This is a genomic window from Croceicoccus pelagius, assembly GCF_001661915.1.
GTDB lineage: Bacteria > Pseudomonadota > Alphaproteobacteria > Sphingomonadales > Sphingomonadaceae > Croceicoccus > Croceicoccus pelagius.
In genome coordinates, this window is the sequence record NZ_LYWY01000040.1 from 227,562 (window position 1) to 284,092 (window position 56,531).

Annotated in this window: 52 protein-coding genes and 1 tRNA gene (2 of these 53 cut by a window edge); 26 read left to right on the forward strand and 27 right to left on the reverse strand. The window is 64.1% G+C overall.

Translation table 11 applies throughout. The features are described 5' to 3' along the window. Positions 1 to 1,720 carry the 3' portion of a [protein-PII] uridylyltransferase gene (locus A9D15_RS15305; RefSeq protein WP_156521816.1) on the forward strand. 1,022 nt of this gene lie to the left of the window's left edge, so 1,720 of the gene's 2,742 nt are visible here — the last part of the coding sequence; its start codon lies off the left edge, out of view; it ends in the stop codon at positions 1,718 to 1,720. A gap of 136 nt (positions 1,721 to 1,856) precedes the next feature. Here A9D15_RS15305 and A9D15_RS15310 read toward each other — a convergent pair whose 3' ends face one another. After that, complete coding sequence (locus tag A9D15_RS15310) at positions 1,857 to 2,729, reverse strand: OmpA family protein (protein WP_066766990.1); 873 nt, start codon at positions 2,727 to 2,729, stop codon at positions 1,857 to 1,859. On the opposite strand from A9D15_RS15310, the gene A9D15_RS16660 reads away from it, so the two are divergent. Continuing rightward, positions 2,713 to 2,910: a hypothetical protein gene (locus tag A9D15_RS16660; RefSeq protein WP_156521817.1), complete on the forward strand. Its 198-nt coding sequence runs from the start codon at positions 2,713 to 2,715 to the stop codon at positions 2,908 to 2,910. The genes A9D15_RS15310 and A9D15_RS16660 overlap by 17 nt on opposite strands. 168 nt (positions 2,911 to 3,078) lie before the next feature. Here A9D15_RS16660 and A9D15_RS15315 read toward each other — a convergent pair whose 3' ends face one another. Together A9D15_RS15315 and gltX are read right to left on the reverse strand one after the other, a co-directional pair. Then, a complete protein-coding gene (locus A9D15_RS15315) occupies positions 3,079 to 3,939 on the reverse strand; it encodes a hypothetical protein (protein ID WP_156521818.1) in 861 nt (286 codons plus the stop codon). Positions 3,940 to 4,096: 157 nt separating this feature from the next. Continuing rightward, complete coding sequence (gene gltX / locus A9D15_RS15320) at positions 4,097 to 5,428, reverse strand: glutamate--tRNA ligase (protein ID WP_066766563.1); 1,332 nt, start codon at positions 5,426 to 5,428, stop codon at positions 4,097 to 4,099. A gap of 243 nt (positions 5,429 to 5,671) precedes the next feature. Here gltX and A9D15_RS15325 point away from each other — a divergent pair, with 243 nt between their 5' ends. Continuing rightward, positions 5,672 to 5,962 carry a hypothetical protein gene (locus tag A9D15_RS15325; protein WP_066766567.1) on the forward strand — a complete coding sequence of 97 codons (291 nt, stop codon included), beginning with the start codon at positions 5,672 to 5,674 and terminating at the stop codon, positions 5,960 to 5,962. A gap of 5 nt (positions 5,963 to 5,967) precedes the next feature. On the opposite strand, the gene A9D15_RS15330 is transcribed toward A9D15_RS15325, so the two are convergent. The 3 genes from A9D15_RS15330 to A9D15_RS15340 form a co-directional block, all read right to left on the reverse strand. Then, the gene (locus A9D15_RS15330) at positions 5,968 to 6,465 is read right to left on the reverse strand and encodes a hypothetical protein (protein WP_066766571.1); all 498 of its coding nucleotides are present in this window, start codon (positions 6,463 to 6,465) and stop codon (positions 5,968 to 5,970) included. Further along, positions 6,462 to 8,123, reverse strand: coding sequence for an NAD+ synthase (locus tag A9D15_RS15335; protein WP_066766577.1), 1,662 nt, complete (start codon positions 8,121 to 8,123; stop codon positions 6,462 to 6,464). The genes A9D15_RS15330 and A9D15_RS15335 overlap by 4 nt, the downstream gene beginning before the upstream one ends. A gap of 110 nt (positions 8,124 to 8,233) precedes the next feature. Further along, positions 8,234 to 8,596 carry a hypothetical protein gene (locus A9D15_RS15340; RefSeq protein ID WP_066766580.1) on the reverse strand — a complete coding sequence of 121 codons (363 nt, stop codon included), beginning with the start codon at positions 8,594 to 8,596 and terminating at the stop codon, positions 8,234 to 8,236. A 182-nt stretch (positions 8,597 to 8,778) separates the two neighbouring features. On the opposite strand from A9D15_RS15340, the gene A9D15_RS15345 reads away from it, so the two are divergent. The 5 genes from A9D15_RS15345 (at position 8,779) to A9D15_RS15365 (ending at position 17,061) form a co-directional block, all read left to right on the forward strand. Next, positions 8,779 to 10,671 carry a putative nucleotidyltransferase substrate binding domain-containing protein gene (locus A9D15_RS15345; protein ID WP_066766583.1) on the forward strand — a complete coding sequence of 631 codons (1,893 nt, stop codon included), beginning with the start codon at positions 8,779 to 8,781 and terminating at the stop codon, positions 10,669 to 10,671. Beyond that, positions 10,668 to 11,351, forward strand: coding sequence for an exonuclease domain-containing protein (locus tag A9D15_RS15350; RefSeq protein WP_066766585.1), 684 nt, complete (start codon positions 10,668 to 10,670; stop codon positions 11,349 to 11,351). The genes A9D15_RS15345 and A9D15_RS15350 overlap by 4 nt, the downstream gene beginning before the upstream one ends. A 132-nt stretch (positions 11,352 to 11,483) precedes the next feature. Beyond that, positions 11,484 to 11,756: a DUF4212 domain-containing protein gene (locus tag A9D15_RS15355; RefSeq protein ID WP_066766586.1), complete on the forward strand. Its 273-nt coding sequence runs from the start codon at positions 11,484 to 11,486 to the stop codon at positions 11,754 to 11,756. Positions 11,757 to 11,766: 10 nt separating this feature from the next. Beyond that, positions 11,767 to 13,542, forward strand: coding sequence for a sodium:solute symporter family protein (locus A9D15_RS15360; protein ID WP_066766589.1), 1,776 nt, complete (start codon positions 11,767 to 11,769; stop codon positions 13,540 to 13,542). 159 nt (positions 13,543 to 13,701) lie between these two features. Beyond that, a complete protein-coding gene (locus A9D15_RS15365) occupies positions 13,702 to 17,061 on the forward strand; it encodes a PAS-domain containing protein (protein ID WP_066766591.1) in 3,360 nt (1,119 codons plus the stop codon). Here A9D15_RS15365 and A9D15_RS15370 read toward each other — a convergent pair. The 9 genes from A9D15_RS15370 to A9D15_RS15410 form a co-directional block, all read right to left on the reverse strand. Beyond that, complete coding sequence (locus A9D15_RS15370; protein WP_082924548.1) at positions 17,058 to 18,182, reverse strand: BaiN/RdsA family NAD(P)/FAD-dependent oxidoreductase; 1,125 nt, start codon at positions 18,180 to 18,182, stop codon at positions 17,058 to 17,060. The two genes, A9D15_RS15365 and A9D15_RS15370, sit on opposite strands and share 4 nt — an antisense overlap. 49 nt (positions 18,183 to 18,231) lie before the next feature. After that, positions 18,232 to 19,611 carry a ribosome biogenesis GTPase Der gene (gene der, locus A9D15_RS15375; RefSeq protein ID WP_066766595.1) on the reverse strand — a complete coding sequence of 460 codons (1,380 nt, stop codon included), beginning with the start codon at positions 19,609 to 19,611 and terminating at the stop codon, positions 18,232 to 18,234. A gap of 72 nt (positions 19,612 to 19,683) precedes the next feature. After that, entirely contained in the window at positions 19,684 to 20,553 is an 870-nt protein-coding gene (gene mmsB / locus A9D15_RS15380; protein ID WP_066766597.1) for a 3-hydroxyisobutyrate dehydrogenase, read from the reverse strand. Between the two features lie 27 nt (positions 20,554 to 20,580). Further along, a complete protein-coding gene (locus A9D15_RS15385) occupies positions 20,581 to 21,375 on the reverse strand; it encodes an enoyl-CoA hydratase-related protein (RefSeq protein WP_066766600.1) in 795 nt (264 codons plus the stop codon). Beyond that, positions 21,372 to 22,427 carry an enoyl-CoA hydratase/isomerase family protein gene (locus tag A9D15_RS15390; RefSeq protein ID WP_066766605.1) on the reverse strand — a complete coding sequence of 352 codons (1,056 nt, stop codon included), beginning with the start codon at positions 22,425 to 22,427 and terminating at the stop codon, positions 21,372 to 21,374. The genes A9D15_RS15385 and A9D15_RS15390 overlap by 4 nt, the downstream gene beginning before the upstream one ends. Beyond that, positions 22,427 to 23,569, reverse strand: a complete 1,143-nt coding sequence (locus A9D15_RS15395) for an acyl-CoA dehydrogenase family protein (protein WP_066766608.1) — start codon at positions 23,567 to 23,569, stop codon at positions 22,427 to 22,429. The genes A9D15_RS15390 and A9D15_RS15395 overlap by 1 nt, the downstream gene beginning before the upstream one ends. A gap of 30 nt (positions 23,570 to 23,599) precedes the next feature. Beyond that, positions 23,600 to 23,899, reverse strand: coding sequence for an I78 family peptidase inhibitor (locus A9D15_RS15400; protein WP_066766611.1), 300 nt, complete (start codon positions 23,897 to 23,899; stop codon positions 23,600 to 23,602). Continuing rightward, a complete protein-coding gene (locus A9D15_RS15405; RefSeq protein WP_066766615.1) occupies positions 23,899 to 24,357 on the reverse strand; it encodes a hypothetical protein in 459 nt (152 codons plus the stop codon). Before A9D15_RS15405 ends, A9D15_RS15400 begins: the two co-directional genes overlap by 1 nt. Before the next feature lie 80 nt (positions 24,358 to 24,437). Further along, the gene (locus A9D15_RS15410) at positions 24,438 to 25,859 is read right to left on the reverse strand and encodes an aldehyde dehydrogenase family protein (protein ID WP_066766618.1); all 1,422 of its coding nucleotides are present in this window, start codon (positions 25,857 to 25,859) and stop codon (positions 24,438 to 24,440) included. A gap of 217 nt (positions 25,860 to 26,076) precedes the next feature. On the opposite strand from A9D15_RS15410, the gene A9D15_RS15415 reads away from it, so the two are divergent. Further along, a complete protein-coding gene (locus A9D15_RS15415) occupies positions 26,077 to 26,973 on the forward strand; it encodes a LysR family transcriptional regulator (RefSeq protein ID WP_066766620.1) in 897 nt (298 codons plus the stop codon). Between the two features lie 40 nt (positions 26,974 to 27,013). On the opposite strand, the gene A9D15_RS15420 is transcribed toward A9D15_RS15415, so the two are convergent. After that, complete coding sequence (locus A9D15_RS15420; RefSeq protein WP_066766622.1) at positions 27,014 to 27,343, reverse strand: DUF3297 family protein; 330 nt, start codon at positions 27,341 to 27,343, stop codon at positions 27,014 to 27,016. Positions 27,344 to 27,456: 113 nt separating this feature from the next. Between A9D15_RS15420 and A9D15_RS15425 the strand changes: the two genes are divergently transcribed. Next, positions 27,457 to 27,531: transfer RNA gene (locus A9D15_RS15425), tRNA-Val, on the forward strand. A 34-nt stretch (positions 27,532 to 27,565) separates the two neighbouring features. Here the strand turns inward: A9D15_RS15425 and A9D15_RS15430 are convergent. The 7 genes from A9D15_RS15430 to A9D15_RS15460 are packed head-to-tail and all read right to left on the reverse strand — an operon-like array spanning position 27,566 to position 34,616. Next, positions 27,566 to 29,764 carry a xanthine dehydrogenase family protein molybdopterin-binding subunit gene (locus A9D15_RS15430; protein ID WP_066766626.1) on the reverse strand — a complete coding sequence of 733 codons (2,199 nt, stop codon included), beginning with the start codon at positions 29,762 to 29,764 and terminating at the stop codon, positions 27,566 to 27,568. Then, positions 29,761 to 30,714, reverse strand: a complete 954-nt coding sequence (locus A9D15_RS15435) for an FAD binding domain-containing protein (RefSeq protein WP_066766644.1) — start codon at positions 30,712 to 30,714, stop codon at positions 29,761 to 29,763. The genes A9D15_RS15430 and A9D15_RS15435 overlap by 4 nt, the downstream gene beginning before the upstream one ends. After that, positions 30,711 to 31,244 (reverse strand): 2Fe-2S iron-sulfur cluster-binding protein, encoded by a 534-nt coding sequence (locus tag A9D15_RS15440; protein ID WP_082924531.1) that lies wholly within the window; start codon positions 31,242 to 31,244, stop codon positions 30,711 to 30,713. The genes A9D15_RS15435 and A9D15_RS15440 overlap by 4 nt, the downstream gene beginning before the upstream one ends. Position 31,245: 1 nt before the next feature. Further along, on the reverse strand, positions 31,246 to 31,842 hold the full coding sequence (locus A9D15_RS15445) for a nucleotidyltransferase family protein (RefSeq protein WP_066766652.1): 597 nt from the start codon (positions 31,840 to 31,842) through the stop codon (positions 31,246 to 31,248). A gap of 40 nt (positions 31,843 to 31,882) precedes the next feature. Next, complete coding sequence (locus A9D15_RS15450; RefSeq protein WP_066766655.1) at positions 31,883 to 32,479, reverse strand: FMN-binding negative transcriptional regulator; 597 nt, start codon at positions 32,477 to 32,479, stop codon at positions 31,883 to 31,885. Continuing rightward, positions 32,476 to 33,432 (reverse strand): alpha/beta hydrolase, encoded by a 957-nt coding sequence (locus A9D15_RS15455; protein ID WP_066766658.1) that lies wholly within the window; start codon positions 33,430 to 33,432, stop codon positions 32,476 to 32,478. The genes A9D15_RS15450 and A9D15_RS15455 overlap by 4 nt, the downstream gene beginning before the upstream one ends. Next, complete coding sequence (locus tag A9D15_RS15460) at positions 33,429 to 34,616, reverse strand: PepSY-associated TM helix domain-containing protein (protein ID WP_066766666.1); 1,188 nt, start codon at positions 34,614 to 34,616, stop codon at positions 33,429 to 33,431. Before A9D15_RS15460 ends, A9D15_RS15455 begins: the two co-directional genes overlap by 4 nt. 336 nt (positions 34,617 to 34,952) lie before the next feature. On the opposite strand from A9D15_RS15460, the gene A9D15_RS15465 reads away from it, so the two are divergent. Both A9D15_RS15465 and A9D15_RS15470 read left to right on the forward strand, forming a co-directional pair. Beyond that, the gene (locus tag A9D15_RS15465; RefSeq protein WP_066766668.1) at positions 34,953 to 37,151 is read left to right on the forward strand and encodes a TonB-dependent siderophore receptor; all 2,199 of its coding nucleotides are present in this window, start codon (positions 34,953 to 34,955) and stop codon (positions 37,149 to 37,151) included. Between the two features lie 176 nt (positions 37,152 to 37,327). Continuing rightward, positions 37,328 to 40,411, forward strand: a complete 3,084-nt coding sequence (locus A9D15_RS15470) for an amidohydrolase family protein (RefSeq protein WP_066766670.1) — start codon at positions 37,328 to 37,330, stop codon at positions 40,409 to 40,411. Here the strand turns inward: A9D15_RS15470 and A9D15_RS15475 are convergent. After that, complete coding sequence (locus A9D15_RS15475; RefSeq protein ID WP_066766672.1) at positions 40,380 to 41,159, reverse strand: AraC family transcriptional regulator; 780 nt, start codon at positions 41,157 to 41,159, stop codon at positions 40,380 to 40,382. The two genes, A9D15_RS15470 and A9D15_RS15475, sit on opposite strands and share 32 nt — an antisense overlap. A gap of 157 nt (positions 41,160 to 41,316) precedes the next feature. Between A9D15_RS15475 and A9D15_RS16665 the strand changes: the two genes are divergently transcribed. The 8 genes from A9D15_RS16665 (at position 41,317) to A9D15_RS15510 (ending at position 47,535) form a co-directional block, all read left to right on the forward strand. After that, positions 41,317 to 41,484 (forward strand): hypothetical protein, encoded by a 168-nt coding sequence (locus tag A9D15_RS16665; protein ID WP_156521819.1) that lies wholly within the window; start codon positions 41,317 to 41,319, stop codon positions 41,482 to 41,484. Positions 41,485 to 41,489: 5 nt separating this feature from the next. Continuing rightward, positions 41,490 to 41,915, forward strand: a complete 426-nt coding sequence (locus A9D15_RS15480; protein WP_066766677.1) for a hypothetical protein — start codon at positions 41,490 to 41,492, stop codon at positions 41,913 to 41,915. Further along, positions 41,912 to 42,103 (forward strand): helix-turn-helix transcriptional regulator, encoded by a 192-nt coding sequence (locus tag A9D15_RS15485; protein ID WP_066766992.1) that lies wholly within the window; start codon positions 41,912 to 41,914, stop codon positions 42,101 to 42,103. Before A9D15_RS15480 ends, A9D15_RS15485 begins: the two co-directional genes overlap by 4 nt. An 81-nt stretch (positions 42,104 to 42,184) precedes the next feature. Continuing rightward, entirely contained in the window at positions 42,185 to 43,282 is a 1,098-nt protein-coding gene (locus A9D15_RS15490; protein WP_066766679.1) for a YjgN family protein, read from the forward strand. A gap of 5 nt (positions 43,283 to 43,287) precedes the next feature. Next, entirely contained in the window at positions 43,288 to 44,358 is a 1,071-nt protein-coding gene (locus tag A9D15_RS15495) for a M48 family metallopeptidase (RefSeq protein WP_066766681.1), read from the forward strand. A gap of 59 nt (positions 44,359 to 44,417) precedes the next feature. After that, positions 44,418 to 45,194 (forward strand): alpha/beta fold hydrolase, encoded by a 777-nt coding sequence (locus A9D15_RS15500; RefSeq protein WP_066766683.1) that lies wholly within the window; start codon positions 44,418 to 44,420, stop codon positions 45,192 to 45,194. Continuing rightward, positions 45,191 to 46,189 (forward strand): LLM class flavin-dependent oxidoreductase, encoded by a 999-nt coding sequence (locus tag A9D15_RS15505; RefSeq protein WP_066766686.1) that lies wholly within the window; start codon positions 45,191 to 45,193, stop codon positions 46,187 to 46,189. Before A9D15_RS15500 ends, A9D15_RS15505 begins: the two co-directional genes overlap by 4 nt. Before the next feature lie 113 nt (positions 46,190 to 46,302). Continuing rightward, positions 46,303 to 47,535 carry an NAD(P)/FAD-dependent oxidoreductase gene (locus A9D15_RS15510; protein ID WP_066766690.1) on the forward strand — a complete coding sequence of 411 codons (1,233 nt, stop codon included), beginning with the start codon at positions 46,303 to 46,305 and terminating at the stop codon, positions 47,533 to 47,535. Here A9D15_RS15510 and queG read toward each other — a convergent pair. Then, entirely contained in the window at positions 47,532 to 48,578 is a 1,047-nt protein-coding gene (gene queG / locus A9D15_RS15515) for a tRNA epoxyqueuosine(34) reductase QueG (RefSeq protein ID WP_066766995.1), read from the reverse strand. The genes A9D15_RS15510 and queG overlap by 4 nt on opposite strands. A gap of 82 nt (positions 48,579 to 48,660) precedes the next feature. Here queG and A9D15_RS15520 point away from each other — a divergent pair, with 82 nt between their 5' ends. The 5 genes from A9D15_RS15520 (at position 48,661) to A9D15_RS15540 (ending at position 53,855) form a co-directional block, all read left to right on the forward strand. Continuing rightward, entirely contained in the window at positions 48,661 to 49,665 is a 1,005-nt protein-coding gene (locus A9D15_RS15520; RefSeq protein WP_066766996.1) for an ABC transporter ATP-binding protein, read from the forward strand. Next, the gene (locus A9D15_RS15525) at positions 49,662 to 50,894 is read left to right on the forward strand and encodes an ABC transporter permease (protein WP_066766693.1); all 1,233 of its coding nucleotides are present in this window, start codon (positions 49,662 to 49,664) and stop codon (positions 50,892 to 50,894) included. The genes A9D15_RS15520 and A9D15_RS15525 overlap by 4 nt, the downstream gene beginning before the upstream one ends. 84 nt (positions 50,895 to 50,978) lie before the next feature. Further along, the gene (gene msrB, locus A9D15_RS15530) at positions 50,979 to 51,467 is read left to right on the forward strand and encodes a peptide-methionine (R)-S-oxide reductase MsrB (RefSeq protein WP_066766695.1); all 489 of its coding nucleotides are present in this window, start codon (positions 50,979 to 50,981) and stop codon (positions 51,465 to 51,467) included. Between the two features lie 55 nt (positions 51,468 to 51,522). Continuing rightward, the gene (gene dxs, locus A9D15_RS15535) at positions 51,523 to 53,460 is read left to right on the forward strand and encodes a 1-deoxy-D-xylulose-5-phosphate synthase (RefSeq protein ID WP_066766703.1); all 1,938 of its coding nucleotides are present in this window, start codon (positions 51,523 to 51,525) and stop codon (positions 53,458 to 53,460) included. 14 nt (positions 53,461 to 53,474) lie between these two features. After that, a complete protein-coding gene (locus A9D15_RS15540) occupies positions 53,475 to 53,855 on the forward strand; it encodes a hypothetical protein (protein WP_156521820.1) in 381 nt (126 codons plus the stop codon). Here A9D15_RS15540 and A9D15_RS15545 read toward each other — a convergent pair. Next, positions 53,852 to 54,529, reverse strand: coding sequence for an NnrU family protein (locus tag A9D15_RS15545; RefSeq protein WP_066766708.1), 678 nt, complete (start codon positions 54,527 to 54,529; stop codon positions 53,852 to 53,854). The two genes, A9D15_RS15540 and A9D15_RS15545, sit on opposite strands and share 4 nt — an antisense overlap. An 83-nt stretch (positions 54,530 to 54,612) precedes the next feature. Next, positions 54,613 to 56,259, reverse strand: a complete 1,647-nt coding sequence (locus A9D15_RS15550; RefSeq protein WP_066766710.1) for a peptide MFS transporter — start codon at positions 56,257 to 56,259, stop codon at positions 54,613 to 54,615. A gap of 172 nt (positions 56,260 to 56,431) precedes the next feature. On the opposite strand from A9D15_RS15550, the gene A9D15_RS15555 reads away from it, so the two are divergent. Beyond that, a protein-coding gene (locus A9D15_RS15555) for a GntR family transcriptional regulator (protein ID WP_066766712.1) crosses the window boundary here: on the forward strand, positions 56,432 to 56,531 show its beginning. The gene runs 260 nt beyond the window's last position; the window shows 100 of its 360 coding nt (coding positions 1–100); its start codon is at positions 56,432 to 56,434; the stop codon falls past the right edge of the window.

Genomic DNA, 56,531 nt, shown 5'->3' on the forward strand with positions numbered 1-56,531 from the left:
GCTGACTGGCGTCTTCCTTGCCGAGTTGGACGAACAATTCGCCAAGCGCGCCAACCGGAACCTGCTGTCACGCCTGCGCGACCGGAAGCGCACGATCAGGGGTTTTGAGATCGCGGGCGGGAAGATCAACATTCCCAGCGACACTTTCTTCCAGAAAGACCCGAAACGGCTGGTGGAGATCTTTACGCTGGCCAACACCGAAGGAGTCGAGGTCCACCCCGCCGCAATGCGCGCCGCCGACCGCGATGCCGTGCTGATCGACCGGTCGGTCCGCAACGATCCCAAGGCGAACGCATTGTTCCTCGACTTGCTGGCAAGCGAGGACAACCCCGAACTGGCGCTGCGCTGGATGAACGAGGCGGGCGTTTTCGGTCGCATCATGCCGGAATTCGGCCGTGTCGTCGCGCAGATGCAGTTCGACATGTACCACCACTACACGGTGGACGAGCACACGATCCGTGCCATCGGCACGCTCGCCCGGATCGAGAGCGGGGAGATGAACGACACCCACCCGCTTTCGACCGAACTCTTGCCCAAGCTGAAGTACCGCCGCGCGCTCTATGTCGCGACGCTGATGCACGATATCGCCAAGGGCCGCGGTGGCGACCACTCGGTGCTCGGCGCGGACCTCGCTGAAAAGGTCTGCCCACGCCTTGGCCTGGACGAGACGGAGACCGAACTGGTCGCGTGGTTGGTCCGCCACCACCTGCTGATGAGCGCGACGGCGTTCAAGCGCGACCTTGCCGACCACAAGACGATCATCGATTTCGTCGAGGTCGTCCAGTCGATGGAGCGTCTGCGCCAGCTTCTCATCCTGACCGTGGTCGACATCGGCGCGGTCGGCCCCGGCACCTGGAACAGCTGGAAAGCGCAGTTGCTGTCCGATCTCTATTACGCGGCGGAAGAACGCATCCGCCTTGGCCACAAGGTCCACGGCCGGGACAAGCGGATCGAGATCAAGAAGGAGCGCGTGAACGCCCTGCTCGACGATGGCGGCGCGCTGGTCGACAAGTTCGGCAAGGCGATGCAGCCGTCCTACTGGATCGCGGAGGCGGAGGACGTGATCGCATCGAACCTTCGCCAGATGGAGGTGATGGGCAAGCAGCCCCTTTCCATCGACACGCAGTATTACGCCGAACGCGGCGCGACGCTGGTGACGGCGATGGCCGCCGACCATCCGGGCCTGTTCTCCCGCATCTGCGGCGCGATCCATCTTGCCGGCGGCAACATCATCGACGCGCGCATCCACACGACGCGAAACGGCCTCGCGGTCGACAACTTCCTCGTGCAGGACCCGCTGGGCCGGCCCTTTGCCGAAGACAGCCAGATGCAGCGGCTGGTCAAGGGGATCGAGGACGCGCTGGCGAACAAGGTGAAGCTGGTGCCGCAACTGGCCGCCCGCCCCACTGCACGCACCCGCGCCCATGCCTTCGACGTCCGCCCGCGCGTCAACTTCGACAACGAGGCGTCGAACAAGTTCACCGTGGTGGAGGTCAACGCCCGCGACCGGCCGGCTCTGCTGAACCGCCTGTCACGCGCGCTGTTCGAGGCCAAGACGATCGTGAATTCGGCCCACATCACGCATTACGGCGAACGCGCGGCCGACACGTTTTACGTAACCGATCTCCTGGGCGACAAGATCGCCAGCGAGAGCAGGCTGAAAGCGCTTGAGAAACGGTTGCTCGAAGCGGTCGAGGCCACGGAAGAAGCGGCGAGCTGAACCGCGCCGGCAGAACGAACGGAAACGGGGCGGGACCGACAGGCAAAAACCTGTCGTACCCGCCCCGTTTCTGTTTTGGCGTCAGGCCGTAGGGCAGACGCATGGGGCAGGCAAATGGGGCCAGCCCCCGCAATCATCAAAGGCCGTCGAGACCCTTGCTGACCAGAACATTGACCGCCACGCGGCGGTTCTGCGCCTTGCCGTATTCGGTTTCGTTGTCGGCGGCCGGATCGGCTTCGGACATGCCGGTCGGCGTCAGCATGCGATAGGGCTTCCAGCCGCAAGCCTGCTGCAGGTAGTTCACCACGCGGCCGGCCCGCTTCTCGCTCAGCTCCTGGTTGTAATCCTGGCTACCGTCGGCATCGGTGTAACCGACGACGAGCAGCAGGGCATTGTCCATGCTTTCGGCCTGCGAAGCGGCGCTGCAAAGCTCGTTCTGGGCTTCGGGCGACAGGTTCCAGCGACCGGTGTCGAAGTAGACGTTGGTCGTCGACTTGATGTTGTACTGGTCGATGTCACCCATGCGGCCGCGCAGGGCTTCGGTCGCGGCTTCGTTCTGGGCAAAGCGCTGGTCGGTGCCGTTGAAGATCATCGCGGCGGTTTCGAGATCGTCGTTGCTGAAACGGATCTCGTCGGCGACGAGCACGTTGGCGTACTGCATCGTCTTCACCTTGACCGGCAGGCCGTTGAACAGCGACGACGCTGCACGGTCCTTGCTCGACAGGCCGAGGAAGCCGCCCTTGCTCTTGATTTCGGTCTCGTCGTCGATGGTGACGACGGTGCGGGTGCCGTCGGACGCGGTAACCTGCATGCGGTCACCGGCGCGGGCCGAAATGATGCCTTCGACCTCGGGTCCGGCAGTCATCTGGTCGCGGCTGGGAAGGCGGTCGGCCTGGACGAGAACGCTCTCGCTCGGGCGGTCGTTGACCTGCGCGAATGCGCCGGTGGCCGGAACGGCCAGCGTGGCTGCAAGCAGCAAGGCCTTCGAAGTCATGGAAACCGATTTCATCAACATACTCCTTGAATTGTTCGGCCCGATCCTCGCATCCGCACGGCGACATGGCGCCACCGTCCCCCTGATGACTGTCGGGCTTTCGAAACTTTCACCCCTCTTCAAACTGGTGTGCGGCGGCGGGCCACACGTGAACGCGGGACGATGCCTGTTCACCCCGCCCTTGCTGGCGCATTAACAATTCCCGTTAGCCATGCGTTTTAGCTGCTAACGGGAGCGCATTGTGCGACGAACCGTTTAAGCTGTCGCCACAAAAAAGCCACTTTCCACCGGCGGTTTGCCACATTTCCCGCCATTGCGAGGTTGGCAGCAGGGGGATTCCCTGCCCAGATTCAGCGCGCGGAGATCAGGAATAGCGCGCGAGATGCTCTACGGCCGCGAAAGCGCCATCGGGATCGGGCAAATGGTCGAGATAGACATGACGCACATCGCCCGGCTCTCCGGTGACGAGCGTGATCGACCCGCGCTCACCGCTGTCCGCATTCCGCCAAGCATCGACGATCCGGTCGCCCGCGACCTCGCGGTAGACCGCCCGCCTCAGGGGCGAGATCCAGACCACGCGCGACCGCGTGACCGAGCCATGGCCGAACATGTCGCGCAGCCACGTCCGGACAAGCGGGAGCCCCATCACCAGCACCGGCACCGCGTAACAGAGCGTCACCATCAGCGGGAAGAACATCCGCCGCAGCCCCTCGCCAAAGCCGGTCGCGCCTGTTGCCGATGATTGCAGCCACATCCCCAGCAGGATCAAAAGTCCAAGCGCGATCGGCAGGACGACAGCGCGCGGCCCGCGAAACGTACGCCAGCCAGGCCTGCCGATCCAGCGTAGGGTCTCTCCCGCGGGCAGCGTGTCTTCCGCCTCGGCCACGGGCAAAGCGCGCAGCGTACGAACCATCCGGCAGGCGACAACGGTGGCCGCCAATGCGAAACTGCCCAGAATGACGGCAAAGACCGTCTGTCCGGTTCCGCGGTCGATAGCGACGCGGCGGTGCTGCGGGTCGCGTAGATAGAAAGTGCTGTCCGGGTGCAGGACCGCGAAAGCCGCGACCGCGAAGAAAACGATCATCGCCAGCGCCACCGAAATGGCGATGGCTGTCATCTGTCCGCGGCCCGGCCTGTCTGGATTATCGTCCTGCATCCCGCCGCGTCTTGTGGCGGGAAAGGCGCGGGCGGGAAAGCGCTTTCCTACTGCCGGCCCGCTCGTCATGATGCGGGTGGCTCTTTGGTTTTGTTGTATTTTTGGCGTTCGGCGCGCAAAGTGTCACCCTGTCTGGTGGCGCTTCCAGCGGCGGATTTCCGGCCTTTCCTGCAGGCGGCGGCAAGGTGACAGGGTGTCACCTTTGTCACCCGCGGCATGTTTGCCGTCAGACAGCGGCGCGCAGCCTTGCGATAGCCCGATCCTTGCCGATCAGCGGCAACAGCGCGTTCATGTCCGGCCCGTGGTCCATGCCGGTCAGCGCCTGTCGCAGCGGCAGGAACAGCGCCTTGCCCTTGCGGCCCGTGCTCTCCTTGAGCGCGCCCGTCAGCGTCTTCCACGCCGCCTCGTCCCACGTCATCTTGTCGGCAGCGGCGGCGGCCTCGGCGATGAAGGCGCGGTCGTCGTCGGTCATTTCGGGCCGGGGCACATCGCCTGCGATGACCTGCCACCACTCGTGCGCCTCGCTTGCCTTTTCGAGGTTCGGGCGCACTGCCAGCCACGCGGCCTCGTCCATGGCTTCGGGCAGCAGCCCTGCAACTTGCTTATAGTCCATCTGGTGCACGATCTGCGCGTTCAGCCGCAGCAGTTCCGCTTCGTCGAAACGCGCCGGTGCGCGGCCGAAGGTGGCAAGGTCGAACCCTGCGGCAAGCGAGTCCATCGACGGTTCGGCAACGATGGGCTGCGACGTGCCGATGCGGGCGAGCAGCGAGTCGATCGCCATCGGCTCAAGCCCCTGTTCGCGAAAAGTGTCGACCCCGATCGAGCCGAGACGCTTCGACAGCTTCCCCTCGCTCCCGGTCAAGAGCGCCTCGTGCGCAAAGCGTGGCGGGGTTGCGCCTAGTGCGGTGAACATCTGCAATTGGACGGCCGTATTCGAGACGTGGTCCTCACCGCGCAGCACGTCGGTCACGCCCATGGCAATGTCGTCGACCGCGCTAGGCAACATGTAGAGCCACGACCCGTCGGCGCGGCGGATTACGGGGTCGGACATGCGATCCCCCTCGAACTTCTGGGGGCCGCGAATGCCATCGTCCCAGACGATGGGTTCGTCGCGGTCGATCAGGAAGCGCCAGTGCGGGGCGATGCCCGCAGCTTCTTTCGCGGCATGGTCGGCTTCGGTCAGGTCCAGCGCTGCGCGGTCGTAGATCGGCGGCAGGCCCCGTCCCAGCAGGACCTTGCGGCGCAGTTCCAGTTCCTGCGAGGTTTCGTAGCAGCGATAGACCCGGCCCGCCGCTTTCAGCCTCTCGAATGCTTCTTCGTAATGGGACAGGCGCTGCGACTGACGCTCCTCGCCATCGACGGCAAGACCCAGCCAGGCCAGGTCCTTGCGGATCGCCTCGACATATTCCTCTTTCGAACGTTCGGCGTCGGTATCGTCGACGCGCAGCAGGAATCGCCCGCCCGCGGCCTTGGCGAGCAAGAAGTTGTGTAGCGCCGTGCGGATATTGCCGACGTGAAGGAGCCCGGTAGGCGAAGGAGCGAAGCGCGTGATCGTCATGGACCCGCTATAGTGTCCGAAACCGAGGGGAAAAGGCCCGAGTTATCAGCGGGCGGCGATAGGAAAGGTTAATTCCGGATGAATGCGACTTGCCGAGGTCGATGCTGCGCAGCATAATCCCGCGCCAAGGCAGGCCGGAACACCTGTCTTCGGACATGATAAATATAAGAGGCTTGGATGGTTGGAACGACACAGGTCCGGTGGTGCCCCCGCTGCAGGACATGGGGCAAGGCAACGCGAACCATGCGCGATCCCTCACGCGCTTTCGTCGCCAATTTCGAAACGGGCGCGATTCCTTTTGAATACGTGCGCGAAGGCTATCGGTGCCAGACATGCGAAGAATTGCACACGACCACGCGGATCACGAACTGCAAGCCGGAATACGTCTGGTCGGCCCGCAGCGTTCTCGCCAAGCTCTACACGCTTGACGAGGACATGCGCCGCAAGCGCGCGATCCCGATGTCGTGGGAAGGTCATCCAGAACTGTCGGACTGGTCGGAAGCAATGACCCCGCGTGCCGCCGTACGGCATTGACGAACTTACTGGCTGAACAGCGTTACCGAGTGACTGCCACCCGATAGTTGGATGCCGTTTTCGGGTGTCCGGCGCACTTCGCTTGCCGCATCGATGGCTGCGACCATCGACGCGATTTCGGGTTCGAGCGGCGCTGCGCACGGCAGCGGCTTCGGCTTGATGTCGATGGTGATCGCAGGGGTGCGCCGCGTCGTGACCTTTTCGGCTTTGTGGGTATAGTTCCACGCGATCTGCTGGCAGTTGTCGAATTCGATCCGATCCTGCCCGATATGAATGGCAACGCCGTAATCGGCCTCGAACGGTTCGCCATCGATGCCCGCAAGCCGCCAATCACCGCGAATGGTTTCGGGCCAGGGGTTGGCAGGTTCCGGGAACTCCTCGACGATCCGCCCTTCCATCGCCGCGCGGGGATCGCCCATCGGATGCTCGCGCTCTTCCGGTTCGGGAAGCGCGGGGCCGCAGGCCGCAAGTCCCGCGAAGGCAAGGGCGGCGAGCGCCCTCACCCCGAACGGAACCGGTGGGTAATCGGATAACGCCGGTCACGCCCGAAGTTGCGCGCGCCCAGCTTCACGCCCGGAGGGGCCTGCCGCCGTTTGTATTCGGCGACGTGGAGCAGGCGTTCGATGCGGGTCACGGTGTGGCGGTCGAAACCCTCGCCGACCAACTGGTCGACGCTCTTTTCGTGCTCCACCAGCCCCAGCAGGATGCCGTCGAGGACATCGTAGGGCGGCAACGAATCGCTGTCCTTCTGGTCGGGGCGAAGTTCCGCACTGGGCGGCTTGTCGATGATGTTCTGCGGGATGACGGGGCCGGACGGACCAAGTCCGATCTTCGGCTTGTGGTGATTGCGCCATTCCGAAATGCGGAACACCGTCGTCTTGTAGGCATCCTTCAGCGGATTGTACCCGCCCGACATGTCGCCGTAGATCGTGGCATACCCGACGCTCATCTCGCTCTTGTTGCCGGTGGTGACCAGCATCGGGCCGAACTTGTTCGACAAAGCCATCAGCGTCACGCCGCGAATACGCGACTGGATGTTTTCCTCGGTGATGTCGACGCTCATGTCCGCGAAATCGTCTGCAAGCATCTCGTCGAAACCGGCGACGGCCGGCTGGATCGGGATGGTGGACAGGCGGCACCCGATCATCTTCGCGCACTCGGCCGCATCGTCCAGGCTTTCCTGGCTGGTGAATCGGCTGGGCAGCATGACGCACCAGACGCGATCGGGGCCCAATGCATCGGCAGCGATCGCGGCGCAGATCGCGCTGTCGATACCGCCAGACAGGCCCAGCACGATGCCGGGAAATCCGTTCTTGTCGACATAGTCGCGCAGGCCGACGACCATCGCGCAGTAGATATCCTCGGGGTGGTCGGCCAGCCGGTGCAGCGCGCCGGGCACGCAGGACCAGCCGTTCTTGCCCTTGATCCAGCGGGTCGTGACCTCGACCTCTTCCCAGTCGGGAAGCTGCGCGGCGAGCGTACCGTCACCGTTGATCACGAAGCTCGCCCCGTCGAACGCCAGTTCGTCCTGGCCGCCGACGCGGTTGAGGTAGGCCATCGGCACGCCGGTATCGATCGCGCGGCGCTTGGCCACGCCTTCGATGCGAAGCACGTCCTTCTCGATCTCGTAGGGGCTGCCGTTGACGCAGACGAAGATCTGCGCGCCCTGTTCGGCAAGGTGGCGGCAGACGGCGGGGTGCCAGATATCCTCGCAGATCGGCAGGCCGAGCATCACACCGCGGAACAGGACCGGATCGGGCAGGTCGCCCGGGCTGAACAGGCGGGCCTCGTCGAAAGTGCCGTAATTCGGCAGTTCGTGCTTGAACCGCGTCGCGGTAATCCGCCCGCCGTCGAGCAGCGCGACACCGTTATGTAGTGCCCCGTCGCGCACGAAGACCGAACCGACCAGCATCGCGGGCCCGTCCTTCTCGGTTGCCTTGGCGAGCCGGTCCAGCTCTTCTGCCGCGCGTTCGATCAGGGCAGGCTTTTGCACCAGGTCTTCGGGCGGATAGCCGATGAGGTTCATTTCGGGAAAGACGACGAGATCGCTTTCCATCTTCGCCGCCCGGTCGCGCGCGGCCAGCATGGCTTCGGCGTTGGCAGTGATGTCCCCGACCAGCTGGTTGCACTGGACAAGCGTGATTGCGAGCGTTTCGGTCATGGAGTGGCGAACGATTTTCCGTTGCGGGGCGCGATGGCCGGACAAGTGATTGCAACGGCTGGGCTAGCGCAAATCTCGCGGATGCAACAGGGGGTTCGGCACTGCCCGCGTTAAAGCTGCGATCCGCGATCCATCAGCCGGGCCATCCGCTCATGCAACGGTTTGTCGATTTCCTTGCGCAAATGGTCGAAGACCATGGGGCGCAGCGGCGCGCGGAACGATACGCCGACGAACGCGCCATTCTTCCAGCGCACGTCGACGACCAGTGGGCCGACGTCTTCCAGAATCATGTGGAACACGTCACCCGGCTCGCATGTGATCGCGTGATCGCGGATGCGGCAGCCGGTTTCGGAAACCTCAACGATGGAGATGACGCGCCCGACGAAAGGGCCGGACTGGATGCGACCGAAGGCCATGCCGCGCCAGCGTTCCTGCGAACGCACATCGTGCGCCGAAAGACGCTCGTATGCCATGCCCCTGATCCCTTGGAAAAAGCCCCTCGGCGCGACGTTATACGCAAATTACTTAAAAGCGAGCGCTTTTCGCAGACGCACAATTGTTGACCGCACTTGTCACCGGCCTAGTGCCGAATTCTCGACCTAAGTCGCAGTGGCACCGTGCTTTGCGCAGGAGTAGCATCGGAACCGGATTTGCCATGCAGGATGCGCCCGAAACTCTCGAGATCGCCGAATTCCTTCGGCAGCACCCGCCCTTCGGCGGACTGTCTGACGCAGAGCTGGCTGCGCTGATCCGCGCACTGGAAGTGCGATACTACCGGCGCGGATCGACGATCATTTCGGCAGGCGACGAGAACGATTGGTTTTCGATGGTGCGTTCCGGCGCGGTCGAACTGCGGCTGGGTGGAAGCGATCTTAATGCGCGGCTGGGTGAAGGCGGGTGCTTCGGTTACCCCTCTCTGCTGCGTGACGGGCGCGCCCAGAACGAGGCGGTCGCGCTCGAGGATTCGCTCGTCTATCGCATCGCCAAGCCCGCGTTTCTCGCCACGATCCGCAGCCACCCCGAATTCCGCGCCTTCTTCGAAATCGACGAAGCCGTCCGCCTGCGCCGCGCGGTGGACAGGATGCGGCAGGTCGCGTCGGCCAGCGAAGGCTCGGCTGACACCCTGGGCGCCCACGCCTCTATCGGATCGCTTGTCCGGCGCACCGGGATCGTCACCGGCGATCCGGGCATGGCCGTGTACGAAGCCGCGCGCCTCATGACGCGCGAGGATGTCTCCACCCTCCCTATCTGCCGCGACGGCAGGCTGATCGGCATCGTCACCGACAAGGACTTGCGCCGCCGCGTTCTGGGAGTCGGGCTGAACCTGTCGAGCCCGGTCAGCGCGATCATGACCAAAGAGCCGGTGACCGCCGTACCCGATACGCCGATCCTGACCGCGCTGATCACGATGGCCGAACGGCACATCCACCACTTGCCGATCCTCGATCCGGCGGGCGAAGTGATCGCCATTGTCTCTTCCAACGACATCCTGTCCCAGCTCGGCTCGAACGCGCTGCATATCGCCAAGGCCATTTCGGCCTCGGCGGATTCGGGACAGGTCGCCGACGCGACTTCGCAGCTTCCGCAGGCGCTGACCGGGCTGGTCGCGGCGGGCGTCGATGCCGATCACGTCTCGCGCTATGTCTCGACAATCGGTGAAGGCGCGCATCGCCATCTCCTGAAACTGGGCGAAGAGAAACTCGGCCCGCCGCCGGTGCCATACGCGCTGGCCTGCTTCGGCTCTCTCGCAAGGGCGGAACAGGCGCTGGGCTCGGACCAGGACAACGGGTTCGTCTTTGGTGAAGGATACGATACTGCGCAGCATGATGCCTATTTCGCCGAGCTTGCCCGCCACTTGTGCGACGGGCTGAACGCGGCGGGTTATCGCTATTGCCCCGGCAACATCATGGCGACCAACCCGACCTATCGCCGGACGGCGGAGGAATGGGCCGATATCTTTCGCAGCTGGATCGAGAGCCCAGATCCGCAAGCGGTTCTGGAAAGCACGATCTTCTTCGACATGCGCGCATTGGCGGGCGAGAAATCGCTGGTCGAAGGGCTGCGGCGGGAAGTCTTCGCCGAGGCCGCCAAGAACGGCATATTCCTGTCTTTCATCGCGCGCGCCGCCGCGACGACGCGCGTGCCGCTGGGCTTTTTCCGCAACTTCCTGCTGCAGGACGATGCGGACGAAGGGCGCGTGCTCGACCTCAAGACACAGGCCATAGCGCCCATCGTCGACATTGCGCGCACACATGCGCTGGCGAAGAAGCTGGTCGCGACCAACACGATGGAGCGCCTTTCGGGCGCAGCCGACAGCGAATCGCTGCCGCGCGATGCGGCGCGCGATCTTGCCGCCTGTTTCGAATTCGTGCGCGACGTGCGCTTCCGCCATCAAGCAGAACAGATCGTACGCGGGGAGCCGCCTTCGAACAAGCTCGATCCCGCGAGCCTGTCTCGCTTCGACCGGGAGCACTTGCGCGATGCCTTCAAGCTGATCCGCGATCAGCTTGAAAAACTGCGCAGTCAGTTCGCAGGCGGGGTCACATGATGCTGCCGCCCTTCAATGCGTGGCGCTTTTCACGCCGTTTCGATGCCGCCCGCAAGGCCGCACCCGAAGGGCCCTTGCGCGACTTCTACGAAGCCGGACACCCGGGCTTCGCGACGCCGGTCGAAGATCTTGAAATGATCGCGATCGACCTGGAGACCGACGGCCTCGACTTCGATCACAGCGCCTTGCTTGAGGCAGGGCTGGTCGCGATGCGCCACGACCGCGTCTTTGCCGGCACGGGCAAGCGCATCCGCATCCGGCCACCGGCAGCCCTGTCGGAAGCCAGCGTCGTCATCCATCGCATCACCGACGAAGCGCTGAAGGATGCGCTGGACGAGGAAGCGGCGCTGGCGAAATTGCTACCGATGCTGGCAGGCAAAGTCCTTGTCGCGCACTTTGCCGAGATCGAGACCGGCTTTCTCGATGCGGCGTGCAGGCGGGTTTACGATGCGCCCTTCATCGCGCCCTTCGTGTGCACGATGGCGCTCGAGAATCGCTGGTTCCCGCGGCCGCGCGCGGCAGACGGTCTGCGCCTTGCGAAGTTACGCGCGCAGTACGGGTTGCCTGCCTACCGCGGGCACGACGGTCTGGTCGATGCACTGGCCTGCGCGGAGCTGCTGATTGCCCAGCTCGCGGTCCGGAACAGTGGGCCGACACTGGGCGATATCCTGCGCCGTTAGGACGCCTTCAGGCCGCTTCAACACCCTACGACTAATGTCGCGCGTGTGCGCTCTGCCGCCCCTCTATAACGTTTCAACGTCCGCATAGACGGTTTTGCGGTCTTACAACGACCACAGGAGGGGAGGACAGCCATGTCCGATGAAACACCCGATACGTCCGCATCGGCGGGGGCGTACTGGAAAAAGAATATCCGCCTGCTCATCACGCTGATGGCCATCTGGTTCATCGTGTCGTTCGGTTTCGGCATCCTGCTGCGTGATTTCCTAGACCAGTTCATGCTCGGCGGCTTCCCGCTCGGTTTCTGGTTTGCGCAACAGGGTTCGATCTACGTCTTCATTCTCCTCGTGTTCTACTACGCGTGGAAAGTGAAGAAGATCGAACGCGAATACGATCTCGACGATTGAGGAGGGGCAGATGTCTACACAGAACCTGATCTATCTCTTCGTCGGCATCAGCTTCGCGCTGTACATCGGCATCGCCATCTGGACGCGTGCCGGTTCGACGAAGGAATTCTACGTGGCGGGTGGCGGTGTCCATCCGATCGTCAACGGCATGGCAACGGCCGCCGACTGGATGAGCGCCGCATCGTTCATTTCCATGGCCGGTCTCATCGCCTTCATGGGCTATGACGGCTCGGTCTATCTGATGGGCTGGACCGGCGGTTACGTCGTGCTTGCCCTTTTGCTTGCGCCATACCTGCGCAAGTTCGGCCAGTTCACGGTGCCCGACTTCATCGGCACGCGCTACTATTCCAAGGTCGCGCGCACGGTGGCGGTGATCTGCCTGATCTTCATCAGCTTCACATACATCGCCGGGCAGATGCGCGGCGTGGGTATCGTCTTTTCCCGCTTCCTCGATGTCGACGTCAACATGGGCGTCATCATCGGCATGTGCATCGTGTTCGTCTATGCGGTGCTCGGCGGCATGAAGGGCATTACCTATACCCAGGTGGCGCAGTACTGCGTGCTGATCTTTGCCTACATGGTTCCGGCCTTCTTCATCTCGATGCTGGTGACCGGCAACCCCATCCCGCAGCTTGGCCTCGGCTCCACCGTCAATGACGGGTCGGGGATGTACGTGCTGCAGAAGCTCGACGAATCGCTCCAGATGATGGGCTTCGGCCCTTATACGGACGGTTCGAAGTCGATGATCGACGTCTTCTGCATCACCGCCGCCCTGATGATCGGTACGGCAGGCCTGCCGCACGTCATCGTCCGCTTCTTCACCGTTCCCAAGGCTTCGGACGCGCGTCGTTCGGCAGGCTGGGCCCTGATCTTCATCGCGTTGCTCTACACCACGGCCCCCGCGGTCGCGGCGTTCGCTCGCCTGAACTTCAACAGCACGGTGAACGAGCAGTCGTATGCCGAAGCTCCCGGCTGGTTCAAGAACTGGGAAAAGAACAACCTCATCGCCTGGACCGACAAGAACGGCGACGGCGTGATGCAGGTGGCAAAGGGCGACGCGTTCAAGGGCGCTCCGGAATTTGCCGAAGGCACCGGACCCAACGGCGAACGCCTCGTCTCGAACGAAGTGCTCACCGACAATGCGAACGAGGTCTACGTCGACAAGGACATCATGGTCCTTGCCAACCCCGAAATTGCGAACCTGCCTGGCTGGGTCATCGCTCTCGTCGCTGCCGGTGGTCTTGCCGCCGCGCTCTCGACGGCAGCAGGCCTGCTGCTGGTGATTTCGACGGCGGTCAGCCATGACCTCCTGAAGTCCACCTTCAAGCCGAGCATCTCGGAAAAGGGCGAGCTGCTTGCAGCCCGCGTCGCGGCAACCTGCGCCATCGTGGTCGCCGGTATCCTCGGCATCTATCCTCCGGGCTGGGTGGCGCAGGTCGTGGCCTTCGCCTTCGGTCTTGCTGCGGCATCGCTGTTCCCGGCGATCTTCATGGGCATCTTCTCCAAGACGATGAACAAGGAAGGCGCAATCGCGGGGATGGTCACCGGTCTCGTGTTCACGTTCGTCTATATCGCCTACTTCAAGCTGGTGAACCCGGACGCGAACGTCGCCGAAAACTGGCTGCTGGGCATCTCGCCCGAAGGCATCGGCGTGATCGGCATGGTGCTGAACTTCATCGTCGCCCTGGTGGTGATGAAGATGACGGCACCTGCCCCGGCAGAGATCGGTCGCCTGGTCGAATCGATCCGCGTGCCGCGCGGTGCAGGAGAAGCGCGCGCCCACTAAGGCCAAGGCGCCAACCGGCTCCCCCCTCCTGGGGGTCCCTCGGCGGGGGCGGCAGCACAAGCTGTCGTCCCCGTCATCATTTGGCCCGTGCTATTTGTACGCGGCGAACTTTGCCCTAGAACTCAGGACTTCGGATCGAGAGGACCTGCCGGAAAGCCCATGTCGCTGCTTGTCATGCCCATGCTCGCGGTCCTCTACGGGGCGCTGCTGTTCCTTGTCGCGCATCTGGGCGACGACGACCGCATGGCCGAATTTGCAGGCCGCCACAAACGTACGATCTTCGGGCTGAGCCTTGCGGTCTATTGCACCAGCTGGACCTTCTACGGTGCGGTCGGCACCGCAGCCACGAGCGGCTGGCAGTTCGTGCCGATCTACCTCGGCCCGGTCCTGATGTTCACCGTGTTCGGCGGCTTCGTCGCGCGCGTGCTGCAGACCGGCAAGGCGCAGCATTCGACCTCGATCGCCGACTTCCTTTCGGCCCGATACGGCAAGAGTGCATGGGTCGCGGCGATGGTCACAATCATCGCCCTGTTCGGCGCCCTGCCCTACATGGCGTTGCAGCTCAAATCAGTGAGCCAGACCATGACCGCGCTCTCGCCCGAACTGATGGGCCTGCTGCGGGGAGAGGAAGTCGCGCTCACCGTCGCTGCCGCCATGGCTGCTTTCGCCATGCTGTTCGGCACCGGCCGGATCGATCTTACGCAGCAGAACCGCGGCGTCGTCATCGCCATCGCGTTCGAGGCGGTGGTAAAGCTCGTCGCGCTTGTCACGATGGCGGCCTTCGCCTTCTTCCTGCTGACTCAGCGTGTCCCCGACGACGGCGTAACGCAGGCTCTCGAAGCCTCGTTCTCGACCACACAGATCGATTCGCGTTTCATCGTCATGACTTTCCTCGGCGCGATGGCGATACTCTGTCTGCCGCGCCAGTTCCACATGCTGGTGGTCGAGGCACGCGAAAGCCGCCTTGTCGGCACCGCACGCTGGTTGTTCCCGGCATACCTCGTCATCGTATGCCTGTGCGTCCTTCCGGTAATGCTCGCCGGCAAGGCGCTTCTTCCGGCAAGCGCCCCTGCCGACATGCACATGCTGCAACTTCCGATCAGCTTCGGGGCGGACTGGCTGGCGCTGCTTGCCTTCATCGGCGGGTTCTCGGCGGCGACCGGCATGATCATCGTCACCAGCATCGCGCTGTCGAGCATGATCACCAACGACCTCATCGTGCCCGTCTTTTTCCGCAGCCAGATCCGGCGGCGGGGCGAGACTCAGATGATCGGCAACGCACTGATCAACGTGCGCCGCCTGGTCATCGCTGTGCTGCTGGCGCTGGCTTACGCCTATCACCGCTCGGTCGGAAGCGAGGCGACGCTGGCAGGGCTTGGCGAGATCGCCTTTGCGAGCGCGGCCCAGTTCGCGCCGGGGCTGCTGCTCGGCTTCTTCTGGCGCAAGGCCAATCGTTCAGGGATGATCGCCGGGCTGACCGGCGGTTTCGCGATGTGGCTGATGCTGCTGGCGATGCCGGTCTTCGGACCGGAAATCGTGCCGCCCGTCGTCGGCTCCGATCCGCTCGTTTCAGGCGTCGTCCTGTCGCTGTCTGCGAACATGCTGCTTTTCGTGGTGTTCAGCGTAGCGGCAGAGCCGAACCTGCTGGACCGCGTGCAGTCGGTCGCCTTCATCGACCAGTCCGAGGCCGACCTTGGCCGCTCTCGCATCGCCACCAACACCCGGGTTGCGGACTTTCGACTGCTGCTCGAACAGTTCATGGGCGCCAGCAACGCGCGCGATGCGCTCAACCGCCTGCGCCTCGTCACCGCGCGCCCCTACCACGACGCGGACGAGCCTGACGACCCGCTGATCGACATGGCCGAACGCATGATCAGCTCGATCATCGGCAGCTCGTCCGCCCGCGCGCTGATCCAGTCGACGCTGGAGGGAGAGCCGGTCAGTATCGAGCACGTCGTCGCCATGTTCGACGAAACGAGCCAGCGACTGCAATTCGGCTCCGACCTCCTCCAGATCGCGATCGAGAACATCGACCAGGGCATTTCGGTGGTCGATGCCGAACAGCGGCTTGTCGCGTGGAACAACCGATATCGCATGATGTTCGACCTCCCGACCGAACTGGTCGAAGTGGGCCGCCCGATTGCCGAGATGATCCGCTTCAACATGCGGCAGATGGGCCACGACGAAGCCGCGACCGAGCACGAAGTGAACAAGCGCCTGCACCACTTGCGCGCAGGTCGCCGCCATTCCACCGAACGCGAACTGCCCGACGGACGCGTACTGCGCATCCTCGGCAACGCCGCACCCGGCGGCGGATATGTCACCAGCTACACCGACATCACCGCCGACCGCGAGGCCGAGGCCGCGCTGGAGGCCAAGGTACGCCAACGCACACAGCAGCTGGTGGAAGCAAACCGCGCGCTGGAAGCGGCGACCAGGTCCAAGACCCGCTTCCTTGCCGCGGCCAGCCACGACCTCGTCCAGCCGATGAACGCCGCCCGCCTTTTCGCCAGCGCCTTGGCCGAGGAGATCGGTCCCAAACGCGCTCAGGAATCTGCGCTGCTGGCCCAGATCGACCGTTCGATCGAAACGGCTGACCGCCTGCTGCGCGCGCTGCTCGACATTTCGCGCCTTGATGGCGGCAAGGCACAAGTGGAGCCCGAACGCTTCTCGCTCGATACCGTCTTTGCCGAGATCGAGAACGAGTTCGCGCTGCAAGCCGAGGCCAAGGGACTGGGCCTTGTCGTGCGGCGCTCCGGCCTCTGGGTCAGGACCGACCGGGGGCTGTTCATCTCGGTGCTTCAGAACCTCGTCACCAACGCCGTGCGCTATACCGACGAAGGCCGCATCCTCGTCGCCGCCCGCAAGCGCGGCGACATGGCGGAGATCGTTGTTGCCGACCAGGGCCGCGGCATCGCGGAGGAAGACCTCCCTCGCATCTTCGAGGAATTCACCCGCCTCGGCGAACGCAACAGCGACGAGGGGTTGGGCCTCGGCCTCGCCATCGTGCGCCGCATCGCCGCCATGCTGGGTACCGAGGTAGAAACACGCTCCGTCGTCGGTCGCGGCACCTCGTTCCGGTTCCGCCTGCCGCTGGTCGAACCCGGTACACCCGCAGCACCGGTCGGCAAGCTGCGCACGCCCGCCCCTGCCCCAAACCGGCGCGAAGTCGTGTGCATCGATAACGACACCGGCGGCCTCGGCGCGGTCACCGCATTGCTCGAACGCTGGGGCTTCGACGTTCACGCCGCGACCGGACCGGAGGGCATCGACCTTGCCAGCGCGCCGGACCTTTTGCTGCTCGATTACCGCCTCGACGACGATCTGACCGGCGATGTCGCCTATGACCGGCTCTGCGAAAAGTGGGGAACGAGCCCGCCCGCGATCCTGCTGACGGCGGAAGACACGGCGGAAACGAAGGCTGCGGCAGAGCGCATCGGGGCCAGCCGCCTGATCAAGCCGCCCTCGCCGCCCGCGCTACGTTCTCTGATGAACGCGCTGCTCTCGCAGCCCGGCTAGAGCCCTTCGGCGCAGGCAACCGCGCTCGCCCAGGCCCATTGGAAGTTGTAACCGCCAAGCCAGCCCGTCACGTCCACGGCCTCGCCGATGAAGTGGAGGCCGGGGACTTTCTTCGCTTCCATCGTCTTCGACGAAAGCTCGCCCGTTGCAACGCCGCCGACGGTTACTTCGGCCTTGGCGAAACCCTCCGTACCGTTGGGATGGAAGGTCCAGCGCTTCAACCGCTCACCTGCTGCGCGCAAGGCTTTATCCTTGCAATCGGAGAGCGGGACCGGGATGCCGATCCTTTCCGCCAGTTCGCCCGCCAGTCTTTCGGGCATCAGCCCAGCGAGCGTCGAGCGGACGGTCGCCTTGGGGTTTTGGGCCTTCGCCGCGATGAAGACCTGCGCATCGGCATCGGGCAGGAAATCCACGGTAACGGGCGCACCCGGCTCCCAGTAGGACGAGACCTGCAGGATCGCCGGACCCGACAATCCGCGATGGGTGAACAGGGCCGCTTCACGGAACTTCGCCTTGCCCGCGCCTGCCACGACCTCGGTCGACACGCCCGACAATTCCCGGAACAGCAAATCCTCACCGCCCAGCGTCAGCGGCACGAGCGCTGGGCGCGGTTGCACGACCTTCAGTCCGAACTGGCGCGCAAGGTCATAGGCGAAACCGGTCGCCCCCATCTTGGGGATCGACGGGCCGCCCGTGGCCACCACCAGTGACGGAGCCGAATAGCTGCCCGCAGAAGTCTCTACCGTGAAAGCACCGTCAGTGTGACCGACGCTGCCGATGCTCTCGCCGCAGCGCAATTCGACATCGCCTTTCGCGCATTGATCCAGCAACAGATCGACGATCTGCCGCGCCGAGCCATTGCAGAACAATTGGCCGAGCGTCTTCTCATGCCAGGCGATGCCATAGCTTTCGACCAGCGCGAGAAAATCGCGCGCGGTATAGCGGGCCAGCGCCGACTTCGCGAAATGCGGGTTCGATGAAAGGTAGCGATCGGGCGCAACGTCGAGATTGGTAAAATTGCACCGCCCGCCGCCTGAAATCAGGATTTTCTTTCCCGGCGCATCGGCGTGTTCGATCAGCATGACCCTTTTGCCGCGCTGCCCCGCACGGGCAGCGCACATCAGGCCCGCCGCCCCTGCGCCGAGCACGATGACGTCGTGCGTCACCGGATCAATTCTTTGCGAAGGGGTTCTTGGGCGTACGCATCATCAGGCGCACCGGTACCGATCCGAAACCGAGATCGCGGCGCAGCCCGTTGACGAGATAACGGCGATAGGATTCGGGCAGATGATCAAGACGTGTACCGAACACCACGAAACGCGGCGGACGTGCGCCGGTCTGCGTGATGTAGCGCAGCTTGATCCGCTTGCCACCCGGAGCCGGCGGCGGATTGGCGGCGAGCGCATCGTCGAACCAGCGATTGAGCGCGGCGGTCGGTACGCGCTTGTTCCAGATCTCGCGCGTTTCGAACGCGGCGTTGAGCAGGTTGTCCAGCCCCTTGCCGGTCCGCGCCGACACGGCGACCAGCGGCACACCGCGGGCCTGTGCCAGACCTTCGTCCAGCGCGGCGCGGATGCCGTTGAACAGACCACTCGGGTCTTCGGCCACGTCCCACTTGTTGATCGCGATGATCAGCGCGCGGCCTTCCTCGATCGCGTGGCTCGCGATCTTGAGGTCCTGGACCTCGAGACCCTTTGTCGCATCGAGCAGGAGCACGACGACTTCGGCATAGTCGACCGCGTGGCGCGCATCGGCGACGGCCAGCTTTTCCAGCTTGTCCGTCACCTTGGCACGCTTGCGCATACCGGCCGTGTCGATCAGCTTCACTGCGCGGTCCTCGCCCGACTTCGGATCATGCCAAGTCCAGTCGATGGCGATCGAATCGCGCGTGATCCCCGCCTCGGGCCCGGTCAGCAGGCGATCTTCCTGAAGGAACTGGTTGATCAGAGTCGACTTGCCCGCGTTCGGACGACCGACGATTGCCAACTGCAACGGACCGAGCGGTTTTTCCTCATCGTCCTCGAACGGCTCAAACTCGGGCTTTTCGGGCTGCAGCGGTTCGAGCGTCGGCAACAGTGCCTCGAACAGATCGGCCACGCCTTCGCCATGCTCCGCGCTCATCGCAACGGGATCGCCGAAGCCGAGCGAGAACGCCTCGTAGATGCCTGCGTCGCCCGCCTTGCCCTCGGCCTTGTTCGCGACGACCGTGATCGGAACCGACGAACGCTGCAGATAGCGGGCGATTTCCTCGTCCAGCGGGGTCAGGCCGGTGCGGCTGTCAATTACGAACAGCGCAGCAGCAGCGCCGACCAGTGCGGCCTCGGTCTGCTGGCGCATACGGCCGGGCAGCGAATGCGCGTCCTCGTCCTCCCAGCCCGCCGTATCGACGATCTGGAACTTCAGGCCGAGCAGCTCGACATCGCCGAATCGACGGTCACGCGTGACACCCGGCTGATCGTCGACCAGCGCGAGTTTCTTGCCGACCAACCTGTTGAACAGGGTCGACTTGCCCACGTTGGGGCGACCGATGATGACGACTTGTGGAAGCATTATGCGCGCCAAGTGGCGACTTGGCGCGCATTTCGCAAGGAAATTAGAGATTCGTGTGAGCGGGGCGGCCGCTTACAGCGTCGTGAAGATCGAACCGAAGTCCTTGCCGCCCAGACCGGCCTTGTCGGCTTCCTCGTAGATCTCGGTCGCCTTACGGCCCAGCGGGACCTTTGCATCGCTCGCATCGGCAGCCGCCATGGCGAGGCGCAGGTCCTTCAGCATCAGCGCGACGGCGAAACCGCCGGCATAGTCATTGTCGGCAGGGCTGGCTGCGCCGACATTCGGAACCGGGGTGTAGTCGTTCAGCGACCAGCAGTAGCCGGTCGACTTCGAGCTGATGTCGTAAAACGTCTGCGGGTCGAGGCCGTTGCGTTCGGCCAGCTTCATCGCCTCGCAAGTGCCGACCATATGGGCGGCGAGCAGCATGTTGTTACACATCTTGGCAACCTGCCCCGCCCCCGCACCGCCAGCGCGGATCACGGCCTTGGCCATCGGTTCGAGAACGGTTTCCGCCTTGGCGACTGCGCTGTCGGTGCCGCCCACCATGAAAGTGAGGTTGCCGCCGTTGGCCGCGGCGATGCCGCCCGAAACCGGCGCGTCGACCATTTCATAGCCTGCGGCAGTCGCGGTCTCGATCATCTCGCGCGCGGTGGCGACGTCGATGGTCGAACAATCGATCAGCAGCGCGCCTGCGGGCGCATGGCCGATCACGTCGCTGGTCAGCACAGACTTCACGATGCCGCCGTTGGGCAGCATGGTGACGACCGCTTCGGCCCCTGCAACGGCTTCGCGAACGTTGGTGAACGTGGCGCAGCCGTTTTCCTTTGCGCGGGCGAGCGCGTCTTCGGACAAGTCGAAGGCGGAAACCTCGTGGCCGGCTTTTGCAAGGTTCGCGGCCATGCCGCCGCCCATGTTGCCAAGGCCGATGAATGCGATTTTCATGTCTTATTCCCTCTCGAGGTCTGCGCCTTAGCGCCCCTTCCAGTTCCCTGCGCGCTTTTCGACGAACGCGGCCATGCCTTCGGCCTTGTCCTCGGTAGCGGTGAGCACCTGGAACATGCGGCGTTCGGCAATCAGGCCCTGATCGAGCGTGGTTTCAAACGCCGTGTTGACCATTTCCTTGTTCATCATCGCGGCCAGCGGCGGCATCGAGGCGATGGTCGCGGCGGTCTTCATCGCGTCCTCAACCAGATCAGCCAGCGGCACGATGCGGGTGACGAGGCCCGAACGTTCGGCTTCCTCGGCGTCCATCATGCGGCCCGTCAGGCACATTTCCATGGCCTTCGCCTTGCCGACCGCGCGGGTCAGGCGCTGCGAACCGCCCATGCCGGGCGCTACGCCAAGCTTGATCTCGGGCTGGCCGAACTTGGCCGTATCGGCAGCGATGATGAAGTCGGCCATCATCGCAAGCTCGCACCCGCCGCCCAGCGCAAAACCGTTCACGGCAGCGATCCACGGCTTGCGAACCTTCTTCACGATGTCGGCGGTCCAGCCGGCGAAGAAATCCTCGATGTAGAAGTCGGCGGCAGGCTTGTCCGACATTTCCTTGATGTCGGCGCCCGCGGCAAAAGCCTTCTCGCCGCTGCCGGTGAGCACCGCGCAAAGCTGCGAGCTGTCAGCCTGAAACTTGGCGAAGGCGTCGGTCAGTTCGGCCAGCACGGTCGAATTGAGCGCGTTCAGCGACTTGGGCCGGTTGAGCGTGATCAGCGTGACCGCGCCGCGCGTTTCGGTGAGGATCGTCTCGTAGGTGGTCTCGGAGCTCATAGCGGTTTCCATTCCTGGTCTGCGGGCAGCGGCGCGTAGAGGCTTTCGACCATTTCTTCGGTCACTTCCTCGGGCGTGGCGGGCTGCCACTGCGGATTGTTGTCCTTGTCGACAAGCAGGGCGCGAACACCTTCGGCAAAGTCGTGGCGCGTGATCGCGCGCGATGCGCCGCGCAGTTCCATCGCCATGTTCTCGGCAAAAGTCTCGCAAGCAGCGCCGAGTTCGAGCTGCTTCAGCACGTTCTTGCAGGCCGACGGGCTTTTCGTGCGTAGCGTTTTCAGTTCCTTGGCCGCCCAATCGCCACCATCCGCCTCAAGCGCGGCGATGATATCTTCAAGGCTGTTCGAAGCGAAAAGGCGGTCGATCAGGTCTAGATTGCCGCTGATCCGCGCAGGCGGCGGAGCGAAGGACTGGCCTTCCAGCGTGCCCTCGATATCTTCCGGGTGCGAGATGATGCGCGCCTTCGCCTCGGAAAGGCGTTCATGCGGCAGGTAGTGCGTCGCAAGGCCTACCGCGAGGCATTCCGCCCCATCCAGCCGCGCGCCCGTAAGGCCGAGGAACTGCCCAAGCCGACCGCGAAGGCGCGACAGGTACCAGCCGCCGCCGACATCGCAGATTAGGCCGATGCCGGTTTCCGGCATGGCGAACTTTGTGTTCTCGGTCGCGACGCGATACTTCGCAGGCTGCGAAATGCCGACGCCGCCGCCCATCGTGATGCCGTCCATGAAGGCGACGATCGGCTTCGGATACGTGAACATCAGGTGGTTCAGCTTGTACTCGACGTCGAAGAAGTGACGCCCGCTGGCACCTTCGTCTTCCAGCGCCGACTTGCGGAGCAGGGTGACGTCGCCGCCGGCGCAGAAACCGCGTCCCTCGGCATGGTCGACGATCACCGCCCTGATGCTGTCATCGTCCTTCCATTCGACCAGCGCGGCGATCATCGCCTCGCACATGTCGAGTGTCAGCGAGTGGATCGCCTTGGGGCGATTGAGCGAAAGGTGGCCCACCGCGCCATGGCGGTGAACGTGAACGTTTTGGGTACTTTCGGTCATTACTTCACGAGGTCCCTGCCGACGATCATGCGCATGATCTGGTTGGTGCCTTCCAGGATCGAATGGACGCGCAAGTCGCGCAGCAGCTTTTCGATCGGGTATTCCTGGAGATAGCCGTAGCCGCCGAACAACTGTAGCGCGCGGTCGACCACTTTCGATCCGGTCTCGGTCGCGATCATCTTGGCCATCGCGGCAAAGCGCGTCTTGTCGGGCGCGCCCTCGGTGACCTTTACCGCCGCCATGTAGAGCAGCGCGCGGGCGGCCTCCAGTTCGGCGGCCATTTCGGCCAGCGTGAACTGCGTATTCTGGAAGTCGGCAATCGCCTTGCCGAACTGCTTGCGGTCCTTCGTATAGGCAATCGCCTCGTCCAGCGCGCGCTGCGCGCCGCCCAGAGAGCAGGCACCGATGTTGAGACGCCCACCGTCAAGGCCCGACATCGCGATGGAGAAGCCCTGCCCCTCCGCGCCGACGAGATTAGCCTTGGGCACCTTGACGTTGTCGAGGTTCAAAGCGGCAGTCGGCTGCGAATTCCAGCCCATCTTCTTTTCCTGCGCGCCGAAGGAAACGCCTTCCATGTCCTTTTCGATCACGACGCAGGAAATGCCCTTCGGCCCATCCTCACCGGTGCGGACCATGGTGACGTAAACCTCGTTCTGGCCGCCGCCGGAGATGAACTGTTTCGAGCCCGAAATTTCCCAGTGGTCGCCCTTGTCGACCGCCTTGGTGCGAAGTGCCGCAGCGTCCGAACCCGACGACGGCTCGGTCAGGCAGTACGAGGCCATGCGGTCCATCGTGATGAGGTCGGGAAGGTAGCGTTCCTTTAGGTCCTGCGACCCGTAAGTGTCGATCATCCACGCGGACATATTGTGGATCGAGATGAAGGCGCTGGTCGAAGGACAGCCATAGGCCATCGCTTCCATGATGAGCGCCGCGTCCAGCCGGCCCAGACCGATACCGCCCGATTCCTCGGAAACGTAGATCGATGCAAAGCCCAGTTCAGCGGCCTGCTTGATCGTGTCGCGCGGGAAGATGTGCTCCTCGTCCCATTCGGCAGCGTGGGGGGTGATGTTGTCGGCGGTGAAACGCTGCGCCATCTCCTGGATGGCGAGCTGGTCCTCGGTAAGGCCGAACTGATCGCTCATGCTATTCCTCTTCTCTCTCCCCCGACAGGTTCAGCCGCAGCTGATCCGATCGATCGTCATATTGTCATCGTAGGACACGGTCAGGCGGTCGGGCCTGAAGTCCATCGTCATCGCGGAACGCGGCGGCGCCCAGCGAAGGATGCGCGCCCCCGTGCTCTCCAGAAGCTGCGCGCCGATTTCGGCCGTCGCAGTCATGCCCAGCATGGCCTGCGCATCGGTCGCATCGCAGGCGCCGTCAGCCCCGACGCGAACGGGTTCCGCCGCTTCGTTCGTGGTGGTCACACATCCCGCCAGAAGGACGGGAGCGGCAAGAAAGGCCAGACGCATCATCAGCCACACCTCTGGTAAGTAAAGGGACCTTGGGCATCACCCGCATCGGTCGAGCGGGTCAATGTCGCACCGTCGAGTGTGAGCGTCTCGGTCCGCGACCACTCCATTCCTTCACCGGTATAGGCGAACTTCGCGACCACGTGGTTCGCGTCACGCTCGGTAACCTGCTCCAGCTTGCCCACACTTTCATAAAAGCGCAGCGAGTTTGAGCTGACTTTCATCAGCCCCTTGGCGTCGCCCGCCTGCGAAGTGCAGTCGGCATCGACCATGCCCCAGCGCCCGCGCAAGGGGGCCGGGATGGTCTGCTCCATTTCGTCGGTCGCGTCCGCGACCGCCGGTTCGGCGGTGTCGGGCGCAGCATTGGCGTCTTGCGTGTTCACGCCCTCGGGCGCGCTCGTATCACCGCAGGCGGTGAGGCCGAGCGCCATCAAACTGATGAGAAGAGCTGTTTTCTTCATGGCAACCTTTCAACGCGTGAACGGCCTGCCCACCCGGATTGCCTGGTGGGCAGGCCGTTTATGTGACTGCGCGCGACGTATCAGATTGCAGCCATGATGTCCTTACCGAACAGTTCTTCATCGCTCGGCAGGGTCTTGGGCGTGGCAAGCGGCTTGGAGACCCACGTTTCGTTGATCAGGTCGCGCCACGTGATGTTGTTGTTTGTGCCGTTACCGCCCCATGATCCGCAGCCCAGCGAGAACGTCTGGCGCATGCCGTTCCACAGGTTGCCCGAGTTGGAGGGCGACTGCGGCTGGTTCACCATGACGCGGCTGGTGCGGGTGCCCTCGGCCAGCTTCATGATGTTCTCGTCCGAGTTGGAATAGATACCGCAGCTGTGGCCCTGGCCCTGATAGGCCTGGATCCGATTGGTCAGCGCGATCGCTTCCTCGATGTCCTTCGCGCGGTAAAGCGCCATCGTCACGGTCATCTTCTCGCCCGAAAACTTGTGCTCGGGGCCGGCGCCGGTTTCGGGGACGATGAAGAACAGCGTACCTTCCGGAATTTCGAAGCCGGCATAGCTGGCGATGAACTCAGCCGGCTGTGCGACGACCTTGGCGTTGATGTGCTCACCGTCTTCCCAGATCGCGTTTTCGAGCTTCTTCTTCTGCTCGTTGTCGAGGACGAGGCCGCCCTGCGCCTTCAGCTTTTCGAGCATTTCGTCGTAGATCGCATCGAACAGGATGACCGAGTTGTCCGAGGAACAGGATGCGGCATTGTCCAGCGTCTTGGAAATGCGGATCTTCTCGGCCGCATCATCCAGATCGGCGGTATCGTCGACGGTGATCACGGCATTGCCGACACCGACGCCCAGCGCGGGGGTTCCGCTCGAATAGGCGGCCGTCACCATCGGCGCACCACCGGTGGCGAGCACGCGGTCGCACTGCTTCATCAGTTCGTTGGTCTTGTTTACCGAGGGAACCTCAATCGCCTGCACCAGATCGGCGGGCGCGCCCATCTTGACGATCGCTTCACGCATTAGATCAACGATCTTCTTGTTCGTCAGCTTGGCGCGCGGGTGCGGCGCGATGATGATCGAGTTGCGGCCCTTGATCGCGCTGATCGACTTGATCACCGGAGTCGCTTCGGGATTGGTCGACGGCGAAAGCGCGCCGATCACGCCAACGGGCTTGGCGATCTTGACGATGCCGCGCTCGGGCATTTCCTCGATGATGCCGACCGACTTGTCGTGGATGATGTCCTGCAGGGTCGCGCGGGTCTTCTTGGCGATCTTGAGGAACTTGCCCTCGTAATTACCAAGCTGCGTTTCATCGACGGTGAACTGCGCGATCTCTTCGGCAACGCCGGGCTTGCAGACGGCCCACACCATGGCGGTGATCAGCTTGTCGACCTGCTCCTGCGTGTAATCGGCGATCTGCTCCTGCGCGATGCGCGAGCGTTCGATCATCGCAGCGATTTCGGCGGCGTCGTCGGTGGGTTCGGTCAGAGTTGCGGTAGCCATGGCAGTATCCTCGGGAAAACTTCAGGTCGTGCTTGCGCGCCCCGGCTTGTTCGGTCGGTGTCTGCGAAGGTGGCAAAATCGCGCCTGCGCGAACATGCGCCGCCAAATCCGGCAACGGTACGAAAGCCAGATGGCATTCGTAATCGTTGCAGACAAGGTTAGATCGTGCAACCTCTACCTGCATTTTTGCAGCCAAGAAGAGAGACGGGTTCTTTCAATGCAACCGATCAACTGGAACGACCTGCAGGATTTCCTCGCAATCGCACGTACCGGGCAGCTGAGCCGTGCTGCAGCTGCGGTCGGCGTCGACGCGACGACGATGGGCAGGCGTCTGCGGCGGCTGGAATCGCGGCTGGGGCGTACCCTCTTTGAACAGACGCGTCAGGGACAGGTTCTGACTGAGGCTGGCGAAGCGATCCTCGCCGAAGTCGAAGGGATGGAGCGTGCGGCGGGCCGCATCGGCGAAGGCGCAGGGGCGGGCGAAGGACCGGTGGGCACGCTGCGGGTTTCGATGTCCGAAGGGTTCGGATCATGGTTCATCGCCGACAACCTCACCGACTTTACCGAGAGTCACCCGCGCCTCATCATCGACCTCGCGATGTCGAGCGGCTTCCTGAGCCCGTCCAAGCGCGAGGCGGACGTCGCCATCGTCCTTTCCCGCCCGCGCGCAGGGCCACTGATGGCGGGCAAGCTGTCGGATTACGCGCTGCGGCTTTACGCATCGCCCGCCTATCTCGCGTCGCACGGGCGTCCGGAGAAAATCGAGGACTTGGCGCGCCACCGCAGGCTGGTCGGCTATGTCCCTGACCTGCTGTTTGCGCCTGAGCTACGCTACCTGAGCCGCCTGCACCCCGATCTGGAGCCGAGCCTCAGGTCCACCAGCATCAACGCGCAGCACCGCCTGATCGCGGCGGGCGCGGGGATGGGCGTGCTGCCTTGCTTTATCGGGGATCAGGACCCCGCGCTCGAACCGGTGCTGCCCGATAATCGCATTACCGGCAGCTTCTGGCTGGTGACGCACAAGGACACACACCAGCTGGCGCGCGTGCAGGCTTTTCGGAATTGGCTGACCCGGATCGTGCGCCGCAAGCGCAACCAGTTGCTTCCAGCCTGATGGCGACCACCTGCGCGATTGCAGGCGGCACGCCGTTTCGTCAGGCCTTGGCGATGGGCGCTTCGTCGCCGAGGTCTTCGTACCACGCCTCGACCGGGCCGTTCAGCTTGATGGTCAGCGGGTTGCCCTTGCGGTCCATAGACTTGCCAGCCTGGACGCGAACCCAACCTTCGGAAATGCAGTATTCCTCGATGTTAGTGCGGACCGTGCCCTTGAAGCGGATGCCGACGCCGCGGCGCAGCTTATCGGCATCGAAATGCGCGCTGCGCGGGTTGATGGCCAACCGATCGGGGGGCACGTCGTTCGCGGCGGGCGCGACTTCGGCTGCGGTTTCGGCGTTCTCTACGGGCGTGTTTTCGTCTTCGCTCATGGTCTGCGGCCTCTAATCTCAAGCACGCGCTTGTCAATCGCTGCGCGCTCTGGCAAAGGCGCGCCTCTGTTGGCGGACGGGGGCGATTCACTCCCCGCGAGATACCCGCGAACGGGCGCGTAGCTCAGTGGTAGAGCACACCCTTCACACGGGTGGGGTCGCAAGTTCAATCCTTGCCGCGCCCACCATTCCCGCCGGGAATGCCCTTCACCCACATTGCCATCATACCGGGTCGGGCAAGCCCGCGAGGATGTCTTCAACCACCATCGGTACCTTGCGCAGGCGATGGCCGGTGGCGTTATAGACAGCATTCGCGATCGCGCCGCCAACACCGCACAGGCCCAGTTCGCCCACGCCGTGCGCCTTCATCGGATTGCCGTGCGGATCGACGTCGTCCAGGAACACGCAGTCCTGGTGCGGGATATCGGCATGGACCGGCACTTCATAAAACGCGAGGTCGTGGTTGATGAAACAGCCATAGCGTTCGTCGACCACCAGCTTTTCCGACAGCGCAGCGCCAACACCCATCGTCATCGCGCCGATGACTTGCGAGCGCGCGGAAACGGGATTGAGGATGCGCCCTGCCGAACATACCGCCAGCATCCGGCGCACGCGGACTTCGCCGGTGTAGCTGTCCACGCCCACTTCCACGAAATGCGCGCCGAACGTGCCGAAGGCATGAGTATCGCTTTGCCCGAAGTCGATCTTGCCTTCGGCCGATACCGGCCCGTCCGCCACCGCGTCGAGCAGCGAACAGACGCGGTTGCCCGACCGGACTTCGCCGTCCTCGAACTCGGCCCGCTCCTCATCAAGCGAGAGACGCTGCGCGATCTCGCGGCGCAAGTTGACGCAGGCGACATAGAGGCCCGAAGTCGAACTGGAGGCACCCCACTGGCCGCCCGAACCTGCCGATTTCGGAAATGCGGAATCGCCAAGGCGAACGTCCACGCGGTCGACCGGGACGCCCAGCATTTCACCTGCCGTCTGGGCAAGGATCGTGTAGCTGCCGGTACCGATGTCGGTCATATCGGTTTCGACCGTAATGCGCCCGTTGGTCTCCAACCGGACCGCCGCGCCCGATGCACTGCGCAGGGCCGCGCGGTAGGCGGTGGCGACGCCCATGCCCACGAGCCACTTGCCCTCGCGCCGCGTGCCCGGCGCCTGCCGCCCGCTCCAGCCGAACCGTTCGGCCCCGTCCTGCAGGCAACGTACGAGATGGCGGTTCGAGAACGTCTTTTTCGGCTGGCTGGGATCGACCTGACTGTCGTTCATGACGCGCAATTCAATGGGGTCGAGCCCGAGTTTTTCGGCCAGTTCGTCCATCGCGATCTCGACCGCGATCGAACCGACCGCATCACCGGGCGCCCGCATCGCATTGCCTTCGGGCAAGTCGAGGTGGCCCATGTGATCGGCCATCAAACGGTTCGGTCCCGCATAGACCGATCGGCTGGACAGCACGGTCGATTCGGGATTGCCGCCCTCGACATTGCCGCTCCACCCTTCATGACCGAACGCCTCGATCTTACCGTCGGCGCGCGTGCCGATGCGCAGCCGCTGGATCGTTTCGGGCCGGTTGATCGTGTTGTTGAAGATGAGCCCGCGCGGCATCACGACTTTCACCGGACGCCCCGTCTTGCGCGCAGCAAGAGCGGCAAGGATCGCGTCGGCATGCGCCCAGAGCTTCGCCCCGAAACCACCGCCGATATAGGGCGAGAGGACGCGGACCCGGCTCTCGTCGATTTGCAGCATCGAGGCCATGCTGCTGCGCGTTGTCGCGATCATCTGGTTCGCGGTCCAGAGCGTCAGACCATCTCCTTCCCACTGCGCGATGCTGGCAAAAGGCTCGATCATCGCGGGCGAGTGGGCCGCCGTGCGGTATTCCTGGTCGAACTGCACTTCGGCAGCTTCGAAAGCCGCTTCGAAATCGCCAACCCGCGTTTCGCCCGGGCCGCCGAACGCACCGCAGACTTTTGCATCGGCGCGCACGCCGTCGAGGCTGAACGCGCCGGCCTCGGCCTCGTAATCCACTTCCACCAGAGCGGCAGCGCCACGCGCTGCCTCGAACGTCTCGGCGATCACGACGCCGAGCGCCTGGTGGTAGTGCTGAACCTGCGGCCCGCCGACGAGCTTCACGGTCTTGCCGTTGGCCGTGCCGTTGATGTCGAAATTCTCGAACGTCAGGACATCTACGACGCCAGCCGCGCTCTTTGCCTTTGCGGTGTCGATTGCGGTCACCGTGCCCTTGGCGATGGTAGCCGGGATAATGAACCCGTGCAGCAGGCCGGGGAGGCCGTCGTGCCATTCGGCGGCATAAGTCGCCCGGCCCGTGGTCTTCAGCGGACCGTCGACGCGGGCGTGAGGTCGACCGACGACGCGGCCGGTGTCGATGGGCGTGTCGCCCATGGGTGCATCGAACTTCATGCGCGGGCCTCCTTCGCTTCGGCGAGCACGGCGGCAATGGTCCGCGTGGCGAGATCGATCTTGAACGCGTTATCCTCCTGCGGACGCGCGCCTTCGAACAGGGCGGCGGCAACGGCCTTTGCGCCGTGCGGAATGGCCGCATCGGCACCTTCGCTCGCCCAAGGACGCGGCGCGACGCCGCCCAGCGCGATGCGACCCGTTCCGTCGGGCTGGATCACGGCGGCGACCGAAACCAGTGCGAAGGCATAGGACGAACGGTCGCGCACCTTGCGGTAATAGTGCGTACCGCCCGCAGGCGGCGGCAGGACGACCGCGATGATCAGTTCACCCGGCTCTAAAGCGAATTCCCTGACGGGTAGCGTATCACCGGGGAGCTGGTGGAACTCCGCAATCGGTATGGTGCGCGTCCCGCCGCCGGGTGCTGCGACTTCGACCCCTGCGTCCAGAACGCGCAGCGCCACGGCCATGTCGCCGGGGTTCTGGCACAGGCACAGATCGCTCGTCCCGATGACGGCAAGCGTGCGGCTGTGCCCGTCCTGCGCGGAGCAGCCCGACCCCGGATCGCGCTTGTTGCAGGCGAGCGCGGTGTCGTAAAAATAGGGGCAACGCGTGCGCTGCATGAGGTTGCCGGCAGTCGTGGCGCGGTTGCGGATCTGGCCCGATGCGCCGGCAAGGATTGCGCGGGCGAGCACGGCATAATCGGCGATGATCCGGCTGTCAGCGGCAAGATCGGAATTGCGCACCAGCGCCCCGATCCTCAGCCCGCCTTGAGCCGTCGGCTCGATCGTATCCATCCCCGCACGATTCAGGTCGACCAGCCGGTCCGGCGTCACGATCTGCAGTTTCATGTGGTCAAGCAGGTTGGTCCCGCCCGCCACGAAACTCGCGCCCGCACCGGCGGCCAGCGCTTCATCCGCGCTCGTCACGCGGTCGTAAGTGAAAGCCTTCATGCGCTCTCTCCCGCGACTTCGCAGATGGCGTCGATAATGTTGGGATAGGCAGCGCAGCGGCAAAGATTCCCGCTCATCCGCTCGCGCAGTTCCATGTCGGTCAGCGCCGGGGCAGAAAGGTCATCGGTAACGTGGCTGGCACGGCCTTCGGACAGTTCGGCCAGCACCGCGACGGCCGAACAGATCTGGCCCGGTGTGCAATAGCCGCACTGCATCCCGTCGTGTTTAACGAAAGCGGCCTGCATCGGGTGCATGTCCTCGGGCGAGCCGAGACCCTCGATGGTCGTCACCTCGTCCCCGTCGTGCATCGCGGCAAGCGAGAGACAGGAATTGACCCGCCGACCGTTCACCAGGACCGTGCAGGCGCCGCACTGCCCATGATCGCAGCCCTTCTTGGTACCGGTGAGATGGAGGTGTTCGCGCAACGCATCAAGAAGGCTGGTCCGCGTGTCGAGGATCAGCGTCTGCTGCTCGCCATTGACGGTAAAGCTGACATCGACGGTCGGGATGCTCGCTGTGGGGCCTGTCATGTCAATCGTCTCCCAGGGAGGGCTTTGCTTTTAAGGATGTGGTCCGCAGGGTTTCCAGATCTGCCGGAGTGTCCACATCGAACGCTTCAGCGGCGGAAAGTTCCAGAGCTCTTGCATGGCGCAGCAAGGATTGCGCACCGCGATCGCCTGACAGTGCGCGCAAGTCGCTGTACTGTCTCATCCCGAAGAGCGCCGGTGGCTGCGGCCTGCCCTCGACAATCGTGGCAACGGGCTCGCCCTCGAAAGCCGCGATCAGCGCATGGATATGCGCGGCGGGCACGCAGGGCATGTCGGCAAGCGCGATCAGCACGCCAGCGATGTCGCGATCCGCAACCGCTGCCACCCCGGCGGCTATCGAAGCCGAGAGCGCCGGCTCGTCGGCATCGGGGGCAACAATCTCGAAGCCGAGACCAGCGAAGTCGGGTGCATTGGCACCGGAAACCGCGATGTGCGCGGCAAACGGGATTTCCTTCAGCGTCGCGGCAGTATGGAGGCCGAGCGGCTTGCCATCCAGCGGCGCGAGCAGTTTCCCGCCCCCGAAACGCCGCCCTTCCCCGGCCGCGAGGAGGATGCAGGCGATGTCGGATGGATCGGTCACGAAAGGATGACTAGCACGGCCAGCGCCGCCGTCCAGTCGGTCAGCCTGCGCTTTTCGGCCAGTAGCGGTGCATCCAGTCGGTCAGCGGGTGATCGCCCATCGCGCCCAGCATCGCGGCAAAGTCTTCCGGCGCCTCGTCCTGCCCCAGCTTGAAGCGCGGCTCCATCCGGTCGATCGTGGCGCGATATCCGATGACGCGGGCAAGCAGGTCGTCGATGCGGCTGGCAAGACCGTCCGTCGTCCAGCCGTCCGGGCCTTCCATGTGCCGCGTCAGCGCCTCGATCGCGGGGCGTGTCATACCCTCGTCGAAGACCGTGCGCGCGGTAATGCGGGCCGATGCGAAGTTCCACGTCGGTCCCCAGTCGTCGCGCCCGACCATGGCGGGGCTCATGTACCGGTTCGGTCCGAGCACGAGGAACAGCGCCCGCCCGTCGGCATTCAGGGTCGCGGTGGTCGGCGCGCGGCGCGGCAAGTGGCCGAGAAACGAGACAGGCTCGCCCTCCCCGTCCCGCTCGATCACGACCGGCATCAGCATGCACGACGCCGGATCGGATACCGGGACGATCCAGCATAGCGGCATGGCATCGACGAGGCTCGCGACATCGCGCGGACCGATCGCTTCAAAAGCGCTATTCATTGCGACCAGACCGCCTTCAGCCAATCCGACGCCTCATCCAGCGCGCGTTCGGCAAGCGGCGAAATGCTCATCGCCTCGAGGAAACTGTGCGTTGCACCGGCGTAGACTTTTGCTGTCACGTCGCTTCCCGCGGCCATCAGCTTTTCGGCGACGACCATGTTCTCGTCGGCAAGGATGTCGCATTCGGCGATGCACAGGAATGCGGGCGGGAGGTCGTGGAATTCGCCGTGGAGCGGGGTCGCCAGCGGATCGGGCCCGCGCTCTTCCCCGCGATAGTTGCGCCAGAACCAGTCCATTTCGTCCGGCGTCAGCATATAGGCGTCACTGCCGTAACGGTCATGGCTGGCGCGGCGGGTTTCATCGAACGCGCCGTAGTTCAGCAGCATAGCGCGCGGCATCGGGAGTCCGCGATCGCGGGCCAGCATCGAGACGGCCAGCGACAGGTTCGCACCTGCGCTGTCGCCGCCTACGGCGACGCGGGCAGGGTCGATGCCGACCCTCTCACCACTTACCGCGATCCATTGCAGAACCTCGGCCAGCTCCTCGAGCGCGCGGGGGAAGGGGTTTTCGGGCGAGAGACTATAGTCGATGCCCAGCACTGCGCCCCCGCTGCGCGCGGCATATTCACGCATCAGCCGGTCATGCGTATCGAGGCTGAAGTTCGTCCAGCCGCCGCCGTGGATGTAGATCAGGACCGGCAGGCGATCGGCGACGACGGGCCGGTAGTGGCGCACACGGATCAGCGAAGGACCTATTCGGAATTCGGACGTGTCGGCCATTTCCGGCCCGCCAGCGCGCCATGGTGCGCGTACCTCCTCGGCGATCTCGCGCATACGGGGGATGGTGAGGTCTTCGCCTTCCGACAGGCGCGCATAGGCCTCGTTCGCGATGCGAACGAATTTGCGGATGTCGGGGTCGATGTCGCTACCGGGAAGGGCCGTGTTCTCGTTCATGCACGGACTTCCTTCTGTGCGCGCTGCCGCCTGCGCTGCGCGACGCGCGAGCGACGTTTCTTGAGCCATAAGTAGAGGCCGGTCGCCGACTGGCCGAACGTGACCAGGCCCAGCACGAAGACGATCAGCAGGCTGGCGAAGCCAAAGATCTCGCCGCTGTGAAGCGGATAGGCGACGCGGATCATCACAAGACCGGCCGTATCGTTGTAGGGATCGACCTGGTGGCGCCACTGGCCGTTGTCGGCGTCGAAGTAGTGATCGACGGGGCCGAGCTTTTCATAGGACAGCACGCCATCGGGCGAGAATTTCACGCCGTACATGTTCCAGTCGGGCATGTAGAGCATTCGCGCCGGCTCCCACTCCAGGCCGACCTCACGGGCATGGGACTCGGCAAACGGCAGGGCTTCTGCAAAAGTCAGCTTCGCGGTCGCGCCTTCGGGATAGGGCGGGTCCTCGTCGAACAGGTCGTGCTCGAGCGGGGAGATCGCTGTGACCGTCGGCGCATAGAACTCGCCCCAGAAATTGAGCGCGACCGATGTCGCGGCAAGCAGCAGGATAAAAGGCAAAAGCCAGAGTCCGCTCGCCCGGTGCAGGTCGAGCAGGAGACGCGGCGTCGCGCTCGACCGGCGGAATTGCCAGTTGCGCCGCCACTGCTTCCAGAACGCGCCGCGCTCGGGAAACGTGAGGTAAAGCCCGACGAGCGAGAGCACGAACCACAGCGCCGCGACCGCGCCCAGCAACCAGCGGCCCCACGTGCCTGCCAGCAGGTCGAAGTGGAATTCGGCAACGCCGTTCACGAAGCCGTGGCGGGTCATCGCAGGCGCCCTGTCGCGCGTGCCGACGACCTCGCCGCTGACGGGCGTGAGGAATACTTCGTCATAAGCGGGCGCGATTTCGCCGGGCTTTGCGCCGACCTCGACCGGGATCGAACGGCCCGGCTCGGTAATCAGCGGGAAGCCGAGCACCTGTATTCGAGGATTGCGCTGCGCCCAGGCATCGACGGCAGCGACATTGTCGGCTGACGACATGCCCTGAGCAGCAGGCGCGGCATAAAGATCGGCATTGAGCGCTCGGTCGATCGGGCCGCGAAAGACAAGGACGCATCCGGTCAGCGCCGCAAGCGACAGGAACAGCAGGCAGGCCAGCCCGCAATAGCGATGCACCTGAAGCAGGAATGCCCGCATCGTCCGTACTGTCCTTTCCGTTCGCGCCCGTCGAAGCGGCCAAGCGGCCGCCAGTTTCCCCGACGCAGCCTATCGAAAGACGCAGCGAGAGCCACGACCTGACGGGCCGCTCTTTATCGCCATAGGGACAAGTCTTCACTGTTGCAAACGACTATCAATAGCTATAGTGGCGCATTCGTCACACAGATCAATCAAGCAACATCACGTGGCCGTTTCGCAACGATCAATGGCCCAACCACGCGAACGGGCCGTATCAAGCTGTGGTTATGTTGCAGAAGCGAAATAATTGGCGGCCGTATCGGATCGGCGGACGCCCGCTCAGCGAAAGGGGAAGTCATGACCTACTCCAACCGTCTCGCCGCAGGATGCGCCAAAGCGGCCATCGCCCTGCCGCTTCTCGCAGCCGCCGCCCCCGCCCTTGCGCAAAACGCGACGGACCAGAGCCGTCTCGAAACGGTCGAGACGATGGAAGACGGTGAGCGGGTCATCATCGTCACCGCCGACGCCTACGTCCCCGAAGGCAGCGTAACGGCGACCAAGAGCAACATCCCTCTCGTTGAAACGCCCCAGTCGGTCAGCGTGGTCAGCCGCGATCAGATCGACCTTCTGAACTTCATCGATGCGCAGCAGGCCGTGCGCTATGTCGCGGGCGCCACGGGCGAGAACTACGGCCCCGACCTTCGCTTCGACTTCATCCAGATCCGCGGCTTCACGCCCAAGCAGTTCATCGATGGTCTGGCGACACCTGTCACCACCACGATCTTTTCGAGCGGCGTCGATCTCTACGCTTTCGAAAGCCTCGACATCCTGAAGGGTCCGGCCTCGGTTCTTTACGGCAACTCGCCCCCGGGCGGCATCTACAACCAGACCAGCCGCCGCCCCGAAAGCGAGTTCAACGGCGAGATCGCGCTGAAGTACGGTACCGACGACTACAAGCAGGTCGCGACCACGTTTACGGGCGCTGCGAACGAGATGCTCGACCTTCGCCTGACCGCGCTTTACCGCGACCGCGAGGCGGAGCGTGACGGCGTGGAGGCGGAACGTTTCTACATCGCACCTGCCGCCACCGTGCACATCGGACCGGCCACGACGCTGACCGGCCTCGGTTACTATCAGTACGACGAAACCCGCGGCGACACGAACGGCTTCCTGCCTGCCGCCGGCACCCTGCTCGACAATCCGAACGGCGAGATCGGCCGCGGCACCAATCTGGGAGAGCCCGACTACAACCGGTACGAGCGCAAGCAGTGGGGCCTCGGCTTCGAACTCGCGCACGAGTTCAGCGACGATGCTGGCGCGACGATCAACGCCAAGTGGTCGGACTACGACGAATATCAGCAGATCATCTACGGCTCGTACTTCGCCGATGCCGATATGCGGACCGTCGGCCGGTCGAGCTTTCCCTATGCCGAGAACGTTCAGAGCTTCGCCATCGACAATCGCCTCGACGCCAAGGTCTATACCGGCGATGTCGAGCACACCCTGCTAGCCGGTCTCGACTATCGCAACGTGCGCAACTTCGCGGCCTATGGCTTCGGCTTTGCCAGCAACATCGACCTTTACGATCCGGTCTATGGCGTCGGTGCGCCTTACGACACGCCGGAACTCGCCACCCGCTACAACGAACAGCGCCTGCGCCAGACCGGCGTCTATGCGCAGGACCAGATCGCGCTTGGCGGCCTGCGACTGCTGCTTTCGGGCCGCTACGACTGGGTGAAGAGCGACTACATCGCCCCGTTCACTCCGGTCGAAGGCGACTATGACCGCACCGAACAGAAGTCGAAGAAGTTCACGTATCGCGCCGGTGCAAGCTACGTCACCGAAGGCGGTTTCGTGCCCTACATCTCCTATGCCACCAGCTTCGAGCCGGTGCTGGGCGGTGACGCGGTGACCGGCGATGCCTTCACACCCACGACGGGCAAGCAGATCGAAGGCGGCATCAAGTACGATGCGCGCGGACTGTCCGAAGACATCGACCTGTTTGCAACCGCCGCGATCTACCAGATCAAGCAGAAGAACGTCGTCGCCACGCTCTCCGGTCCGGCCCTGCCCGTCTTTGGCGAGCAGATCGGCGCGGTGAAAGTTACCGGCGGCGAGCTGGAGTTCGTCGCCCGCATCCGCGAACAGCTCGCGATCAACGGTGCCTACAGCTATACCGACAGCGAAATCACCGACAGTAACAACGCCGACGAAATCGGCGCACCGCTTCCGGTGACGCCCAAGCACAAGGTCTCGCTTTTCGCCGACTACACCTTCCAGCGCGGCGCCCTTGCCGGTTTCGGATTCGGCGCAGGCGTTCGCTATACCGATGGCAGCGCAGGCGCCCTGCCCAGCTTCTTCGAGCCGGTGGTCTACACGAGCGATAGCGCGACGCTGTTCGACGCGATCGTGCACTACGACACGCCGAACTGGCGTTTCGCGGTCAACGGGTCCAACGTGTTCGACAAGAAATACGTCGCGCGCTGCGCCGCCACGTTCAACTGCAACTTTGGGGCCGGTCGCCAGGTCATCGGCACTGCCACCTACAAGTTCTGACACACCCCCGGAGACTTGAATTGAACAGAACCCGGAGGCTGGCGCTCTCTCTTGCTGGCCTCCTCGCTGCCTGGCCTGGCATTGCCCTCTCTGACGGACCGGCACACCCGCCAGAGCGAACGACTGGCACAGGGGCGGTACCGGCCCATCCCCCCAGCGGGCTTGCACCGACCCCCATGGCCAGGCCGGGCCAGACCCTGCCGATGCAGCCTGCGCGCGAGATCGCATTCACGGTTGACGAAGGCACCGCGCTCCAGCCCGACCTGTCGTCCGATGGCACGACGATCGTCTTTGGCATGCTGGGCGATCTCTACACCCTGCCCGCCAAGGGCGGCACGGCCCGCGCCATCACGCGCGGCATGGCGATGGACACGCAGCCCGTGTTCTCGCCCGACGGAAAATGGATCGCGTTCCTGTCCGACCGGTCGGGCGCGGAGAACCTCTGGCTGATCCGCCCCGACGGCAGCGGCGCGCGGCAGGTCTCACTCTACGATGACGACCCGATCTTCACCTCGCCTGCGTGGAGCGCGGACGGCAAGGCGATTTACCTCTCGCGCTATCGGCCCGACCGGAATGCCTATGCACTCTGGCGCTTTGACCTGGACGGAGACCCGCTGGGCGAAGTGGTGGTCGGGAACCGTGTCGAGGGCAGCGAAACCTTGCGGCACGCGATGGGCGCGGTCGCCTCGCGCGATGGCAAGTGGCTCTACTATGCCGCGCACGAAGGCGGGCTGGATCTTGCCGAACCGATCGAGTGGCGGATCGTGCGCCGCGACCTTGCCAGCGGCGAGGTCGAACTACTGGTAAAGGCGGTGGGCGACGTCCGTCTGGGCAAGGTGCAGTCGAGCGCGTTTCGGCCCATCCTCTCGCACGACGGCAAGACGCTCGCCTATGTTCAGCGCAGGCCGGGCACGACGGTGCTGCGCGTGCATGACCTCGCCTCGGGCAAGGAGCGTGATCTGGCCGTGCTCGACATGGATTCGCTGCAGGCTTCGTACTGGAGCGATGCGGCCCCGGGGTTCAGCTTCACGCCCGACGACAAAGCGATCATCTATTCGCAAGGCGGCAAGCTGCGACGCGTTGCGCTCATGGACGGGGCAAGCGCGGTCGTGCCGTTCACGGCGCAAGTAGAGGCCGAGCTGGGCCCACTGACCCGCGCACCGACGCGGGTCGGGACCGGGCCGGTCCATGCGCGGATCATCCAGGCACCTGCTCTGTCGCCTGACGGGTCGACTGTTGCCTTCAGCGCGCTGGGCAAGGTCTATACGATGCCCCTCGCAGGCGGCGCTCCGGTTATCGTGGCACCCGACCTGCCGCCTCAGTTCCACCCGTCATGGTCGCGCGACGGGCAAACCCTCTATCTCGTCAGCTGGACCGCAGATGACGGCGGCCATGTCTGGAAGATCGATCTTTCCAACGGCAAAGCCAACCGCCTGACCGATCTCGACGCGTTCTACACGCACCCCGTCGAGGCACCTGACGGCAGCGTTCTGGCGGTCCGCTCCTCCACCGGCGACAGGCTGGCGAGCTATGTCGAGTTCGGCCAATTCCGCGAGGCGGAGCTTGTGAACCTCTCCACCGGCAAAGTGCTCGCCAGCGGCTCCATCGGCGGCACCCCACATTTTCTGGCCGACGGCACCCTGCTCGTGAACCGTCCCGACAGTGTCTATCGCGTGTCGGACGGCCAGCGGCTGGTCTCGGTCCAAGGCCCGAACTGGTACTTCGCCGAAGGCCCTGCGCAGGCCGACGACATTCGCGTCAGCCCCGATGGCCGCCACGCGCTGGCCCAGATCGCACAGCAGGTTCACCTCGTCCGGATCCCCGAAGACGGCACCGTCTCGCTGACTTCGAACCAGAACGAGCAGTTGAGCGATGTCGGCGCAGACTATTTCGGCTGGTCGGACGATGGGCGCCGCGTGTTCTGGTCGGTCGGCTCGACAGTCTTTTCGCGGGACGTGGACGGCGGCCCGGTCGCCAGCGCGAAGGTCGACGTCACCCTGCCCCGCGACATTCCGCAAGGCCGTATCCTGCTGACCGGCGCGACCGCGATCACGATGGGGCCGCAAGGCACGATCGAAAATGCCGATATCCTGATCGAGAACGACCGCATCGCAGCCATCGGACCGCGTGGCTCGATTGCCGTTCCCGCAGGGACCGAGCGCCGCGATATCGCAGGCCGCTTCGTCACCCCCGGCTTCATCGACGTGCACGACCACGTCGCCGACATTCGCCGCGACGTGCTCGACTTCAAGCCTTGGGGGCCGGCTGCGAACCTCGCCTATGGCGTGACGACTGCGTTCGACCCCTCGACGCTGACGATCGACATGCTCGCCTATCAGGATGCAATCGACGCGGGGCTGACCACGGGCTCGCGCATATTCTCGACCGGCACGGCGATCTTCTCGTTCAACGACTTCCGCTCGCGCAATGAAGTTCGCAACGTGCTGACCCGCTACCGCGATCACTACCGCCTCTCGAACATCAAGATGTACCGTTCGGGCAATCGCCGGGTGCGCCAGTGGATCGCGGAAGAATCGCTCGCGCTCGGGCTACAGCCGACAACAGAGGGCGCGCTGGCGATGAAGCTCGACCTGTCGCAGATCATCGACGGCTATTCGGGCAACGAACACGCGATCCCGCCGCCCGCGCTATACGACGATGTCGTGCAGCTTCTGGCGCGCAGCGGGACGAGCTACGACCTCACGCTGCAGATCACCCACGGAGGATATCCGGCGCAGGACTGGTTCATCACGCGCAAGGCGCCGCATGGCGACGTGAAATACGCGCGGCTCGCCCCAGGCTGGTTCCGCGATCAGAAGTTCTTCCAGCGCGAATGGGTCGACGATGCAGGCTTCAACTTCCCGACCGTCGCGGCCAGCCTCGCCAAAGTCGCGCGCGCAGGCGGGCTGGTCGCCATCGGCGCGCATGGCGAAGTACCGGGGCTCGGCACGCACTGGGAGATGCAGGCCCACGCGATGGGAGGCATGACGCCCGAGGAAATCCTGACCGCGGCCACCATCGGGGGCGCGCGAACGATCGGGCGCTCGGCGGATCTTGGCTCTTTGGAAGCGGACAAGCTTGCCGATCTCGTGATCCTCGAAAAGGACCCCCGCCTCGACATCGCCAACACGCTCAGCCTTTCTGAAGTCATGAAAGGCGGGCGGCTTTACGATGCTGGCACGCTGGCCCCGATCTGGCCCGGAGAAGGCGAACCGATACGCTTCTGGTTCAGCCCGCCTCGTCCTCGCGCGGCTGATTGATGAAGGCGCTGGGCGGCATGCCGAAGACCTTGTGGAAGGTCGCGGTAAAAGCGCTCGGGCTCTCGTAACCGACTTCGAAGGCGACGACGGCCACCGACTTTCCCGCCTCCAGCATCGGGATTGCCGCCATCAGACGGACCTGCTGTCGCCAGGTCGCCAGCCCCGCGCCCGTTTCGCGCCGGAATGCGCGGGTGAAAGTACGCCGCCCCATCGCGGCAAGCGATGCCCATGAGTCGAGATCGCGTTGGTCGGCAGGGTTGTCGATCAGGGCTTGGCACACGCGCAGCAGGCGTTCGTCCTGCGGCATGGGCAGATCGCTGGGCGTCACCGCCATGCGGCGGATTTCGGATAGCAGAAGGCGGGCGATGTTCCCCTCGCGCGCGTCCATGTCGTAAGTCGGCTCGAACTGACCGACCTCGAAAACCAGCGCGCGGACAAGGTCCGACACTTCGATCACGCGGGCGGTCTGCGGATCGGGGTCAAGTTCTGGATCGATGTAGAGCGTGTAGGCAGACACCGGCCCGCGGCATTGCACTTCGTGTTCGGTCCCCGCCGGAATCCAGATCGCGCGGCGCGGAGGCAGCATGAACAGCGCCTCGTCCGCCGAAACCATCATCACGCCCGAATTGCAGTAAGTCAGCTGCGAGCGCGAATGGCTGTGCCGAGGGTCCAGCATGCCGGCCGGATATTCGTCGGCAAAGCCCATGATCGGGCGGCTGGCAAGCGGGTAGTCGGCAGAGTGCTTCATGCGTGTGGATCCGAGAGGAACAGCCACCTTTGCGCCCCATGGCCGCCGCGTCAATCGCACCGCACATCCGCGATACCGTGACATGTCAATGTTCCTTGACACTACACCAGACAAAATGTAAATGTCACTTTACATAAGGTCAAAGGAGCTTGCTATCATGAGAACCGGTCATGCCATCTTCCTCGGCGGTCTCGTCATCGCCGTTGCCGTGCTCGACGTGCTCGAAATCCTGCCCTCGGGTTCGGCCAGTGCCGCCTTGCTGTTCGCCCCTGCGCTTGCTGTTGCGGGTCGCGGCCGCTCGGCCTGCGGCTTGCGTCGGGCCTGATCGAAATGAACAAGCCTACGCGCACTCCTGCCTACAAGCGGTACTTCCGCCGTCACCTCGTGCTGACGGCGGCATACCTGCTGGCGGTCTTTCTGACGTCGCGCTTCGTGCCCGACGATGCGGAGCCGACGCCGCTTTTCGTGGCGCTCGCGCTCCTGCCCGGTATCGCCGTCATCGGCTGGATATGGGCGATGGGCCGCCTTCTGGTCGAACTGGATGACGAATTCATGCGTATGCTCGAGGTGCGCAAGTTCATCGTCGCCACCGGCGTCACGCTCGGCCTTACCAGCGTGTGGGGCATGGTCGAGCTTTATACCACCGTCCCGCGCATCCCGATCTTCTTCGTCTTTCCGATCTGGTGCGCAGGCCTGATGATCGGTACCATCGTCAACCGCTTCGCCTTTGGCACCGACACCGGGTGCCCGCGGTGAAGAACCGGCTCAAGGTCCTGCGCGCAGAGCGTGACTGGAGCCAGCAGGCACTGGCCGACCGGCTGGAGGTTTCGCGGCAAAGCGTGAACGCAATCGAGACCGGCAAATACGATCCATCCCTGCCGCTCGCGTTCCGGATCGCGGAGGTCTTCGGCCTCCCGATTGAGGAAATCTTCATGCCCCGCTGACAAGAAACGCCCGCGTCTTGACTTCCCTGCAACGCGCTGGGAACGATGGACGCGGGATTATTCAGGGGTCGCAAGAACAACATGGACGAAGAACAGGCGGAATCCGCCTTCGGTTTTCACGGAACCTGGCGCGAATTCGCGCCGATCGCCTTCACCAACCTGCTGCTGATCATCGTCACGCTCGGCATCTACCGTTTCTGGGCCAAGGCGCGCGAAAGACGTTACTTGTGGAGCAGGACGCGCTTCATCGACGAGCGGCTGGAATGGACCGGCACGGGGCTTGAGCTGTTCCTTGGCGGCATCGTCGTCCTGTTGGCGTTCGTCATCCCCTATATCGTGATGACGCAAGTCTCGCAGGCGATGATCATGCGCGGGCAGACCGCGATCGGCGTGGCGCTGTTCGTCGTGCCGCTTCTGGCGCTGTTCTATCTCATGGGCGTCGCCCGCTTCCGCGCCATCCGCTATCGGCTCGGCCGCACCAACTGGCGCGGCATTCGCGGCGGCAGCAACGACAATGGCTTCCGCTACGGCTGGTCCTACATGTGGAAGACGACGCTGGGTTACCTCGCCTTCGGCCTCGGCGTGCCATGGGCGATGGTGTCCTTGTGGAACGAGCGCTGGCGCTCGATGAGCTTCGGGCCCATGGACTTTACCTGCAGCGCGGATTTCTCGCCGCTGATGAAGCGGTACCTGCTGTTCTATTTCAGTCCGTTTCTCGCGATCCTCGTCGCCGCGGCCGCGATGTTCGCCATCGCGCTGGGTTTCGCGGTGGACTTCGACGGTGCCGGCGGGTTCGATCCTGAAGAACCGCCGATCGGATTTGTCGCCGCGGTCGTCGTCGCGCTTTTCCTGTTCTACTTCGTGCTCGGCTTCATCTGGCTGGTTTATTTCGCCAAGTTCTACCGTGTGGTCGTGGGCCACATGGCTCTGGGCGATCTGGAGTTCGAGTTCGATGCCAGGACCAAGGACTGGATCAAGCTGGGCCTTGGTGACGTCGCGCTTGTCATCCTCACGCTCGGCATCGGGTTCGTCTTCCTCGGCTACCGCCACTGGAAGTTTTTCGTGACGCACATGCAGGCCTATGGCGAAGTCAACGTCGACGATCTGACGCAGTCGACCACCAAACGTGCCCGCCACGGTGAAGGCCTGCTCGATGCGTTCGACATGGGGGCGATCTGATCGCCATGTTCGAACGGAGCGAAATCCCCGCGTTCTGGTACGACGGCTACAGCGCCCGCCGGCACGAGGGGCTGGTGGAGTGGAGCGGCGGCGACACCCTTCTGCTGCGCGCCCATGACGGCGAACTGATGGAAGTCGCGATAGACGACCTCATTTTCGTCGAGCGCGGGGTGATGGACGGGTCCTATTCGCGCAAGGCCGACGACGGGTTCCGCCTCTCGTTCACCGGCACCGTCCCCGAAGACCTCGCGCAGCGCCTGCCCAGCGGTCAGAAATTCGGCAAGTGGATCGATCGCCTGGGCCTGCCCAAGGCGGCGGCGCTTTTCGCCGGAATCAGCGCCGTACTGATCGCGATCGTCATGACCGCGCCGACCTGGCTCGGCCCGCGCGTTCCCGCCAGTTGGGAGCGGAAGATGGGCGATGCCATGATCGGCGATCTGGGCAACCGGCTGTGTCACACGCCTCAGGCGGACGCCGCGCTCGCCAAACTGGTCGACGAACTCGACCCAGAACGCCCTGTGACCCGCGTGGGTATCGCCAATGTCGACATGATCAACGCCGTCGCACTTCCCGGCGGGCAGGTGCTGATCTTCGACGGGCTGCTGCAGGAAGCGGAAAGCGCGGACGAACTGGCCGGTGTCGTCGCGCACGAAATCGGCCACGTGCGCGAACGGCACGTGATGCAGGCCCTGCTGCGTCAGTTCGGGCTTTCGGTTCTTTTGGGCGGGATCAATTCCGATCTCGGCAGTTCGATCTTCGGCATTGCATCGATGAGCTATTCGCGCGAGGCGGAGCGTGAGGCGGACGCGTTTTCGCGCAAGCAGCTTGCCGCCGCGGACATATCGCCCGCCGGAACGGCAGAGTTCTTCGAATACCTGAAGGACGAAAGCGGGGATTCCCCCGAATGGGTGGGCTGGGTCGCCAGTCACCCAATGCCGGCAGAGCGTGAAGAGGCGTTCCGCAATGCGGTCGTGAAGGGCAAACGCTACAAGCCCGCGCTGACCGATGCCGAGTTCACCGCGCTGCAGGAAGCGTGCGAGAAAGACCCCGACACCGAGGAATTCAGCTTCTTCTGACGCACAGCTCGGCCCTGCCTGCGGTTCCAATCGCGCCCGCCGTTCCTAGATAGGCGGTCATGACCGAAGCAGACCTTCCCGCAATCCGGCACTTCACCTCGGCAGAAGGGCTGGCGCTCGCCTATCGCCATGCGCCGGGCACCGGACCGCTGATCGTGTTCCTGCCGGGCTATATGTCCGACATGGCAGGCGGCAAGGCGACGGCAGCGATGGCCGATGCCATGGCGCGCGGGCAGGCCTGTTTGCTGCTCGACTATTCTGGCTGCGGCGAAAGCGAGGGGGATTTTGCCGACGGGACGCTGACCCGCTGGCGGGACGAGGTACTGGCGCTGATCGACCACGCGGGAGCGGGCACGGCCGACAGGCCCGTCGTCATCGTCGGCTCCTCCATGGGCGGCTGGCTGATGTTTCTTGTGGCGGAGGCATTGTCGGAACGCGCCGGGCCGGATGCGCTGAAGGCGCTGGTCGGCATCGCGCCTGCGCCCGACTTCACCGACTGGGGATATTCGGCGGATCAGAAGGCCGCGCTCGATAAGGGCGAGGTCTGGTTCGAGGACAATATCTACGGACCCGAACCGACGCCCTATCATCCCGCGTTCCATAACGATTCGTTCCGGCACCGGATGCTGTCTCGCGGTATCGCCGTGACGTGCCCGGTTCGCATACTTCAAGGGCAGCGCGATCCCGACGTTCCGTGGGAACTGTCGCTAAAGATCTCGGACGCGCTGACATCGCAGGACGTTCGATTGCAGATCATCAAGGACGGCGACCACCGCCTCTCGCGCGATTCCGATATCGCGCTCCTTCTCTCCACCATCGCGGAGGTCTCGGCATGAAGCTGTCGGTTCTCGATTTCGTCTCGATCCCCGAGGGCGGCACCGCAGCGCGGTCGCTCGCCGATACTGCGGACTATGCACGGCTGGCCGAAGACCTCGGCTGTCACCGGTTCTGGATGGCGGAGCATCACGGCATGCCCGGCATTGCCAGTTCCGCCGTCGCGGTCTGCCTTGCCCATGTCGGCAACGCGACATCGACGATTCGCATCGGTTCGGGCGGCATCATGCTTCCCAATCACAGCCCGCTGGTGATCGCGGAGCAGTTCGGCACGCTGGATGCGCTGTTCCCGGGCCGTATCGACCTCGGCCTTGGCCGCGCGCCGGGTGCGGATTCGCGGATCGGGCAGATGCTGCGCAAGGATCTGCACTCCGCCGCCGAACGCTTCCCACAGGATGTGACCGAACTGCGCGCGCTGCTGTCGGGCGATGGCAGCACCCCGCTTCAGGCCGTTCCCGGCAGGGGCGCGAACATCCAGATGTGGATCCTCGGCTCCAGCCTGTTCGGCGCACAGCTCGCCGCCCTGCTTGGCCTGCCCTACGCTTTCGCCTCGCACTTCGCGCCCGCCGCACTGGACGAGGCGCTGGCGCTCTACCGCGAGAATTTTCGCCCGTCGGCCGACTGTGAGAAGCCGCACGTCATGGTCGCGGCCAATTGCTATGCCGCCGACACGCGCGAGGAGGCCGAGCTTATCGCCTCCTCGATGGACCAGTCCTTCATCGCGCTGCGCACCGGCACGCCCGGAAAGCTGCCCCCGCCAGTGCCCGGTTATCGCGAAAGCCTGCCGCCACAACTGCTTGCCGGTCTTCGCGGCCTGCGCCGTGTCAGCGCCATCGGCACGCGCGAGGATGTGCGCGAAACCCTCACTGACCTCGCCGCCCGCACCGGCGCGGACGAAATCGTGCTTTCGGGCTCGACGTTCGATCCGGCAGCGCGGCGCTATTCGCTCGAACTGGCGATGGATGCCATGAAGGCAAGCGTCACCCCGGCGAACTGATCGCCCCGCCCTGCACCCTATTCGCTCCCCTTCACCGACGCCCCCGGTTTTTGCCACTTGAACCGGCCGCCGCTGGACGATAGCGCGTGGGACAAGGACCCGAGGGAGATAATATGGAACACGCCGACGTACTCATCGTGGGTGCAGGTCATGGCGGCGCAGCGGCAGCAGTCGCGCTTCGCCAGCAGGGCTTCGAAGGCAGCATCGTCATGGTGGGCCGCGAAAAGGAACCCCCTTACGAGCGTCCGCCGCTCTCCAAGGAATACCTCGCGCGCGAAAAAGAATTCGAGCGTCTTTACATTCGCCCGCCGCAGTTCTGGGCCGACAAGGACGTGGCCCTGCGCCTCGGCACCGAAGTCGTCGCGATCGAACCTGTAGGCAAGGTCGCCACGCTGACCGGCGGGGACGAGATCACCTACACCAACCTCATCTGGGCCGCGGGCGGCGATGCGCGCCGCCTGTCGTGTTCTGGCGCGGACCTCAAGGGCGTCCATGCCGTGCGCACGCGCGCCGACGTGGACCGGATGATGGCCGAAATCGACGCGGGCGCGAAAAAGGCCGTTATCGTCGGTGGCGGCTATATCGGGCTGGAGGCGGCTGCGGTACTGCGCAAGCTGGGCATCGAAGTGGTGCTGCTCGAAATGCTCGACCGCGTGCTGGCCCGCGTCGCGGGTGAGGAACTGTCGCGCTTCTATGAAAACGAACACCGTTCGCACGGCGTGGATCTGCGTCTCGAAACCGGCGTCGACTGCATCGAGGGCGACGGCGAGAAGGTGACCGGCGTGAAGCTGGCCGACGGCAGTATCGTCGAAGCGGACATGGTCATCGTCGGTATCGGTATCGTGCCCAGCATCGGACCTCTGATAGTCGCGGGCGCAGCGGGTGCGAACGGCGTCGACGTTGACGAATATTGCCGCACCACGCTCGACGACGTCTATGCGATCGGCGACTGTGCGGCCCACGCCAACGCCTTCGCCGATGGCGCGGTCATTCGGCTTGAATCGGTGCAGAATGCCAACGACATGGCCAAGACCGTCGCGATGAAGATCGCAGGCGAGAAACAGCCCTACCATGCGACGCCGTGGTTTTGGTCGAACCAGTATGACCTGAAGCTTCAGACCGTGGGCCTGTCGATCGGTCACGACGAAACGGTGCTGCGCGGCAATCCCGACGATCGCAGCTTTTCGGTCATCTACCTGAAGGAAGGCCGGATCATCGCGCTCGATTGCGTCAACAAGATCAAGGACTATGTGCAGGGCAAGAAGCTGGTCGAAGGCCGCGCGATGATCGACCGCGACGTGCTGGCCGACGATACGGTCGCGCTCAAGGAAATGGCGACAGCCTAAAGCCGGGCGAAAGCCCATTCCGCCGCTTCGGCAACGGTCGGGTCGGGGTCTTTCAGCAAGGCCCCGACCCGACCGCGAAGCGCCGCATCCCCGCTGTTGCCCGCCGCGATCAGGCAATTGCGCACGAACCGGTCTCGCCCGATCCGCTTGATCGGCGAGCCGGAAAACAGCGAGCGGAACCCCGCATCGTCCAGCGACAGAAGTTCGGACAGATGCGGTGCGGTCAGTTCCGCGCGCGGCAGGAACGCCATGTTCGCCGCCGCCTGGGCCGCAAAGCTGTTCCACGGGCAGACCGCAAGGCAATCGTCGCAGCCGTAGATCCTGTTCCCCATCGCTTCGCGGAATTCGTGCGGGATCGGGCCCTTGTGCTCGATGGTCAGGTAGGAAATGCACCGCCGCGCATCGACCACGCGCGGACTCGGAAAGGCATCGGTCGGACAGGCGTCGAGACAACGGGTGCACGAACCGCAACGGTCCGCGTGCGGCTCGTCGATCTCCAGCGGCAGCGTCGTATAGATCGCGCCGAGGAACAGCCAAGAGCCCTGGGTGCGACTAACGAGGTTCGAGTGCTTGCCCTGCCAGCCGATGCCAGCCGCCTCGCCAAGCGGCTTTTCCATCACCGGCGCGGTATCGACGAAGACTTTCACCCCCGCTTCGATGCCGATCTTGCGCGCTTCCTCGACTAGCCAGCGGGCCAGCCGCTTCAGCGCCTTCTTCACGACATCGTGATAATCGCGTCCCTGTGCATAGACCGAGATTCGACCCACCCCACCCTCATCCGCCAGGGCCAGTGGGTCGTGGGCTGGCGCATAGCTCATGCCTAGCGCAATCACCCGCTGCGCGTCCTCCCACAGGACTTGCGGCGCGGCGCGCTGGTCCTTGCGGTCTTCCATCCACTGCATCGAGCCGTGGCGGCCATCATCCAGCCATTCGCCAAGCCGCGACGCGCGCACAGGATCGGTCCCCGCATCGGCAATTCCGGCCGCGACGAAGCCTTCCTCGCCCGCCCGTTCCAGCAGGCGGCGGCGCAAGTCGATCAGCATTTCGGGGCCGATTTCCGGCATTCGTTGTTAACTCTATCTTGCAGTATGGCAGCGCATGGGGCGATTGTAGGAACGGATGGATATGACCAAAAGCCCCGACAAGGCGGAATTCGACCGCGCAGTGCAGGCCGACACCGGCACTCTCGCAATAGAAGCGCGCGATCTCGTCAAGCGTTTTGACGGTACCGTCGCGGTCGACGGGGTCGACATATCGGTGCCGGCTGGTACGATCTACGGCATTCTCGGCCCCAACGGCGCGGGCAAGACGACGACGCTGCGGATGCTCCTCGGCATCATCGATCCCGACAGCGGCACACGCAAGGTTCTGGGTAGCGAGAACCCCCATGCCATCGCGCACCGCATCGGATACCTGCCCGAGGAACGCGGTCTCTATCCCTCGATGAAAGCGGTCGACGCAATCGCCTTTGTCGGTTCGCTGCGCGGCCTGCCACGGGCGGAGGGGCGCGAACGTGGGCGCAAGCTGATGGAAGATTACGGCTTCGGCCATATCGCCGACCGGCAGATCCGCCAGATGTCGAAGGGACAGGCCCAGACGGTGCAGCTGCTCTCGACCCTGGTGCACAAGCCCGACCTCGTCGTTCTGGACGAGCCTTTCTCAGGCCTCGACGCGATCAGCCAGGGACGGCTCGAAAAGCTGATCCGCGGGCTTGCGACCGAGGGGACGACGGTGATCTTTTCCACCCACGTCCTCGCCCATGCCGAACGCCTGTGCGAACGCATCGCCATCATCGCGGGCGGCAAGGTCCCGTTCGAAGGTCTGGTCTCCACCGCCCGCGACCGGTTGCCGCCTCAAGTTCACCTCGAAACCCGCAACCTCGACGGCCCTTGGCGCAGTGCTCTGCCAACAGGGGCCGAGCCGCAAGTGAAGTCTTCGGGCGGCGCATTGTTCGATTTCAGCCTGACCGGCGAAGTCGAACCCCTGCTCGCCGCGCTGATCGAAGGAGGCGCCGGGATCGAGGCGCTGTCCATTGAACGCGCAGGACTTCACGATGCTTTCGTCGCCATCGCAGGCGAGGCTGCGGCCCGCGCGCTCGAAGAGGGAACCGCCGAGGGAGACGTCAAATGACCAGCCGGGCCTCGCGCTTCTGGCGCTCCATCTTCGTCATCGCGCGCCGTGATTACAGCGCGATCCTGTTCAGCCGGTCGTTCATCTTCTTCCTGCTCGGTCCGCTGTTCCCGATCGTCGTGATCGCGATGGCAGGCGGCATCGGGGCCAGCGTCAGCGGGCAACTCCAGAACCCGAAGCTCGGCATCGCGATGCAGGCCGAGGACGTGGATGCCTTCGTCGCCGCGCGCGACAAGCTGGCGCGCACCGTTCCCGATACGCCCGAAGTCGTCGTCGTCCTGCGGCTGAAACCGGGTGAGAACGTGATGACCCGTTCCCTGCTGGACCGCGTGAAGGACGGCAGCCCCATCGTCGCAATCCTGAGCGGACCGCTTTCGAATCCGAAACTGACTGGCGCGGGCGGACAGATCGACCGGTGGGAAGGCCCCGTCACCCTTATCGCCGCAGAGGCCATGCGCGGCGACACGACCGCCCTGCCCGCGGTCAACATGGAGCGCACGATCACCGCCAAGGCCGATACCGCGCGCAAGCGGATCAGGACGGCGCAGGCCTCGCAGACGCTGCTTTTCCTTCTTACCATGTTGCTTGCGGGCATGGTCATGTCGAACATGGTCGAGGAAAAGGCGAACAAGATCATCGAGGTGCTGGCCGCCGCCGTGCCGATGGACGCGGTGTTCTACGGCAAGCTGATCGCCATGCTGGGCGTCAGCCTGACGGGCCTTGCGGTCTGGGGCGTGTTCCTGTCACCCATCGCCATAGTCGGCGCAGGTCTGCCGACATTTGCAGCCCCTGCCGTGGGCTGGCCGTTGTTCCTGCTGTTCGGTCTGATCTACTTCTCGTTCGCCTACTTGCTGCTCGGTTCGCTTTTCCTCACCATCGGCGGGCTCGCCGCGACGGTGCGCGAGGTGCAGACGCTGTCGATGCCGGCAACAATGCTCCAGCTGATCGTGTTCTTCTTCGCCAGCTACGCGCTTGGGGCGCAGGGCGAACCGATCGAGTGGGTGGCGATCGTCTTCCCGCTGTCCTCGCCCTATATCATGCTGGCACGATCGGCGGTGGACGGGGCGCTTTGGCCGCATTTCCTCGCCATTGTTTGGCAGGCCTTCTGCGTCGCGCTCATCATCAAGGGCGGGTCGACCCTGTTCCGCAAGACGGTGATGAAATCGGGCCCGGCACCTGCAAAACGGAGCATCCTAGACCGCATCAGGGGCAAGCGCGAACCGGCCTGAATCGTGCCCGTGTGAAACCGGCGGGCAGTTTCGAGCGTATATCATTCATCCCCGCCTAAGCAGCGCCGGGATAGAACGGAGCGCATGGGACTACTGACGCGACGCAATACGCTCGGCCTTTTGTGCGCGAGCGCGATCATGCCGATCCTCGGCGCCTGCGGCTCGCGCCCGGCCGAGGCGCGCACTTATCCGCTGCAGCTGAGCGAGGACGAATGGCGCAAACGCCTGAGCCGCGAGGAATTTCGCATCCTGCGCCAGGCGGGAACCGAACGGGCCTTTTCCAATCCGCTGAATGATGAAAAGCGCAAGGGCACGTTCACTTGCTCAGGGTGCGGGCAGGCCCTGTTCTCCTCCACTACCAAGTACGAATCTGGCACTGGATGGCCCGCGTTCTATGCCCCGCTGAAAGGCGCGGTGGACAAGGATACGGACTACAAGCTCGGCTATCCGCGCACCGAAATTCTGTGTTCTAACTGTGGCGGGCACCTTGGCCATGTCTTCAACGACGGGCCAAAGCCGACCGGCAAGCGGTATTGCATCAACGGCGGCGCGCTTGACTTCAAACCGGCGTGACGAAAGCCTCACTCTTGGGTTCGACAGACGCGTTCTATCTGGCTAAGACAGCCCCATGACTGCCGAACCGGCCACACCACTGCTCGATACCGTCAACACGCCTGACGACCTGCGGAAGCTGAAGCGCGAGGACTTGCGCCAGCTTGCCGACGAACTGCGTTCCGAAATGATCTCCGCCGTCGGACAGACAGGCGGACATCTCGGGTCCGGTTTGGGTGTCGTGGAATTGACGACTGCCATCCACTACGTCTTCAACACGCCGGAAGACCGGCTTGTCTGGGACGTCGGCCACCAGGCCTATCCGCACAAGATCCTGACCGGGCGGCGCGACCGTATCCGCACCTTGCGCCAGGGCGGCGGGTTGTCCGGCTTTACCAAGCGGAGCGAGAGCGAATACGACCCGTTCGGCACCGCGCACTCGTCCACCTCGATCAGCGCGGCGCTGGGCTTTGCCATCGCCAACAAGCTGACCGGAAAGCCCGGCAAGGGCATTGCCGTGATCGGCGACGGCGCGATGAGCGCAGGCATGGCCTACGAGGCGATGAACAACGCCGAACAGGCCGGAAACCGCCTGATCGTCATCCTCAACGACAACGATATGTCGATCGCACCGCCGGTTGGCGGGCTATCGTCCTATCTCGCGCGGCTGGTTTCCAGCGGCCAGTTTCTGGGCTTGCGCGAACTGGCCAAGAAATTTGCCCGCAAGCTACCGCGCCCGCTGCACAATGCCGCGCGCAAGACCGACGAGTTCGCCCGCGGCATGGCCATGGGCGGCACCCTGTTCGAAGAACTGGGCTTCTACTACGTCGGCCCGATCGACGGGCACGATCTCGATGCGCTGGTCCCCGTGCTCGAAAACGTGCGCGATGCCGCCGAAGGGCCGTGCCTGATCCACGTCGTGACGACGAAGGGCAAGGGCTATGCCCCGGCGGAAGAATCGGCTGACAAGTATCATGGCGTCACGAAGTTCGACGTCGTCACCGGCCAGCAGAGCAAGAGCAGCGGCGGCCCGCCGAACTACCAGAACGTGTTTGGCGACACGCTGGCGAGGCTGGCCGAGACCGACGATCGCATCTGCGCGATTACCGCCGCCATGCCGAGCGGGACGGGGGTTGACCGGTTCGCCAAGGCCCACCCCGACCGTTCGTTCGACGTCGGCATTGCCGAACAGCACGCGGTGACTTTCGCGGCTGGCCTTGCCGCACAAGGGATGCGTCCTTTCGCGGCGATCTACTCGACCTTCCTGCAGCGCGCCTTCGATCAGGTCGTGCACGACGTCGCGATCCAGAACCTGCCTGTCCGATTTGCAATCGACCGCGCCGGGCTCGTCGGCGCGGACGGTGCGACGCACGCAGGATCGTTCGACGTGACTTATCTTGCCACCCTGCCCAACATGGTCGTCATGGCCGCGGCGGACGAGGCGGAACTGGTCCACATGACTTACACCGCAGCCCTCCACGACAGCGGACCGATCGCGTTTCGCTATCCGCGCGGGGCCGGCATCGGCATCGACCTTCCCGAAGTTCCCGAGCAGCTGGAGATCGGCAAGGGCCGCGTGGTGCGCGAAGGCAGCAAGGTCGCGATCCTCTCTCTCGGCACCCGCCTTGCAGAAGCGTTGAAGGCCGCCGATCAGCTGGAAGCCAAGGGCCTGTCGACCACGGTTGCCGACATGCGCTTTGCCAAGCCGCTGGACGAAGACCTGATCCGCAAACTCGCCGCGAGCCACGAAGTCCTTGTGACGATCGAGGAAGCCTCCATCGGTGGTCTGGGCGCCCATGTCCTGACGATGGCCAGCGATGATGGTCTGCTGGATGCGGGCCTCAAAATCCGCACCATGCGTCTGCCCGACGTTTTCCAGGACCACGATGCGCCCGAAAAGCAGTACGACGAAGCAGGCCTCAACGCCCCGCACATCGTCGATACGGTGCTTAAAGCGCTGGGTAAGGACAATCTGGGCCACAACAGCGCAGGCGTGGAGGAAGCGCGGGCCTGATCATCCCGGGCTGGTTGCTGGCAATCGGCTTCGTGGTCTGCGGATTGGCAGTCTGGTTCGCAGTAGCCTTCAGGGACACCCGCAGCCAGATCGCGACGACGAAGGCGCGCCGCCCCAATCCATCGCGCGATGAATTCATCGAGATGATGGCTTGGGATTGTCCGGAGTACGTGGCCGTTTTCCTATGGGAGACGGCAATGCCTTATCTTGCGCCCCACCCCGACGACGATCTTCTCCGCGACCTGCCGATAGACGAGGACGACTGGTCGATGGACTGGCCGCGTGATTTTGCGACCCAAGAGGGTTTTCACGAGAGCAATCTGCCTGACTGGCCCAAAGGCTGGGCGACGACGATCCGAAACTACGGACGCTGGCTGAGCATGGGTCCCGTCTAACCCAACCAGCGCCACACACCCGCCGGAATACCGCCCAGCGGCATGTGCGAAAAAGTAATCGCCAGCCACGCCACAAGCGCGACGAACCACGTCACGATGCTCGCCCCGGCCAAGCCCGACAAATTGGGCCAAAAGCTCGTCTTCGCCTCCCACTCCGGCCAAGCCGGGTCGAGCTGTTCCTTTTTCTTGTCCTGCAGCGCCGCGCCTGCCAGCGCGAGAACGATGAAGGCGCCCATGAAAACGAAGGTTCGCGCATCGGGCATGACGAGGATGTGCGCTGCGCCCCAGATCGCGATCCCCCACATCATCGGGTGGCGCGTGATCAGGAAGACGCCGGCAGGCTCCTTGCCCGCCGCCTTGCCTTCCGAACCGGGCAGCGCGGGATTGCCGCGAAAGCTGCCCACCAGAAGCACGAGCGCTACGATCGTCAGCACGCTGGCGACGATCCATGCCCAGTCGCTCATCGGCTCGAACAGCCATGGTCCGCGTGGGGCCTTGGCGAAAGCGTGGCCCATGCCGCCCAGCGTGATCAGCGCCACCAGCGAATACAGAGCGAGGAAACCCTTCTCACCAAGCTTGGCGACGAGCGGCGCGCGGGCCGGGTGGGAGAGGATGAAATGTGTGCCGACGAAAAGGACGGCAGCGGAAACCAGTGCGGAAAGTCCCAAGGGCATCGCTGCCTCCCGACGATGATGGCACGTCGCGGCAGGCTAGCGTGTGGTGGGCGGCGCGCAAGGCCCCGCCCACCGGACCCGCCTTATTTCCGTTCGGGATGGATACCCGCAGCCTGCGGCTCGCCCAGTTCGGCATCTCCCGCCAGTTCCTCATGCGCCTCGTGCTCGCCCAGCGCGTCGAGGTGCATCCACTTCTTGACGATCGGGCTGAGCGCCAGGACGACAACGCCGATGCCGATCGTCCACCAGCCGATCTCGTTGTAGATGGAAAGCGTCAGTTCCTTGCTCATCTCGCCCGATTCGCCTCCGGTGGCTTCACCGATCTTGCCGGCCACGAAGCTGCCCACCGCGGTCATGTAGAACCATGCGCCCATGATGAAGCTGCCCAGATGCAGCGGGGCGAGGCGCGTCATGGCCGAGAGACCGACCGGCGACAGGCAAAGCTCGCCGGTCGTGTGCAGCAGGTAGATGAGGAACACGAAGAGCACGCCCGTCATCACCGCCGGATCGCCGGTGCCCGCGCCCCAGACGAAGACAAGGAAGCCCGCGCCGACCTGGAACAAGGCAAGGGCGAACTTGGCCGGTGCCGACGGTTCTAGCCCGCGCTTCCCAAGGAACTGCCACAGCGCCGCGAAAAGCGGGGCAAAGATGACGATGTAGATCGGGTTGATCGACTGAAACAGCGAGGTCGGGACCCCGCCCTTGTCGACGAACTTGTCGGTATAGAGGTTCAGCGAACCGCCTGCCTGTTCGAAAAGGCCCCAGAACACGGGGTTCAGCGCGATTAGGAACAGGATCGCAAAGATGCGTTCACGCGCCTGCTTGGGCAGCTTGAACGCTTCGTAAAGCGTGTAGGCCAACATCGCGATACCGCAGACGATCAGCAGACCCTGAATCACGTCCTGATACTGGATCAGGAACCAGATCACAGCGACCGAGGCCGCGCCCACGACGTAGAGCGTGGTCTCGAGACGCTTGGCTAGCGGTGCCGGCGGCTCGCCTTGGCCCTTCAGGGCAGGCTTGCCGACGACGAAGATGATGAGGCCCAGGACCATGCCGATGCCGGCAAGTCCGAAGCCCCACGACCAGCCGATCGTCTCGCCCAGATAACCGACGAGGATGGTGCCCAGCGCCGCACCGACGTTCACGCCCATGTAGAAGATCGTGTAGGCCGCATCGCGGCGCGTGTCGGTCATCTTGTAGAGCTGGCCGACGATCACGGAGATATTGGCCTTCAGAAAACCTGAGCCGACAATGATCAGCGCCAGTGCGAGCCAGAACACGTTGATCGCGAAATCGGCTTGCTTGACCGCCGCATCGGTCACGCCCTGCATGCCTTCATAAGCCATCGCGAGGTGACCCAGCGCCAGCACGACGCCGCCGAACAGTACCGCCTTGCGCTGACCCAGCCAGCGGTCGGCAAGGTATCCGCCCAGCACCGGCGTGATGTAGACGAGACTGCCGTAGGCGCCGTAGATCAGGCTGGCCTTACCGTCGGAAAACAGCCAGAATTTCGTGAGATAGAGGATCAGCAGGGCGCGCATGCCGTAGAAGGAGAAACGCTCCCACATCTCTGCATAGAACAGCACGAATAGCCCGCGGGGGTGGCCGATGACCTCCTCGCTCTTGCGCATGGAGATGACGCCGCCGATGGCCAGCACGGCAAATAGGGCGACCGCGGCGATGGCTGCGATCCAGTCGCCTTCGGTCCAGAGGCTGATGTCCTTCATGTAAGCTCGTCTTCCCCGGTATTTTCGTGTGTGTCCGTTTCTGGGGTGCAAGCCTTAAAGCGCTTTGCCGCATTGTGAAGGGTTTTGTTGCAATTGAGACCATCTCCGATGACCAGAATGCAATCGCCCGAAAGCTTGACCCGACACGCTGTATTATGGCACTAGACCACCTATGCCACGCTCCACCGGAACCCAGGCCACGCGCCCCGTTTACCTGCGTCTGCGGGACCTGATCGCCGCAGCGATCATCGACGGAAGCTATCCGGAAGGCG

Bases quoted from the DNA above. Each gene is read 5' to 3' on its own strand.
- A9D15_RS15465 (WP_066766668.1), top strand. From the start codon at position 34,953: ATGACCTACTCCAACCGTCTCGCCGCAGGATGCGCCAAAGCGGCCATC.
- A9D15_RS15550 (WP_066766710.1), bottom strand. From the start codon at position 56,259: ATGAAGGACATCAGCCTCTGGACCGAAGGCGACTGGATCGCAGCCATC.
- A9D15_RS15325 (WP_066766567.1), top strand. From the start codon at position 5,672: ATGCGCGATCCCTCACGCGCTTTCGTCGCCAATTTCGAAACGGGCGCG.
- A9D15_RS15475 (WP_066766672.1), bottom strand. From the start codon at position 41,159: ATGAAGCACTCTGCCGACTACCCGCTTGCCAGCCGCCCGATCATGGGC.
- A9D15_RS16660 (WP_156521817.1), top strand. From the start codon at position 2,713: ATGGAAACCGATTTCATCAACATACTCCTTGAATTGTTCGGCCCGATC.
- A9D15_RS15495 (WP_066766681.1), top strand. From the start codon at position 43,288: ATGTTCGAACGGAGCGAAATCCCCGCGTTCTGGTACGACGGCTACAGC.
- dxs (WP_066766703.1), top strand. From the start codon at position 51,523: ATGACTGCCGAACCGGCCACACCACTGCTCGATACCGTCAACACGCCT.
- gltX (WP_066766563.1), bottom strand. From the start codon at position 5,428: ATGACGATCACGCGCTTCGCTCCTTCGCCTACCGGGCTCCTTCACGTC.
- mmsB (WP_066766597.1), bottom strand. From the start codon at position 20,553: ATGAAAATCGCATTCATCGGCCTTGGCAACATGGGCGGCGGCATGGCC.
- A9D15_RS15460 (WP_066766666.1), bottom strand. From the start codon at position 34,616: ATGCGGGCATTCCTGCTTCAGGTGCATCGCTATTGCGGGCTGGCCTGC.
- A9D15_RS15545 (WP_066766708.1), bottom strand. From the start codon at position 54,529: ATGCCCTTGGGACTTTCCGCACTGGTTTCCGCTGCCGTCCTTTTCGTC.
- A9D15_RS15370 (WP_082924548.1), bottom strand. From the start codon at position 18,182: ATGTGCGCTGCCCGTGCGGGGCAGCGCGGCAAAAGGGTCATGCTGATC.
- A9D15_RS15395 (WP_066766608.1), bottom strand. From the start codon at position 23,569: ATGAGCGATCAGTTCGGCCTTACCGAGGACCAGCTCGCCATCCAGGAG.
- A9D15_RS15435 (WP_066766644.1), bottom strand. From the start codon at position 30,714: ATGAAGGCTTTCACTTACGACCGCGTGACGAGCGCGGATGAAGCGCTG.
- A9D15_RS15415 (WP_066766620.1), top strand. From the start codon at position 26,077: ATGCAACCGATCAACTGGAACGACCTGCAGGATTTCCTCGCAATCGCA.
- A9D15_RS15340 (WP_066766580.1), bottom strand. From the start codon at position 8,596: ATGGCATACGAGCGTCTTTCGGCGCACGATGTGCGTTCGCAGGAACGC.
- A9D15_RS15430 (WP_066766626.1), bottom strand. From the start codon at position 29,764: ATGAAGTTCGATGCACCCATGGGCGACACGCCCATCGACACCGGCCGC.
- A9D15_RS15315 (WP_156521818.1), bottom strand. From the start codon at position 3,939: ATGACGAGCGGGCCGGCAGTAGGAAAGCGCTTTCCCGCCCGCGCCTTT.
- A9D15_RS16665 (WP_156521819.1), top strand. From the start codon at position 41,317: ATGAGAACCGGTCATGCCATCTTCCTCGGCGGTCTCGTCATCGCCGTT.
- A9D15_RS15355 (WP_066766586.1), top strand. From the start codon at position 11,484: ATGTCCGATGAAACACCCGATACGTCCGCATCGGCGGGGGCGTACTGG.
- A9D15_RS15345 (WP_066766583.1), top strand. From the start codon at position 8,779: ATGCAGGATGCGCCCGAAACTCTCGAGATCGCCGAATTCCTTCGGCAG.
- A9D15_RS15335 (WP_066766577.1), bottom strand. From the start codon at position 8,123: ATGACCGAAACGCTCGCAATCACGCTTGTCCAGTGCAACCAGCTGGTC.
- A9D15_RS15420 (WP_066766622.1), bottom strand. From the start codon at position 27,343: ATGAGCGAAGACGAAAACACGCCCGTAGAGAACGCCGAAACCGCAGCC.
- A9D15_RS15520 (WP_066766996.1), top strand. From the start codon at position 48,661: ATGACCAAAAGCCCCGACAAGGCGGAATTCGACCGCGCAGTGCAGGCC.
- A9D15_RS15440 (WP_082924531.1), bottom strand. From the start codon at position 31,244: ATGACAGGCCCCACAGCGAGCATCCCGACCGTCGATGTCAGCTTTACC.
- A9D15_RS15500 (WP_066766683.1), top strand. From the start codon at position 44,418: ATGACCGAAGCAGACCTTCCCGCAATCCGGCACTTCACCTCGGCAGAA.
- A9D15_RS15365 (WP_066766591.1), top strand. From the start codon at position 13,702: ATGTCGCTGCTTGTCATGCCCATGCTCGCGGTCCTCTACGGGGCGCTG.
- der (WP_066766595.1), bottom strand. From the start codon at position 19,611: ATGCTTCCACAAGTCGTCATCATCGGTCGCCCCAACGTGGGCAAGTCG.
- A9D15_RS15505 (WP_066766686.1), top strand. From the start codon at position 45,191: ATGAAGCTGTCGGTTCTCGATTTCGTCTCGATCCCCGAGGGCGGCACC.
- A9D15_RS15410 (WP_066766618.1), bottom strand. From the start codon at position 25,859: ATGGCTACCGCAACTCTGACCGAACCCACCGACGACGCCGCCGAAATC.
- A9D15_RS15400 (WP_066766611.1), bottom strand. From the start codon at position 23,899: ATGATGCGTCTGGCCTTTCTTGCCGCTCCCGTCCTTCTGGCGGGATGT.
- msrB (WP_066766695.1), top strand. From the start codon at position 50,979: ATGGGACTACTGACGCGACGCAATACGCTCGGCCTTTTGTGCGCGAGC.
- queG (WP_066766995.1), bottom strand. From the start codon at position 48,578: ATGCTGATCGACTTGCGCCGCCGCCTGCTGGAACGGGCGGGCGAGGAA.
- A9D15_RS15490 (WP_066766679.1), top strand. From the start codon at position 42,185: ATGGACGAAGAACAGGCGGAATCCGCCTTCGGTTTTCACGGAACCTGG.
- A9D15_RS15350 (WP_066766585.1), top strand. From the start codon at position 10,668: ATGATGCTGCCGCCCTTCAATGCGTGGCGCTTTTCACGCCGTTTCGAT.
- A9D15_RS15385 (WP_066766600.1), bottom strand. From the start codon at position 21,375: ATGAGCTCCGAGACCACCTACGAGACGATCCTCACCGAAACGCGCGGC.
- A9D15_RS15390 (WP_066766605.1), bottom strand. From the start codon at position 22,427: ATGACCGAAAGTACCCAAAACGTTCACGTTCACCGCCATGGCGCGGTG.
- A9D15_RS15470 (WP_066766670.1), top strand. From the start codon at position 37,328: ATGGCCAGGCCGGGCCAGACCCTGCCGATGCAGCCTGCGCGCGAGATC.
- A9D15_RS15525 (WP_066766693.1), top strand. From the start codon at position 49,662: ATGACCAGCCGGGCCTCGCGCTTCTGGCGCTCCATCTTCGTCATCGCG.
- A9D15_RS15405 (WP_066766615.1), bottom strand. From the start codon at position 24,357: ATGAAGAAAACAGCTCTTCTCATCAGTTTGATGGCGCTCGGCCTCACC.
- A9D15_RS15480 (WP_066766677.1), top strand. From the start codon at position 41,490: ATGAACAAGCCTACGCGCACTCCTGCCTACAAGCGGTACTTCCGCCGT.
- A9D15_RS15310 (WP_066766990.1), bottom strand. From the start codon at position 2,729: ATGAAATCGGTTTCCATGACTTCGAAGGCCTTGCTGCTTGCAGCCACG.
- A9D15_RS15455 (WP_066766658.1), bottom strand. From the start codon at position 33,432: ATGAACGAGAACACGGCCCTTCCCGGTAGCGACATCGACCCCGACATC.
- A9D15_RS15450 (WP_066766655.1), bottom strand. From the start codon at position 32,479: ATGAATAGCGCTTTTGAAGCGATCGGTCCGCGCGATGTCGCGAGCCTC.
- A9D15_RS15360 (WP_066766589.1), top strand. From the start codon at position 11,767: ATGTCTACACAGAACCTGATCTATCTCTTCGTCGGCATCAGCTTCGCG.
- A9D15_RS15510 (WP_066766690.1), top strand. From the start codon at position 46,303: ATGGAACACGCCGACGTACTCATCGTGGGTGCAGGTCATGGCGGCGCA.